Below are 55,036 nucleotides of genomic sequence, written 5' to 3'. Positions count from 1 at the left end.
GGTGTGGTGATGGTGATGGGACCGGGGCGCGACAGCTTCACATGGGAGGCGCTGCTGCCCCTCATCGCTGCCGCGCTCTATGCTTTCGCCGGCGTATCCTCTCGGATGATGGACGAAGACGTGCCAAGCCCGCTGATCAACCTATGGTCCTCGTCAGTCTCTGCGATCGGGGCCTTTTCGCTTGCCATGGCGCTTGGCGGATTCACCGCGCCCGCGTCTGTGGCCGATATGGGCTGGATCCTGCTGATGGGGCTCTGCGGCGGATCAGCGGTGCTGAGCATGGTGGTGGCCTACCGCATGACCGAACCCGGAAACCTTGCCCCCTTCGCCTATCTGGGCATTCCAACGGCCTTCGTGCTTGGTTGGCTGTTCTTCGGGGAAAGCCCGTTTTCAGACCTGTTTCCGGGGGCCATCCTGATCATCGTGGGTGGGTTGATGATCCTCTGGCGGGAACGGCGCATGGCGCGACAGACCTGATCCGGGCGGGACCAAATTCCTTGCAAGGAATTTCCAAGGATCTTGCAAGATCCTTTCCCCCGCTCAGATGGCCACCGGTGCGCTGTCATCCTCATCGGCGATATCCAGAACCACCGCCCCGCGCCGGTGGCGCCCTTCCACATGGAGATAGCCGTCGCGGATCCGGTCAAACGGATATACCCGGTCGATCAGCGGCTTCAGATGCCCCTCGACCACCAGGCTTGAAAGCTTCTGCACTCCGTCCCGGCTGTCGCCGTTGACATGCAGTTTCATCCGGGGCCCGCGCCCCAGGCCGGACCATATCGCCCGAGGCACATCGCCCAGTCCGAAGTTCAGCGGCAGAAACAGCCCGTTTGGCGCAAGGATGCGCTTGGCCGACCGAAAGTCCATTGCACCGACAGTGTCGAAAACCACGTCGAACATCGTATCGCGCTGGCTGACATCCTCTGTCTGGTAATCCACGGTCTCTTCGGCGCCAAGCGCCCGGACATAGGACAGGTTCTCGCCGCTGGCGACGCCCGTGACCTCGGCCCCCAGCCACCGGGCGATCTGCACTGCGTAGCCGCCAACCCCGCCCGAAGCCCCAACGACCAGCACCCGCTGACCCGGCTGCACATCGGCCACGTCTCGCAAGAACTCCAGCGCGCACAGCGCCCCGAAGGGCAGGGCAGCCGCCTCTTGGTCCGACAGGCCACCGGGAATGGCGGCAATCGCGCCTTCTGCCGACATCGTCATGTATTCCGCATGCGCCCCGAAGCCGCTGAACCCGAACACCCGGTCACCGGGTCTGAAGCGGGTCACGCCCGCGCCGACGGCGTCGACCACACCGGCGAAATCCCCGCCCAGAACCGGTTTGCGCGGGCGAAATAGCCCGGTCATCAGCCGCCCCGGCAGCCACAGACCACCGGGAAAGGCCGAGGCGCGCAACCGCCAGTCCGCCGTGGTGATTCCGGCCGCCGTAACACGGACCAGAACCTCGCCCTCCGCCGCTTCCGGCCGAGGCATTTCGAACGGTCCCACAACCTCGGGGCCGCCATATCGCTGATAAACCATCGCTTTCATTTTCGGTCTCCTTCATCTCTGTTGAGGCGGGAATAGACCAATGGCTATCATGCGTGAATTGAGAGAATATGCAATCGAACCATGCATTATTGCATGATGGTGAAGATCCTCATGAAAAAGCCCCCGCCGGATCGCTCCGCCGGGGGCCACGCCTGATTAAATGAGCTTACATCGGCGGGATGGCGAAGAACATGGTCTCGCCCGAGTGGTCGTCGACGCCGTCATTGTCGGTGGATACCCACATCGTGCCATCGGGCATGATCGCGAGGCCCTCGATCTTGTCCAGCACATAGCCGCCGGTCGAGGTCAGGTAGGGGATCAGATCCACGACCAGCTCATGCTCCACCACCGGCAGATCGCCGCCAAGCGGTGCGGGCACCATGTCCGCCAGGGCCACGCGGGTGATCAGCTTGGTCACGGCATTGGCGCCGATCTGGTTGTCGCGCTCGATCAGGTAGACATAGTCGCCATGGGCCACGATCTCTGACAGGCCGACCCAGCCGGTTTCGGGATCGGTCAGTTCGTAGCGCACCGCGCCCCAGTCGCCGGTCGTGGTGTTGTAGGCCACCAGCTTGACGTGGTTTTCCGGGTCGTCGCCCCATTCGCGCTGGACGGCCATCCACAGGGTGTCGCCCACCATGGTGATGCCCTCGAAGCCGAAACGGCGTTCCACGGCCAGCAGTTCCGCGGGCAGCGGGATCGACTGCTCGATCTCGCCATCGGCGCTGATGTGGTAGATCCCGTGCGGGATCATCCGGTCGGTGCGCCCTTCCGAGGCCACCCAGAAGCCGCCTTCACCGTCCAGCGTGATGCCTTCCATGTCCAGCATCTGGGCCGGGCGGCCACCGCGGGTCACCGGGATCGTGTCGATGATCTGAGAGGGGCCGTCCATCGACGGATCAATGACGAAAATCGTCGGCTGGAAGCCGTAGAAGCTGTCATTGACCGCGTAGATCAGGCCGGTTTCCGGATCGGCCACCATGCCGGAAATCGCGCCCCATCCCGTCAGCTCGTCCATGCCGGCGCTGGTCAGATGCGGGTAGACCGCCGGTGCGTCCTGGTATTCGTAGATCATGACATGGCTGCGCGCCGCGCCGTCTTCCAGTCCGTCGACCTCATTGGCCGAGATCAGCAGCCCGCGCTCGGGGATCACCACATAGCCTTCCGGACCGATGCCCGAGGGCAGGAGCTGATCCAGCACCGGATTGGCCGGGTCGGTCACGTCATAGACGCCCACCACGCTGGCCCGTTCGGCCCCAACGAAGACATAGGGCGTGCCGCCGAAAACCCCGAAGGTTACCGATTCCGGCTCTACGCCCTTGGCGTCGGACCGGCGGTCGGGATAGTGGCCGATCTGGACGATCGCATGTTCGAAGGAGGCCCCGGATTCGTGAACGATCGTGCCGTCCTGATGGAAGATCGTCCAGCCGCGCGACCCGCCATCCATGTCGCCTTCATTGGCGGTGGCGAAGTGGCTGTCGTCGATCCAGGTCACCGCATCGGGTTCGCGCGGGCGACCGGGCTGGCTGCCGTCAAAGACCAGCGCGGCGCGTTCGTCCACGGTGTCGATGCCTTCGAGGTCCACCGCTCCGGCCGAGAAGTGGCTCAGCACCTCGCCAGCCGCGTTGAGAACCACGATGTGATTGTTTTCCTGTAGGGTCACGACGATCTCGTTTTCGCCGTTGATCGAGACGAATTCGGGCTCCGGATCTTCCGGCGAGACCTCGGCCAGACCGGTGATGTCAGCCGTGATCATCGCGTCGCAATCCATGACGCCATCGGACAGCGGCACAATGGCGACGTAGCCCGCGGGCATCTGGCCGGTGCGGCCGTCGCCCAGATCCTCGTCGCGCTCGTTCTCGATGGCAACGGCGATAAAGCTTGCATCCGGCGCGGCGGCGACGCTGTCGGGCTGGCCGCCGAGGTCACAATCGCCCAGGGCGGTGCGGCTGTCGACATCCAGCGCCAGCAGGTGGCCCGAGGTGTTGACGTAATCGGCTGAGGTGTTGACCCCGACATAGGCGGTCTGACCGATGACGCTGACCGAGGTCGGCTCTCCGTCAAGGGCCACGACACCGGCGGCAATCGGTGTGGCGGGGTCGGTGATGTCGATGAAGCCAAGGACTTCGGCGGGGCTGTCGGTATAGACCAGCGTCATGCCATCGGCAGTGGCGGCAATGATCTCGGACGAGGATTCCTCTGCATCCGGCGTGTTTTGCGCCACGGCAAACGAAGCGATGCGGTTGAAGTTCATATCTGCCAGTGCGGGGCCAGCCATCAGGACGGCGGCGGTGCCAAGCAGAACGGTGCGATAGGTCATGTGTTGTCTCCAGCGGTTGGACATCTCCCCGTGCCGCAGACATGTGACACCAGGATCACGTCAGCATGAAAGGCTTGTGAAACCCTGCCTCGCGGCGGGGTCGCAGGGGTGGCGCGTCGCCTTTCGGAAGAGCACCGTGATGAGCATATTCTGGCAGGATGTGAGAGGCGTTGCGACAAGCGGCTAGGCACAGAATGCAACAGATATTGTCAAATTCATTAGATGCGAATAATTTATTGCAATACGGGGATTCGAAGGGTATTGCGCTGACATGGCTTCGGGTGGCACGGGATCGACCCGTGTTTGTTTATCGGGCCTCTCAAACGGGTCGGGCAAAGAGGAAAACGCTATGTATAAAGGATTTGGCCTGTTCGTGGGCGGGGCATGGCGCGGATCGGATCAGCGGGCCGAAGTGGAATCCCCGGTCACCGGGAAATTCCTTGGCGCGGTTCCGACTGCCCGCCCCGAAGACACGGTTGCCGCAATAGATGCCGCTGCAAAGGCGCTGCCTGCTCTTGTCGAGATGGGCGGGTTTGCCCGAGCCGACGCATTGCACCGGATTGCCGACGAAATGGCCGCGCGGGCGGATGAAGCGGCGCGGATGATCTCTGCCGAGACCGGCAAGCCGATCGCGCAATCGGGCCGTGAATGGGTGCTCTCGGTCGATCAGTTCCGCTGGTACGCCGAAGAGGCCCGGCGCATCTACGGGCGCGTCGTGGAAAGCCGCGTGCCCGGTGGTCGGTTCGAGGTAACGCGCGAACCGGTCGGCATCGTCGGGGCCTTCACCGCATGGAATTTCCCCGCTTCGCTACCCGCCCGCAAGCTTGCGCCAGCGCTAGCGGCGGGCTGTCCGGTGGTGCTGCGGCCCTCGTCCCAGACGCCGGGTGTGGCGATGGTGATGGTCGACTGTATTCGCGCGGGCGGGCTGCCGGACGGGGCGGTTAACCTCGTGGTGGGCACAACGGCAAACACCTATGGCCCGGTGATGGCGGACCCAAGGGTGCGCAAGGTGTCTTTGACCGGTTCAACCCGCGTGGGTCAGCAGATGATCAGAGATGCCGCCGCAACTGTGAAGAAGGTCTCGATGGAACTGGGCGGCAATGCGCCTTTGATCATTTATGACGATGCAGATCTTGATATGGCGCTTGATATGACCGTGCCCGCCAAGTTCGCCAATGCCGGGCAGGTCTGTGTCACGCCGGACCGTTTCTTTGTCCATGACAGCCTGCATGACACTTTCGTCGCCGAATTCGCCCGTCGCGCCGCTGCGATCCGGCTCGGCGACGGGCTGGACCCGGACACCGAGATGGGGCCGCTGATCAATGCGGGGCGACTGGAGGAGATTGACGCTATCGTACAGGACGCGGTGGCCGCTGGCGCGACGCTGGAAACGGGTGGCCAGCGGGCATCCGGCTTCAACGCGGGGCATTTCTACGAACCCACTGTGCTTAGCAATGTCGCCGATGACATGCGTGTCTTTGCCGAGGAAAACTTCGGCCCCATTGCCGCGATCACGCGGTTCACCGACGAGGACATGGTGCTGGCCCGCGCCAATGCCTCGCCCATGGGGTTGTCGGCCTATGCCTTCACCCGCTGCCCCTCTCGCGCAAGGCGCACGACGCGGACGTTGAAATCGGGCATGGTGGGGATAAACAGCTTTGCGCTGGCAGCGTCCGAAGCGCCGTTTGGCGGCACCAACTTCTCGGGCCTCGGGCGGGAAGGCGGCAGCGAGGGGATCGAGGACTATCTCGACACCAAGCTGGCACAGATCGTGTTCTGAAGGGGGACATCATGCAGAAAAACAAGCTCAAGGCCCTGTGGTCCAACGGACAGCCCGCGCTGAATGGCTGGTGTTCCATTGGCAATCCCTTCACCGCAGAGATCATGGCCGCGCAGGGCTATGACAGCGTGACCATCGACATGCAGCACGGGGCGCTGGACTACGCCGCCGCCCTGCCGATGTTTCAGGCGATGAAGGCGTCGGGGGCGACCTTGATGGCGCGGGTGCCGTGGCTCGACCCTGCCGCGATCATGAAGGCGCTGGATGCGGGGGCCATGGGCATCATCTGCCCGATGATCAACACCGCGGAAGAGGCCGCACGGTTCGTCAGCTACATGCGCTATCCGCCCCTTGGGCAACGCAGTTTCGGCCCCACCCGCGCCGCCGTGGCGATGCCGGGCTATGGGGTTGCCGCCAATGACGAGGTGCTGGCGCTGGCGATGATCGAAACCGCCGAGGGCATGGAAAACCTGGAGGCAATCGCCGCGACGCCGGGTCTGGATGGCATCTATGTCGGCCCTGCCGATCTGACCCTTGGCACGCAACAGGGGCGGCTGCCACCGGGCTTCGACCGCGAGGAACCCGAGATGCTGGAGCTGATCCAGCGCATTTCCGACACCTGCCGTGCCAATGGCATCCGCGCCTGCATCCATTGCGGAACACCGGACTATGCCGCGCGGATGATAGGCATGGGCTATGCGCTGACCACGGTATCGGGCGATTCCCGCCTGCTGGCCGGGGCTGCGGCCGCGTCGGTTACCGCATGGCGGGACCGGGTGGGGCAGGATGCGAAAGTCGCCGACACCGGAGGGACGTACTGATGCCCCGTCTTCTGGTCGCGGGAAAGCTGCACCCGGCGGGTGAGGCCCGGATCGCCGAATTGCGTGCCGAGGGGGTCGAGGTGGATTATGTCGAGGAAATCTCCGAAGCCTCCTACCTACCCCATATTGCCACCGCCGACGCACTTGTCCTTCGGACGCAACCCCTGACGGCAGAAACCATCGTCAAGGCCCCGAACCTCAAGGTCGTATCGCGCCACGGGGTGGGCTATGACGCGGTCGATCTCAAGGCGCTGACCGCGCGGGGGATCGCCCTGACCATCGTGGGCGATGTCAACTCCACCTCGGTCGCCGAACAGGCGATGATGTTCCTGCTCGCGGCCTCCAAACGGGTTTTACGGGCGGATCGCGCTGTGCGCGACCCTGCCCAATGGGGCTGGCGCAACCGGCTGGAACAGCAAGAGATTTCGGGCAAGACCCTGCTGATCGTGGGCTATGGCCGGTCGGGCCGCAAGCTGGCAAAGATGGCGGCGGCGTTCGATATGCAGGTCCGCGCCCATGACCCCTATCTGGAACGCATGGGCTGGCCCGACGGGCCGGTGCGCCCCGTTGCGCTGCACGAGGGGCTGGCATGGGCCGACTGCATCTCGGTCCATATCCCGAAAAGCGACCGACCGATCCTGGGCGCGGCGGAACTGCAGCGCTGCAAGCCCGGCGTGATCATCGCCAACACCGCACGGGGCGGCGTGATCGACGAGGCCGCATTGGCGGATGCCTTGACCAACGGCCAAGTCGGCGGTGCGGGCGTTGATGTGTTCGAAACGGAACCGCCCGACGCGGAAATGCCCTTGGCGGGTTGCGATACCGCCCTTCTGACCCCCCATGTGGCGGGGCTGACGGCTGAAGCCAGCGAGCGTATGGCGCTGGCATCCCTTGAAAACGCGCTTGGGTTCCTTGATGGAACCATCGAGCGAAGCCTGATTGTAAACGCAGAGGTGATTGATGTCTGACCGCAAGACACTCCGAGTGGGGCTGATCGGCACCGGCTTCATGGGGCAGGCCCATGCGCTTGGCTATGCAACGGCAGAGAAGGTCTTTGACCTGCCCTTTGGCCTGTCGTTGCACAAGGTTGCGGATGTGACAGAGGAGGCCGCCGCGAAGGCCGCCAAACGCTTCGGGTTCGATGGCTGGACCACCGACTGGCGCGACCTGCTGACCGACCCCGAGATCGACGTGATCGACATCACCGCCCCCAATGCGCTGCACAAGGAAATGGCGCTGGCGGCGATTGCGGCGGGCAAGCATGTCTATTGCGAGAAGCCGCTTGCACCACTGTCAGCCGACGCGCAGGAAATGGCCACCGCCGCCAAGGCCGCCGGGGTCGTGACGCAGGTCGGGTTCAACTACCTGTGCAATCCGATGATGGGGCTGGCCAGGCAGATGATCGAGGCGGGTGAACTGGGCGAGATCCGCAGCTATCGCGGCATCCATGCAGAGGACTACATGACCGATGCCAGTGCCCCCCATTCCTTCCGCACCGATCCGGCGGGCGGCGGTGTGCTGGCCGATCTGGGAAGCCACGCGTTGGCCACTGCGGAATTTCTGCTAGGGCCGATCACCCGCGTGATGGGCGATTGCGTGACGGCCATCGACAGCCGCCCTGATCGCAACGGGACCGCTGCGCCAGTGCTGGTTGATGACGTCTCGCGCGCCTTCCTGCGCTTTGAAAACGGCGCGTCCGGGTCCATCGAGGCCAACTGGATCGCCACGGGCCGCAAGATGCAGCATGACTTCGAGGTTTACGGCTCCAAAGGGGCTCTCATCCTCAGCCAGGAGCGGTTGAACGAACTGCATTTCTATTCCACCGACGACGCCCCCGGTCGGCGCGGGTTTCGCAAGATCGAAGCCGGGCCGGAGCATGACCCGTATGGGCTTTTCTGCGTCGCGCCGGGCCATCAGATCGGGTTCAACGATCTCAAGGCCATCGAGATCGCAGGCTATGTCGGGGCAATTGCCGGTCAACAGTCGGAACCCTTCGGGTTCGACGCCGGGACTCGTATCCAGCATCTGGTGGAAACGATCCTCGCATCCTCTGCCGATGGGGGCTGGAAAGCGGTCTGATCCGGCCTGTCGAGGAAGCCGAGGCTGCGCCATTCCCCACGCGCCCCGTGCGCGGAGATGAAGCCCGTCCAGAGGCTACCCGGTGTCCGGTCCGGCCAGCCGCGCGAAATCCTGCATGTCGGCGGCGGCCTCCCGGATGGCCAGCGACAGCAGGTCGGCGCCGTGTTCGGGCCGGGCCAGTTCCGACCATGACCCGACTCGACCGCAGGGAAATTCGGCGCGGTGTTCTTCCGGTGGTCCGTGACGGTCGCCCGCATGGGCGGCGCGGAAAGCGGCGTCGAGCGCCCTTGGTGCGGGCAGGGGAGGGCGCTCGATCCGGCGGTGCCGGGCCTGGGTGATCGCGATCTCGGACGGGGTGGCGTGCATGCCTTCCCAGTCGCCGTAGAGGCGTTGCCTCAGGGCATTCGTTTCGGGGTAGTCCCACCACGAGCGGATGCGCATCGACAGGGGCGCGGTGTCAGCTAGCGCGCGCATCGGGGCGAGGTTGGCCCCGTGCCCGTTCAGAACGTAGAGCCGCCGGAACCCATGGGTGGCGAGCGCGGCGATGATGTCGGACAGAAGGGCTGAAAAGGTCGTCTCCGAGACCGAGATCGTGCCGGGGAAGGCCATGTTGAACGGGGCGGGCGTGTAGGCCACCGGCGGCAGCATGATCGCGCCCGAAAGCGCCGCCGCGCCCTCGGCCACGGCGGTGGCGCAGAGCGCGTCCGTGCCGATCAGCCCGATCGGCCCGTGCTGTTCGGTGGAGCCAACGGGCAGCACCGCGTCGTCACGGGTTTCAAGATAGGCGCCGACCTCTTCCCAGCTCATTTCCTGCAGGATCATGCGGCCCCCGTCTTCTGAGCGGCCCAATCGGCAAGCACGGCCCGGTAGGTGGCAAGATGGGGCGCCGTGGCGGGCACCCCGTCGCCCGCCCGGATCAGCGCGGGCTGGGGCAGGTGGAGCCCAAGAACCTCGTCCAGTGTTCCCAGAACCGCGCCCACGGCCCAGAGCCCGCAATCGGGCAGGCCGGGGTGGGAAAAGCCGGAAAGGAACGGCCCATCCCCGGCAAGCTTCTCCAGCATTTCCAGCGGGCGCAGGATCGCGTTGCGCGCGGCTTCTGGCACGGGCTGTCCGGCCCCGACCAGCGGGAACAGCGCGCGCACCGCCGGTTCCAGCCGCGTATCGACCAGCCGCGAGAGGGCACGGGCGCGTGCCCTTGCCCGAGGCTCGCGCGGGAGCAGAGGGCGCCCGATGCCGGTCTCATCCAGGTATTCGACGATGGCGTCGGACTCGGTCAGCACGAAATCGCCCTCCACCAGCGCCGGGATCGTCCCTTGCGGCACGAGCGCCCGGTAGGTGGCGCTGGCATAGCCGCCCGGCGGCGGCGTTTCCGGCAGATCGATCTCCTTCAGGGCCAGCGCCAGCCGCAGCTTGCAGCTGTAGACGCTGATCGGAAGGCCGTAGAGGATGCGCTCAACCCCGGCCATGAACGCCCGTCCCCATCCGCCGTTCCATCACCCTGACGCCCCAGGACACCAGCAGGATCAGGATCAGGTATTCCAGCACGAGGAAACTGTAGATTTCCAGCGGGCGGAATTCCGTCAGCGTCAGCTCGTTCGCGCGGCGCGTCAGTTCCTGGAAGCCGATGACGGAGACCAGCGACGACATCTTGAGGATGTAGACATACTGGTTGCCGAGCGCGGGCAGAACCGCGCGGATCACCTGCGGCAGGATCACCAGCCGCATCGTCTGCCATGGTGACAGGCCGAGACTGCGCGCGGCTTCGCCCTGACCGACCTTGATGGATTGCAGGCCCGAGCGGAAGATTTCCGAGGTGAAGGCGCTGTCCGAGATCGCAAGACAGATCAGGCCCGTGAGGAAGACCCCGAACTGGATGCCGGTCAGCGACGGCAGGCCGTAATAGACCCACAGGATCATGACCAGCAGCGGGATCGAGCGGAAGAATTCCACATAAACCCGGCTCAGGCGATGCACCCACCGGCGCTTCGATATGCCCATCAGTGCCACCAGGAGCCCGATGGCCAGCGAGATCATCATTGCCAGGGTCGAGATCGAGATCGTCGCCCAGAACCCCATAAGCAGGAACGAGAGGTTGGCTTGCCCCCGCCCGTCGGCAGGCGACAGGATATACCAGGCGAACGTATAGCCCCCGCCCGAACCGGAGCCCGAGCAGCCAGCAAGGACCAGCACCGCAACCGCAAGGAGCGCTGGCAGCCGCCAGCGCCCCCGGGCTTCGAAAGAAGCTTTGGTCATGTCTTGCTCAGCTCTGGCCAAGCCACCGGCGGTTGAGCCCGTCAAAGAAGCCCTCGGTCCGTTTCAGCGTGACCCAGGTGTTGACGAAGTTCAGCCAGACCTGATCGTCCTGCGCCACGACGTAGGCGAAGGGCCTGCGGTTGCGCATCTCGGAGCCGGGCACGAGGATGCGCAGCTCCGGGAAGCGCGACACGAGCGTCCCGCCCTCGACATTCGAGGTGATGGTAACGTCGGCACGGCCCGACAGAACCTCCTGGAAACCGGTTGCGGGCGACTGCACCCCCTGGATGTCTGCATCGGGGAAATGGGCGCGGGCCTGTTCCTCGAACACGGTGCCCATGGACACCGCAACCCGCACGCCGGCCTGGTTGATCGATTCCCAGGTTTCGAAGCGGCCTGCATTTCCGGCCAGCGACAGCGGCACTGTCCCCGCCTCGGTATAGGGCACCGAGAACGCCGCAACGCGCGCGCGAGAGACATTGACCGACGCGCCCGAGAAGATGTCATAGCGGTCGGCGGCGATACCTGCGGTGATCGTGGCCCATTCGGCGACCACCCATTCGATCTCGACCCCGAGATCGGCGGCAAGCTGCGTCATCGCCTCGATGTCATAGCCCGCGCGGCTGTTGGTGGCCGGGTCGCGGAAGGACATCGGGTTGAAGTCCCCGGTGGTGCCGACCCGCAAGGTGCCGCTGCTGAGAATGCGCGCAAGGCGCGATTCCGCGATATGGGCCTCGGCCGGTGTGGTGCTGGCCAGCATCACCCCCCCGGTTCCGAGCGCGGCAGCAACGAAAACATCCCTTCTGTTCATGATTGTCATCCCCTGTTGTTGTGTGTTGGTAACGAAGCCCCGTGGCAACACGCCCAAGAGCGGCCTTGATCCCGCACCGGAAGACGTGGCCGGGGCAGGCTTTCCGTGTGTCTGACCGGTGATCTCGCATCATTCCGGTCGTGTCGGGGTCGGACAGCCCCCCGGTGTCTCAGGAACTCAGAAGTCAGGTTCGCCCGTTGGTCCCGAGAATACATCATAGGGCGATATTCCCGGTGGGAAAGGTTGCGGTGTGGCAGCCTTTGAAAAGCCTGCGCAAGGCGGCGGGGCCAGGCACAAATCCAGCGCTACGGTGACGCGTCGCCATGTTCCGACCCCTAGGTGCGTTGCGTGGTGTTTAACATGCTTGCAGGTGATGCAATATCGCGTCAAGAAAAATGTCAGCGAGTTCGAAATTGTGATCAGGGAGGACAGCCAGTGCTGAACAGCCAATCCCGCCCGCCTTGCCTTCGGCGGGTTCGGAACGCTTTGCTGGATCTGTGGCACGATCTTGGTCGAACAAATGCCGACACGGAATGCCTGACCTGTCGGCCCGAACCGAACCCCTGGCAGAGTTGACTATCGGTATGAAAGGGCCTGGGTTCGGGTGGCGGTGATTTCTGCCGCCAGTTCAGGTGATTTTCCGCGCGATGTCATGGAGTTCACAACGCGTTTCCGGCGATGCCGCGCCGGTGCGGGACCAACCCGGAGCGGCAAAATCCTGAAGATGCACGCACCACGCGAAATAGCGCGGCGCGTGCATCTCATCCGTGAGTGTTTGGGTGCGGATCAGTTCTTGGTTTTCGCAGCCGGATGCAGGAAATCTATCCAGTACGGAGCAGGCTCCGACGCGGACCGGCGGCGGGTGCCGGGAAACAGATCGCGCAGATCGAATGCAGCCATGAGAAAGCTGAAGGCGTGCAGGTTATGGGGCGTGTTGGGCATTGGGGGCTGTCTTTCGGAAAGAAGGGAGGTTCAGCCCGCGCCTCTACGCGTCTGCCTGATTTTTCACCACAGTTGAATCCGCAACCCCGGATTGCCCTGCCTGCAATGGTTTGATGCTCAAATGATCCCGCGGGTCAGCTCTTCCGGGGTGGCCTCCGCGGTCCAGAAGGCCCGTGCTTCGGGCGGCAACTTGTCCAGAACCCGCGCCAGATCGGCGCTGTTCATCACCCGCCACAGCGCGAAGGCCGTGGCCTCGATGGCGTTGTCAGGCGTCAGGTTGTGATGGCGACGCAGCGCCTGCGCCTCGCGCGTCATCTCGGCCCGCGTGCCAAAGGGCAGGGACGGCGCGGTCACGTCCCAGTTGCGGATGAAGATAGCCGCCAGCACGGAGGGCAGGGCGCTGGCAAACAGAATGCCCTGGTCCGGCGTCAGACGGCGTCGGAAAGTATGAAACACGCCATCGACCGCCGTATAGGCCATGTTGTCCGATTCCAGCCCCATCCTCTCTTTCGCGTCATCCAGAAACGCCCGGAATTCCCGGCTGGCATGACGATAGGTCCATGGCATCGGCATGGGGCGCCCCCTCAGGTCAGCAGTTCCCGCAAGGTCAGGGCCATCACCTTGGCGCTGTCCATCATGTCCTGCACCCCGACCCATTCGTCGGGCTGGTGGGCAAGGTCCAGAATGCCCGGTCCATAGGCGATGCAGTTCTTCAGCTTGCCGATCCGGTCGATATGTTTCTGATCATAGGTGCCCGGTGACACCACGAATTCCGCCTGCTTGTGCAGAACTTTCTCGATCGCCGCCTGAACGGTTTTCACGACCGGGGCGTCCTCGTCCGTCATCGAGGGGATCACTTCGAACAGATCGCGGATGTCATACTCGAAATTCGGGCGGCTGGCCTTGATCCCTTCCAGCATCCGGGCGACCTCGGCCTTTACCTCGGTCAGATCTTCCTCGATCAGGAAGCGCCGGTCGATCACGATGCGGCAGCGGTCTGCGACGCAGGGCGCGGGCAGGCCGGTGTAGTCCGCGTCCTGTTCCGGCTCGCCCCCATGGATCGAGTTCACATTGAGCGTGGATTGCTTGGCCCCTTCGGGCACCACCGGCATCTCCGTGCGCTTGCCAGCAAGCAATGGGTAAAGCGTGCGCTCCATCTCCTCCAGCACCGCGCCCATATGGCGGATGGCGCTGTCACCGAGGAAGGGCATGGAGCCATGGGCGATGCGCCCCTTGGTCTCGATTTCTGCCCACCAGACGCCGCGATGACCAAGGCAGATGCGGTCCTTGTTCAGGGGCTCGGGGATGATCACATGCTGGACCTTCTCGGGCGAGAACCAGCCATGTTCCGCCAGATAGGCCACCCCGCCATAGCCGCCCGATTCCTCGTCGGCCGTGGCGCTGATCTCGATGGCGCCGGAATAGTCGGGGAAAGCCGCGATGAATGCCTCCGCAGCAATCACCGACGCCGCCAGCCCGCCTTTCATGTCGCAAGTGCCGCGCCCGTAGATGCGCCCGTTCTTCAGCTCGCCGCCGAACGGGTCGGTGGTCCAGCCATGGCCCACTTCGACCACGTCATGATGGCTGTTGAAATGCACACACTCGCCGGTGCCGCCTGCCCCCTGATGGCGCGCCACCATGTTCCAGCGCTGATATTTCTCGCTGTCGGCGGGTGCCCCACGGGCGCGGATCATGTCCACGTGAAACCCCTTGCGGCGCAGCCGGTCGCCAAGGAAATCACAGATATCGTGGTAGTGCAGCCCCGGCGGGTTCAGCGTGGGGATGCGCACAAGGTCTTGCGTCAGGGCAATCAGGTCCGCCTCGCGGGCGGCAATCTCTGCAAACAGGCGGTCAAGGCTGGGATCATCTCTCATGGGCTGCACTTTGCGCCCAAGGCCATCATGCCGCAAGCCCTCGCATTTGGCTTGGCGCTTCCCATCTGACAGGGTAGGGAAAGGCCATTCGACGGGAAGGATTTGACCGATATGAGATGGGTTCGCTGGATTGTCCTGCTGCTGATCGCGCTCTTCATTGGCGGGTTCCTGCACTACACGCTGCCTGGCCGCGACATCGTGCGGATCACGGGGACCGAGATCATCCGGGCGGACCTCTCTGGCTGGAACCGGATGTTCTATGCCCGCTCGGACACCGGAAACACCGACGGCACCAACCGCGATCTGCGGCTGATCAACACGACCCAGCCCGATGGCGATGTCAGCGTCTATCGCAACGAGGACACCGGCTTTGGCTGGCCACCCTATTTCAAGCTCGACAGTTCCAACCTGCACGCGGAGGCCGCGGATCTGACCAGCACCTCGGCCAATCCGCAATGGGTGATGATCACGCACTACGGCTGGCGCATGCCGGCGCTGTCGATCTATCCCAATGCGGTCGCGATCCGCGCGGTGGACGGTCCCGACGCCAGCGTCTTCCCGTGGCTCAATATCGTGATCCTCGTTCTGCTGGCCGCGTTCCTGTTCTTCCTCTGGCGGCTCTGGGAACGGTTCGAGGACCGCGTGATCGACCCAACGGTCGATTGGGTTCTGGTCCGGTGGGCCAAGCTGAAGGACCGCGTCTCGGGGCGCTGAAGGTTTCGATCATCCCGGCTCGGGCAGGCGTTTGACTGGGCCGCGCGTGCAGCTTCAGGAAGGCAGCGTCCTGTAGCTGGCCGGTTCCATGATGCGCAGGAACTGCACGGCCAGCACCCTGGCGGCATTGTCCCTTGCAATGCGGGTCAGGCAAAGAAGCCCTGTATGACGGTCGCAGGCCAGCGCGACGGAGTCGCCCATGCTGGTGACCTCGGCATGCAGCCGGTCCTCCAGTGTTGCCGTAGGGAGATTGAGCGCGTGGAGGAGGGGCAGGAACTCCACCGGCTGATCCTCGTCCATCGCGGGTACCAGCCCGGCATCAATCAGGATCACTTCCAATGCGATCCGCTCTCCACCGGATTTGAGCGTTCGACCAAGCGCCTGCACCCGGCCCGAGAAGAATTCCCGCTCCGCGTCAACCGGGTCACGCAGGTCCAGCCGGGCGCGAAACGGCTCAAGCGGCAGGGGGGTCGCATCAGGCAGGAACAGGCGGCGCAGGTCCGGCGGGGCAGAAGGCTTTGCCGGTTCGGGGTCTGCCACCACGGTGCCGCGCCCCGGTTTGCGACTGAGATGGCCCATGGCCTCGACCGACATCAGCGCACGGCGCATGGTGCCCTGACTGACGCCGAATTCCTCGGCCAGTTCAAACTCATTCCCAAGGCGCATGCCGGCGGGCCACTCGCCGGATGCGATCCGGCGCAACAGTTCGGTCTCGGCTTGCTGGTACAGGGGCACACGGGCCATTGTCGTCTCCGGTCTTTCTTGTAGAGGATCTGGCCCGCGGGCTTTGGTCAATTGAGATGGCCAATGAGCCGCGCATGGCGGTCGAAAGCGTCGATGGTTGCCCCCAATGTGGGCAGCTCTGCCGCTTCCATCATCGGAATCATTTTCGCGAAGGCCGCCGCCGTGCCGATGGCGTCGCCAATGGCGGTGTGGCGGTCGTCCTCGGGGATGGTGATGGCGAGCCGTGTGCAGAGCGCATCCAGCGTGTGTTCGGCGGACTGGCCGAAGAGAATGGCGGAAAAGAGCACCGTGTCGAGAATGGGCTGGTCGAAGCGCAACCCGATCTCGGCCTCTCGGCGTTGCAGGAAGGCCATGTCGAAGGGCGCGTTATGGGCGACCAGCACGTTGTTGTCGGCAAAGCGGTGGAAGCGGGTCAGCGCCTCTGCCACACCGGGCGCGCCCTGAACCATGTCGTTGGTGATGTGGTGCACGGCGGTGGAGGCGGCGGGGATCTTGCGGCCGGGATCGACCAGCATGTCGAAGCGTTCATCGGGGCGGACGCGGCCATTCACGACACGCACGGCGGCGATCTGACAGATTTCGTCCACCTGCGGGTTGAGGCCGGTGGTTTCGGTATCGAAGATCACGAAGTTGAGCTTGTTCAGCGGGGCCTGCGACAGTTCTTTCGGCAGGTCCGCGTGCAGCAGGTCGAAATCATACTGGATGGCGCGGGCGGGAAGTGTCGGTTTGGGGGCGGCGAGCGGGAGAGAGACCTGCAGGGCGGCGCGGTTCGCTTCGCCTTCGCCCAGGGTCACGCGGGTGCCGTGGGTGGTCTGCACGTCACCGCCCGAGAATTCCGCGAAGCCGGGGGAGAGCGGGGCGGAGAGCCAGTCGGTCAGGTCCGTGCGGTCTGGCGCGGGGGCGCTGGATTCGAGGCTGAGGGTCACGGCGCTGTCGCCCAATTGCGCGAGACGCAGGGTGAAGGCGGTGGCACCTTGCCCGGACCATCCAAGTGCCAGACGTTCCAGCATCCGGGTGACCGCGTAGCCGTCGCAGCGGATGCGGCGGGCGGGCAGGTCGAGGGTCAGCGCCACGTCCTTGCGGGCGAGACGGGCGCGCAGGGCGGTGCCCAGATCGGTGAGCGGCAGCGCCTCCATCGGCCACCACTGGGTGTCGGTCGCGGCCTTGCGGGCGGCGATATCGGAGAGGGTTTCACTGAGGGTGGATTTCTGCGGCTCCGGCAGGGCAGGGAGCACGTCATCGGTCGCGTCGATCAGCCGGTCGAGCAGGGTGGCGCGTTCGGCATGGACCTTGAGGTCTTTCGACACGTCGCGGAGCGACAGCACATAGCCCGGACCGCTGGTTTCCTGCCCTTCCAGATAGAGCAGCCGAATGCGGGCCTCCAGCAGTCGGGCGCCGCGGCGGGTGGCGCAAAGGATGTCGGCGCCCTCGGTCTCGCCAGCCTCCAGCAGCCGGGTATAGGCTTGCAGGATCGGCCCCGGCATCAGCAGGTGGCGGACGGGGCGGTTGAGGCCGAGTGCTTCGGTATGGCCGAGGATCTCTACCGCGCGGGCGTTATAGAGCACCACGGAATGATCGGGCGTGCAGAAGAGGACGCCATCGGGGACCTCGGCCAGCAGGGTTTCCAGCCGCGACTTTTCCAGCGACAGCCGCGCGGTTTCGCGGCCCACGGCCATGGCCATGGCGTTGCGGGTTTCGGTGAGGTTGGCCGTCACGGCGGCGGCGGCGGTGCCCAGATCGCCCAGGTAACGGGCGGGGGCGTGGTCGATCTCCTGCTCTACATCCGCATGGGCGCGGGCGCGCATATCGGCGGCCAGCCGTTCCACCGGGCGGGCGACGTTTTCGTCGAAGAGGACCCAGACCCAGGTGGTCAGGCCGAAGATGGCGACGACACCGATAAGGCCCGCGATGACGAAGGCAGAGAGGGCGTGATCCTCGCCCAAACGGATATAGCCAAGCGTCAGCCCCGCGATGGCGAGGGCCGAGGTCGCGACGGCCAGAAACGCGAAGAACAGGAAGATGCGCAGACGCAGGGAAAGCTGGGTGAACATGTGGTTGGGGCCTCCTCCTTGCCCCTTTGGTGCGTGGCGGATCGGGGCGGTCGCGCGTCGCCCCTCGCCGGATCGGGTTAGTCCGCGGCCCCCCCGCCGCAGACGGATTGCAGGATTGGGTCGGAGGCCTCGACCTCCCGCCAGGTGGCGTTTGTGGGTTGGCCATCGTCGGCGAACTGGGTTTCGGCATTCACGTCAGCCCGGCGGCTATTGGCGCAGTCGACAAGGATCGGGCGGATGACCTCGGGCTGCCAGCGTTCGTGGATGCGGATCTGCACTGCCAGAACACCGGAGCCCGCTGCCGTTTCCACCGTTTCCGAGGGCGAATGAGCGATGAAGCCCCGCACCCATGGGTTGAGATAGGTCCAGGGCTGATACCAGGCCTGCTGCGTGCGTTCGGAGATGACCTGGGTATCCTCTGGCAGCGTGTCCAGCACATTGCGGGCCCAGCCATATTCCAGCCCCACGGTGGCGGCGATCATGGCGAGACCGGCGGCCACCGGGACGATGCCCTTGGGCAGGCGCTTGCCGCTCAGGTGGCGCAGGGCGAAACCGGTGCCGGCACCGGCGAAACCGGCGACGAAGGCGGTCAGAAGGGTCCAGAACATGGGCGGGGATATCTCCTCAGCTCAGAATGCCACGGCCCTGGCCGGCGGCGGATTGCATGGTTTTGACCACGACGAAAGCATCGCGCAGGTGGCTGCGTTCGAAATCGGACAGATCGTTCGGCGGCATGAAATTGTCGGGCTTTTCGCCCCGGCGGATCTGCGCGGCCTGATGTTCCAGCCGGATTTCGGCAATCATGTCATAGGCATCCAGCAGGTCGCGCCCGCCAGTGGTGGATACCTTGCCCGCCTCAATCGCCGCTTCCAGCCGGGCGCGGGTATTGGTGACGGGCAACTGGCCTTGCAGCGCGTAGATGCGGCCCAGATCCACGATGGGAACCACGCCGTTATGCTTGAGGTCGATGGTGTTCTTGTGCTCGCCCGAGCGCACAGTCGCAAAGCCCCGGAAGAGACCGAGCGGCGGCGTGTGCTTGAGCGAGTTGGACACCATATGCGCGACGAAGATGGAGTTCTCGGCGGCGCGTTTCAGCGTATCGGCTTGAAGGTCGGAAAAGAGGCTCTCGTCACCGCCAATGGGGCGCAGGTCGAACATGACGCTGGCCAGCATCTGCGCCTCGGGGTCGGGCTTGGCGATCCATTTGCTGAAATAGCCACGCCAGACGCTGAGCGGTTGCCGCCAGCGGTCGGCGGTCGCCATCATGTCGCCGGGGCAGTAGAAATACCCGCAGGCATCGAGCCCGTCCGAGACGAACTTTGCCAGCGCCTTGAAATAGCTGTCATGCTCGGGCTGCATTGCGTCGTCTATTATCAGGCAGTTGTCCTGATCCGAAACGCCGGTCTGTTCCTGCCGCCCCTGCGACCCGCAGGCGAGCCAGAGATAGGGAACGGGAGGCGGTCCCAGCTTGTCCTCGGCCATGGCCAGCAGGCGGCGGGTGGTGGCGTCGCCCACATCGGTGATCAGCCTTGTGACAACGTGGTGGGCGTTGTGGGCACCGACGAGTTGCACCAGCAGTTGCGGGATGCGTCCGACGATCCGGGCCAGTTCGGCGCAGCTTTGGGCATCGGCAATCTCTCGGATCAGTGCGGCGGAAGAGGTCGCCTGAAAACGGGTCAGGTCGGTCTGGGTCAGGATGCCCACGAGCTTGCCGCCCTCGACCACGGGCATATGGGTGATGCGCCGTTCGACCATCGCGTGCAGCACGTCAGAGACAAGCGCGGAGGGTGGCAGGGCAATGGGATCGGCGGTCATGACCTGGCTGACGGGCGTGTCATGCGGCAGGCCTTCAGCCAGAGCCTTGTTGGTCAGGTCGCGGGTGGTGACGATGCCTTTCAGCGCCTCGCCCTCGGTGATCATCAGCGATGACACGCCATGATCGCGCATGTCCTGCGCGGCGGCGAGAATGGGGGTGTCGGGTGCAACCTGCCTTGGATCGCGGGTCATCATGTCGGCCAGCGACATGGTCGCGAGGTCCTGCCGCTTGGCGCGGGCCGGGCGGGTGCGGTCGAAGAACTTGGCGACACCGGGATGATCCGTCACCAGCGCCTTGAAAACGGCGGCGGGGATAGCGATGAGGTCGGTATCCTCCTCGGCGCGGGCCGAGGTGACGGCCAGCCCGTCGCGCATCAGGCCGCGTTCGCCGAAGGTGTTGCGGGGGCCGAGGATGGACAGGACGGCACCGGTTTCGTCGGTGATGTCCACGCGGCCGCGAATGATCAGGTAAAGGGCCTCAAGCGGCTCGCCATGGCTGTAGATCTGGGCGTCGGCCTTGATCGAACGCGCCTCCACCGTGCCAGCCAGACTGTCCAGCGCGTCGGCGGGCAGGCTGTCATAGGGGTGGGTATGGGCAAGGAATTCTCGGATCGTCTGAGGCATGGAACGGGTTCCCCCGGAAAGAAATGGCGCACCCCGGACTGTCGGGATGCGCCGGTGTCTTGAACAGGGCCTGCGGTGTCGCAGGCCCTGGGATTGGGCGATCCCTTAGTGGTCGACGGCTGCGCCGGCGCCACGCGGAATACGAACCGATTCCACCAGTTCCTGGATTTCCTGCGGCACCTCTTCGGTGGCGTTGGACACCAGGTAGGCAACGATGAAGTTGAACAGTGCGCCGATCGGGCCGAAGTGGGTCGGCGGGATGCCGAACAGGTACTGGCTGCTATCCAGCATCGCAGTGCCGGGGATGAAGAACCAGCCCAGGTACAGGAAGAGATAAAGACAGGTCGAGACCAGACCGGCCAGCATACCTGCAACCGCGCCCTTGGAGTTGATGCGCTTCGAGAAGATGCCCATCATCAGGGTCGGGAACAGCGAGGCTGCTGCCAGACCGAAGGCCAGCGCCACAACCTGAGCTGCGAAGCCCGGCGGGTTCAGACCCAGGTAGGTTGCCACAACGATCGCAACCAGCATCGAGATACGGGCGGCCATAAGCTCGCCTTTTTCCGAGATGTTGGGGTTGATCGTCGATTTGATCAGGTCGTGCGAGATCGCCGAGGAGATCGCCAGCAACAGACCTGCCGCGGTGGACAGGGCGGCCGCGAGACCACCGGCAGCGATCAGGCCGATCACCCAGCCCGGAAGCTGTGCAATCTCAGGGTTGGCGAGAACCAGGATGTCACGGTTGAAGGTGACCAGTTCGTTGCCTTCCAGGCCATTGGCTTCCGCCAGGGCAGCACCAGCTTCGGACCCAGCATTGTAGTACTGGATCATGCCGTCGCCATTGAGGTCTTCAACACCGAGCAGACCGGTGACTTCCCAGGTGCGGAACCAGTCCGGCAGGTCGTCAACAGCCACGGCTTCGCCTTCAACACCGTTCGGCCACATGGTGGTGATGATGTTCAGACGGGCCATTGCGCCAACGGCCGGAGCTGTCAGGTACAGCAGCGCGATGAAGACCAGCGCCCAACCGGCGGACCAGCGAGCGTCAGCAACGCGGGGCACGGTGAAGAAGCGGATGATCACGTGGGGCAGACCCGCGGTACCGATCATCAGCGACAGAGTGTACAGAGCCATCAGCCAGGGGTTGGTGGTGGCGGTGTACTCGTTGAAGCCCAGGTCGGTCAGCAGGCCGTCCAGGGTGGTCAGCAGCGGAACGCCGGCTTCGACGCCACCGGGCAGACCTTCGTTCATGGTGCTGAACAGACCCAGACCCGGGATCGGGTTGCCGGTCAGCTGCAGCGAGATGAAGATTGCCGGGATGGTGTAGGCGATGATCAGCACGCAGTACTGAGCCACCTGCGTGTAGGTGATGCCCTTCATGCCGCCGAGAACGGCGTAGACGGCAACCACACAGGCCGCGATGATCAGGCCGGAGTCGCTTTCCACTTCCAGGAAGCGCGAGAAGGCAACGCCTGCACCCGCCATCTGGCCGATCACGTAGGTGGTCGAGATGACGATGAGACAGACCACCGCCACAACGCGCGCGCTCTGGCTGTAATAGCGGTCACCCACGAATTCCGGCACGGTGTACTTGCCGAATTTGCGCAGGTAAGGCGCCAGAAGCATGGCCATAAGCACGTAGCCGCCGGTCCAGCCCATCAGGAAGAGCGAGTTGTTGTAGCCGGTGAAGGCGATGAGACCAGCCATCGAGATGAACGAAGCCGCCGACATCCAGTCAGCAGCCGTTGCCATACCGTTGACAACCGGGTTCACGCCACGGCCAGCAGCGTAGAATTCCGAGGTCGATCCGGCACGGGCCCAGATGGCGATGCCGAAATAGAGCGCGAAGGACGCGCCCACGAAGATGAAGTTAAGTGTCGTCTGATCCATTGGTCGGTCCGTCCTTACTCTTCGTCGACGCCGAACTGCTTATCGAGCGAGTTCATGCGCCATGCGTAGAAGAAAATCAGCACCAGGAAGACCAGGATGGATCCCTGCTGAGCAAACCAGAAGCCCAGGTCCGTGCCGCCCACTGCGATGCCGCTGATCAGCGGGCGCAGAAGGATGCCGAAGCCGAACGAGCAAAGCGCCCAGATCACCAAGCAGATGGTGACCAGACGGATGTTCGCCGACCAGTATTCGTTGTTAGATGGCGAGTCAGCCATGTGAGTTCTCCCTTCGATTGGGTTTCCCGAACCTGCCCTCCCGACCGGCCCGGGTCTTTTTATCGCCGCCGCCCCTCCAGCAAGGCGGCGACGAATCTCGTGCTACCCGGTCGTGACACCGCCGACGATCTTGCCGAGGTCGGCTGCGATCTCGTCGATATCCCCCATTGCGGGCACCCGCGTCAGCGCATCACGCGCGGCGTAATAGCTGATGAGCGGGGCGGTTTGGGCGTGGTATGCCGTCAGGCGCGTGCGCACCGTTTCGGCATTGTCGTCAGCGCGCCGTTTGAACTCGGTGCCCTGGCATTTGTCGCAAGTGCCCGCCTTGGCGGGCTGCTTGAATTGGTCGTGGTAGCCTTCGCCGCAGGCCGCGCAGGTGTAGCGGCCCGAGACGCGGGCGATCATTGCTTCGTCATCCACTTCGAGGCTGATCGCGGCGTCGATCTTCTGGCCACGGTCCGCCAGCAGCGTGTCGAGCGCCGCGGCCTGCGCCTCGGTGCGGGGGAAGCCGTCGAGGATGGTCCCCTTGGCCACGTCCGGTTGGTCCAGCCGGTCGGACAGGATGGCGATGACGATCTCGTCGGAGACAAGCTCGCCCTTCTCCATCACCGCCTTGGCGGCCTTGCCTGCCTCGGTGCCAGCGGCAACCGCCTCGCGCAGCAGGTCCCCGGTGGACAGCTGCACAAGGCCGAAGCTTTCTTCCAGCATACGGGCCTGGGTGCCCTTCCCGGCGCCCGGAGGGCCGAGAAGGATCAGGTTGACGGGGCGGGTCATGGTGTCGGTGCTCATTAACCCTGCCTTACTTGTTGGCCCGGTTTTCGATCAGCTCGTCGACCACCGAGGGATCGGCCAGCGTCGAGGTGTCGCCAAGGCTGCCGAAATCGTTCTCGGCGATCTTGCGCAGGATGCGGCGCATGATCTTGCCGGACCGGGTCTTGGGCAGGCCGGGGGCCCACTGGATGACATCGGGCTTCGCAATCGGGCCGATTTCCTGGCGAACCCAGTCGGACAGCGTCTTCTTCAGTTCATCCGACGGGGTTTCGTCGTTCATCAGCGTGACATAGCAGTAGATGCCCTGACCCTTGACCGGGTGGGGGTAGCCAACAACGGCGGCTTCGGACACGGTCTCATGCGCCACGAGCGCGCTTTCGACCTCGGCGGTGCCCATGCGGTGGCCGGACACGTTGATCACGTCATCGACGCGGCCGGTGATCCAGTAGTCCCCATCGGCATCGCGGCGGCAGCCGTCGCCCGAGAAATAGTAGCCCTTGTAGTCCGAGAAATAGGTTTTCACGAAGCGCTCGTGATCGCCGTAGACGGTGCGCATCTGGCCGGGCCAGCTGTCGGCGATGACCAGAACGCCCTCGACACCGTTGCCTTCGATGATCTCGCCCGAGGTGGGTTCCAGCACCAGCGGCTTGACGCCGAAGAACGGATGCTGCGCCGCGCCGGGTTTCAGCGTGTGGGCGCCGGGCAGCGGGGTCATCATGTGACCGCCGGTTTCGGTCTGCCACCAGGTGTCGACGATCGGGCAGCGGCCCTTGCCGACGTTTTCGTTGTACCAGTTCCAGGCCTCGGGGTTGATCGGTTCGCCCACGGTGCCAAGCAGCTTCAGGCTGGACAGGTCATGCTTCTCGACGAAGCTGGTGCCCTTGCCCATCAGCGCCCGGATCGCGGTCGGAGCGGTGTAGAACTGGTTGACCTTGTGCTTGGCGCAGACCTCCCAGAAGCGGCCCGCGTCGGGGTAGGTCGGCACGCCTTCGAACATCAGCGTGGTCGCACCGTTGGCGAGTGGACCGTAGACGATGTAGCTGTGGCCGGTGACCCAGCCCACATCCGCCGTACACCAGAAGACGTCGCCGTCCTGATAGTCGAACGTGTACTGGTGGGTCATCGAGGCATAGACCAGATAGCCACCGGTTGTGTGCACAACACCCTTGGGCTGCCCGGTGGAGCCGGAGGTGTAGAGGATGAAGAGCGGATCTTCGGCGTTCATCTCGGTCGGCATGCAGTAGGTGCTGACCTGCTCTGCCAGTTCGTTATACCAATGATCGCGGCTTTCACGCCACGCGACCTGCCCGCCGGTGCGCTTGACGACCAGGCACTGAACGTCGTCGCCACAATGCAGCATGGCCTTGTTGACGTTGTCCTTAAGCTCGGTGACACGCCCGCCGCGCGGGGCGCCATCGGAGGTGATGACCAGCTTGGCGTCACAGCCGTTGATCCGCGCGGCAAGAGCGTCGGGAGAGAACCCGGCAAACACGATGGAATGAATGGCACCGATGCGCGCACAGGCCAGCATGGCGTAGGCGGCTTCGGGGATCATCGGCAGGTAGAGAACGACGCGGTCGCCCTTGCCGACGCCCAGTTCCTTCAGGACGTTGGCGAACTTGCCGACTTCCTGCGACAGCTGGTTGTAGGTGATGTGCTGTGCTTCGTCGGTCGGCTCGTCGGGCTCGAAAATGATCGCGGTCTGGTCGCCGCGGGTGGCCAGGTGACGGTCGATGCAGTTGGCGGAGACGTTGGTGGTGCCGTCCTCGAACCAGCTGATATGCACGTTGTCATGGGCGAAGGAGGTGTTCTTGACCTTGGTGTAGGGCTTGATCCAGTCGATGCGCTTGCCGTGTTCGCCCCAGAAGGCCTCGGGGTCATTGATCGAGGCCGCATACATGTCGGCGTATTTGGTGCTGTCGATATGAGCGCCGGGCAGAAGGTCGGGCATCATGTTCGTATCGTTGGGCAATGGTCTCTCCCTTAAAGAGTTTCGGTTCTTGTCCCAAACAGATGACACGTCGAACCGGGGCGGAAAACTGCTGCTTTCCACGTGTCCTGCATATTCGGACAGGGGCCAATTTGCGGTTTGGCTGGTCCTGCGCGGGGCCCGAAAGGGCTGAATGTTCTGGTTAGCCTCCCCCAACCGTTGCTTCGGGCTGCCGCTTGAACCGGAGTTTCCTCCTGCCGGTCGGTGGCATTTACCGAAGAGGGTGCATAAGTTGCGTTTTCCCTGATCCGAACATTACAAAATTTCGTGAAGTGGAGAATTGTTTGCTGAGCGTCTTGAAGGTTTCTGTAACTGATTTTCTGATGGCGCGGTGTGGGCTGTAAACAAATTTACAACTTGGTCTTAAAAGTACATTTTTTCAAATGGATAGCCTGTCACCATGATCGCCAACAGTCCGGCGGAACCAGTGGTTTTCTTTTCTACACGGTCGGCTCCGGCGGGGATGGAAGGTGAAACAGGCGCTGCGGCAGCCGTGTTGCGACCTGGCTCGCCGGAATCATTGGCAATCAGTCGTCGGACAGAATCCTGAACTCTCCCTGCAACCACGGCATCAGGTCTAGCCCCGGCGCCGTGAAATGCTGTTCGATCAGGTCGCGGGCGATGGCCGCGATCTGGCGCGGGATATCGCCCGACCAGTCGCCGGTGGCACACAGAGAGATCCGGCGCGATGTTCCCGCGAAAGGCAGAGGGCGGGCATCGATCCCGTCAAGGAAGCGTCCGCCGCGCAGCAGGCTGAGCGGGGTGGTGATGGTCCAGGCGTGGCCCCCGGCCACAAGCGCGCTGATCGACTGGTTGGAATCCAGTTCGAACCTGTTGGGAAGTGTCTGACCCTGCCGCTGGAGCATCTCCTCGATCTGGCGGCCCATCACCTGTGCCTGATCGCGGCGCAGAAAGCGCAGATGCGACAGCCCCTCCAGCCCGTTCGCAAGGCTGGTGCCCTTCGGTATGGCAAGGATATAGGGATCGTCCAGCAGCGGATGGATGACGGCACCCGGCGGATTCTCTCGCCCTTCGGCACAAATCGCGAGGTCAAGCTCGTTCCGGGTCACGCGGTTCAGCAGCGTGTGGCTGGCACCGGTATTCAGCAGGAACACGCAGTTCTGCATGGTTTCCGCAAGCCGCGCGGTCAACGTCGGGGTGACCTCGTTCTCGAAATCCTCGATGATCCCCATGCGCAGCGAAGAGACATCCGACAGATCGAGCGTCGTCAGGTCGCGCTGACCGGTGCGCAGCGCGCCAAGCGCGGCCTCCACATGGCGCAGGAACTGCCGGCCTCCGGGGGTCAGCGTCATCGGTCGACGGCCCTGATCGACCAGCGGAATGCCGACTGCGGTATTGAGGTTCTTCAACTGTTGGGACACGGCGGGTGCGCTCATGCCCAAACGGCGCGCGGCTTCGCCGACCGACCCGGTCTGCGCGAGGGCCTCGAACACTTCCAGCCCCCGGATCGAAACACCTTTCAGAACGCCGCCCATCTGATCTTGTCACCTTATGCCCGAGGCGATCATGCCTCAGGCGTTGATGATCTTTTCTAACAGGACGGGGGAAACCGCGATACCGGAATTCTGCACTGCGACGGGCGGGTCGGGGGCGTGATGCCAAAGCGAGGGACGAACCGCGACAAAGCTGTGATGCAACCGGAAGGCGGGGCCGAGCGGGCCCTCGAAGGGGATGGGGCGGCCTGTCCCCCGGTCAGGGACAACGCGGCTTTGCATCATCGGCGACGCCTGCGACAGGCCAAGCTGGCGCTGCTCGATCTCCAGCACCATGCTGCCATTGGGCGCGGCGTGCGCCACGAGCCCGGCGATATTGGCGAACCCGACCAGTCCCCGCGCCGCGCAATGATCGAGAAACAGACGCCCGGCGCCGACCGGATAAGCGTTGCGCACGGACAGAACCGCGATGCCATGGGTCTGGGCGCGGTCGCATAGCGTTTCAAGGCCGATCGCGACCGCGGGGCAGGGGAAGCCGCCATCGGCATCGACCGTCAGGGCAGCGGGACCGCTTTCCACAATGTGGGGTGTTGCCCCCCCGTTGACCCGCCCGCAGCGCAGATGCTCCACCATATGCGGCACCAGCCCCAGACCGAGGCGGCGCAACCCGGCGGTTTCGGCGTGGCGGATGGATCTCGCGACGGGGGCTGCGCTGTCAGCCGTAAGGCCCGCGCGCAAAAACACATCCAAGACCAGCGCTTCGATGTCGCCGGGGGCCAGGATGTCACGTTCGCCAATGTCTTTCACCGGCGGCACTCACTACTCAGGAACCTTGCCCGCAGGAGTTTAGAGACAGCGGGGCGCCTCTGTCCACGGCGCATGGCCCGTAAAGGTTAAGAAATTCCGTGCGCGATCAGGCGTAGAGGAATTCATACCGGCCATCGGGCAGCATCGCGGCGGTGCAGAGCAGCCCGGTTTCCCATGCTCCGCAATCGACACAGATCCGGCCTTCGGTGCTGACCGGGGCCTCGGCGGAGGTGTGGCCATGCACGATCCAGGTGCCGTCCGACCTGGGCCGTGTGTCGAACTCGGGATGGCCCCAAAGCAGGACGCGGGGTGACTGGTCTTCCATCGCGTGCTGCGGATCGGCGGCGGCATGGACGACCCAGAGATTGCCGGAGTTCCAGGACAGGGGCAGGTTGTCCAGCCAGTCCAGCAGCGCGGGCGACATGTGGCTGCGCAGCGCAAGCGCCTCTTGCCGGAACAGTTCTGGCGCGCAGCCGGGTTCCAGCTGGCTGGTGTGAAGGCCGAAGCTGTCAAGCGTCGGACGCGCGCCCGATCGCAGCCAACGGGGGCCGCGTGTCTTGGGGTCGGACAGGAAATCCAGCAGCATCCGTTCGTGATTGCCCATCAGGCAGGTCACGTTCTTCGGCAGTTCCTTGGACAGTTCCCATACCCGGGTCAGCGTCGCGGCGCTGTCGGGACCGTGGTCGATATAGTTGCCGACGAAAACCACCTGCGGGTTGCGGGCACCGGTCCGGCCCACATGTTCGTCGATCCGGTCCAGCGCCCGTTCCAGCAGGTCGGCCCGCCCGTGCAGATCGCCGATGACATAGGTGGCGAATTCCGGGCGCGGCAGGGCATCCCGCGCGGGGGCGGGGGATGCGTCGCTAACTGGACGGGACAATATGCTGCGCAGGCGGCGGATCATGATTAGCACTTGCTCTGGCGAGGCAGGAAAAACAAGAGGGTATGGCGGCGCTGTGGCAAAGCTTCGCCGGTTTCAGCCCTCGCTGCGCAGGATTGCGGCGGGGCGAATGGCCAGGGGGCGCAGGGCGAAGGCCAGGCCGGCCAGCAAGGTTGCCAGTGCGCCTCCAAGGGTGATGGCGAGGGCCGAGGGCAGGTTGAACGCGAAGTCGGTCTCCATCACGAAGCGTGTGACGGCCCATCCGGCCAGCCCCCCTGCCGCCACGGCCACCGCACCCGCCGCCATGCCGAGAAGGGCGGCGCGCAGGGCGAAGCTGCCAAGGATGCGCGCGCGGCTGGCGCCAAGCGTCTTCAGCACCGCCGCCTCGTAGGCCCGCGCGCGTTCGCCCGCCGCCGCTGCGCCGATCAACACCATGAAGCCGGTCAGCAACGTCGCCGCCGCCCCCCAGGACGTGGCCGCCGCGATGCCCGACAAGGCCCGTGCCACCTGGTCGATTGCGTCGCGCACGCTGATCGCGGTGATGTTGGGGCCGATCGCGGCGACCGCGCGCAGAATATCGGCTTCGGCCTGCTGGTCTGCATAGACCGTCGCAATGTGGGTGTGCGGTGCCCCGGCCAGCGCATTGGGCGACAGGGTCATGACAAAGCCGATCCCGGCGTTGGAAAAATCGACTTCGCGTAGCGCCACGATGGTCGCGGTAATGTCGCGGCCAAGGACATTGACGGTCATCGTGTCGCCAAGGCCGATGCCCATTTCCAGCGCTTCCTCGGCGGCGAAGGCCATCTGCGGCGGGCCATCGTAATCCTCGGGCCACCACTCCCCGGCCATGATCTCGCGCGCGGGCGGGGCCTCGGCCCGGTAGGTCAGGCCCCGGTCGCCCCGGATCACCCAGTGATTGCCCGCGACCTCCGCCGCCGGGCGGTCATTGATCCGGGTGATCACGCCGCGCAGCATCGGGGCGCTGTCCACGCGGGTGACGTCGGGGTCGGCCTCCATGGCGGACAGGAACGGCTCAATCTGGTCGGGCTGGATATCGACGAAGAAGAAGGCGGGCGCGACCTCTGGCAAATCCTGCTGGATCGCGGCGCGCAGGTTGGTGTCGATCTGGCCCACGGCAGCCAGAACGGACAGTCCAAGCCCGAGCGACAGGATGGTGCTGGTGGCCTCCGACCCCGGTGCGCCGATAGACCCAAGCGCCAGCCGCAACGCCGGGCGGCCGCGTGCATGGCGGGCTGCGTGGCGTGCGATCAGGCGCACAAGGCTGGCGGCGAGGACGAGGATGATCATCGCGGACAGGATTGCGGCGGCGGACCAGAAGGCCAGGCGCGGGATGCCGGACAGCCATGCGGAGAGCGCAATCAGGGCCGCCGCCAGCCCGGCGATGATCAGCAGAAACGGCCAGCGCGGCCAGAGACGGGCGAGCCCTGCCGTTTCGCGGTAAAGCGCGGCGGCGCGGACCTGCTCCACACGGGCCAGCGGCCAGAGGGTGAAGATCAGTGCAGTGAGCGCCCCGTAAAGCGCGGCCTCGGCCAATGGCGCCGGGTGGAACCCGAAGTCAGCCGGAACCGGCAGCGCCCCCGCGATCAGCGGCGCAAGCCCGAGAGGCAGGACCGCGCCCAATGCGAGGCCCAGGACGAGGCCAAGTGCGGTCATCGCGCCGATTTGCAGGAGGTAGACCGTGAAGATCAGGCGCCGCTCTGCCCCGAGGGTTTTCAGCGTGGCGATGGTTTCGGTCTTGCCCGTCAGGTAGCTGCGCACGGCCGCCGAAATGCCCACGCCCCCCACGGCCAGCCCCGCCAGCCCCACCAGCACCAGAAATGCGCCGATCCGGTCCACGAACCGGCCAAGGGCGGGGGCGGCGTTGCGCGCATCTTTCCAGCGCATGCCACTGTCGGCGAAGAGGCCGCGTGCCTCGGTCTCCAGCGTTTCGAGGTCGGTGCCCTCTGGCAGCGCAAGGCGATACTGGCTGTTATACAGCGTTCCGGGGCCAAGCAGGCCGGAACCCTCCAGCGCATCCAGCCGCACCAGAGTGCGCGGGCCGGGGCCGAAATTGCCGCCTGCCATGTCGGGTTCATGGGTCAGCGCCGCCCGCAATTCGAACTCCTGCACGCCGAAAGTCACCCGATCCCCGATCTGCAACCCCATCTGGGCGATCAGGGTGGGGTGCATCACCGCGCCGGGCAGGTCGGTGGTGGCGAGCGCCTCCGCAATGGTCATCGCAGGCTGCAACCCGACCTGTCCATAAAGCGGATAGAGCCCGTCAACGCCGCGCAGCTGCGTCAGGCCGCGCACCGTCTCGCCCGCCACCTCGGCCACCGCCATGGACCGGAAATCGACGGTCTCGGACAGGGCCAGCGCCCGTGATGCCATCCACGCGGCCTCTTCTTCCGACGCCATGCGATAGACGAAGGTCATCTCGGCATCGCCGCCCAGGATCACCGCGCCCTCTTCCTCCAGCCCGGTTTGTACCGCCTGCCGGACCGAGCCCACGGCGGCAATCGCTGCCACCCCGAGCGTCAGACAGGCCAGGAAGATGCGGAACCCGCGCAAGCCCCCGCGCAGGTCGCGCAATGCAATTCGAAACGCGGTCCTCATCGGCGCACACCCTGATTCCATGGTGGGGCAAGCCGGGATTGAATTTCATGCACGGTAAACCCGGCCTCCATCGGATCGGCGATGTCCCGGAAGCGCGCGTCGATCACGGCACCCTCATCCAGTGCCGCGTAACATTCCGGCAGGGCACGGGCGAGCATCGCCATCAGCCGCCCCGATTCCGCAAAGCGCAGCATTCCGCCGGGCACGGCCAGACGCCGATCTGTCGGGGCCATGCGTTCGACAAGGTACAGGATTCCCTCGCGGTCCAGCTTCTGCTCTGGCGTTAGGGTAAGCCGCCCCGCCGGATTGCGGGTGATCTGCCCGATCACAGGGTATTTCTCCACCCGGATCATCCGTCCAGCCGCCCGTCGCGCAGGCCGATCACCCGGTCGCAGCGTGCGGCCAGTTCCGGCGCATGGGTGACCATGATCAGCGTCGCGCCGTGGCGGTCGCGCAGGTCAAAGAGCAGGTCCATGATCGCGCGCCCGTTGGCCTCGTCCAGATTGCCCGTGGGCTCATCGGCCAGCAGGATGCGCGGGCGCGGCGCGGCGGCGCGGGCCAGCGCCACGCGCTGCTGTTCGCCGCCCGAAAGCTGGCCGGGATAATGCTGCATCCGGTCGGCAAGACCCACGGCGGCCAGTTCCTCCTCTGCCCGCGTGAAGGCATCCTTGCGGCCCGCCAATTCCAGCGGTGTTGCCACGTTTTCCAGCGCCGTCATGGTGGGAATAAGGTGGAAGCTTTGAAAGACCACGCCCATATTGTCCCTGCGAAAGCGGGCCAGCTGGTCCTCGGTCATCGGTGTCAGGTCCTTGCCAAGCGCTGTGACCGTCCCGCCCGTGGCCCGATCCAGCCCGCCCATGAGCATGAGGAGAGACGATTTGCCCGACCCCGACGGCCCCACCAGACCAACCGTTTCCCCGGCTTCAACCGCAAGCGTGATCCCGTGCAGGATGTCAACGGGGCCGGCATTGCCATCAAGCGTCAGGGTCACGTCGGTGAGGGACAGAATGGGGGACGTCATGAAAAGGCTCCGGGCGTATATCTCTCTTGGATATGGGGGGATGGCGGGTCTGGGCAAGGCGGCTGTGCTGGTCTTTGGCCTCTGTGCCGCGCCGTCATGGGCCGAAGAGGTGGTGATCGCGGCGCTTGGTGACAGCCTGACCCAAGGCTATGGGCTGCCCGCCGAGCAGGGGTTTGTCCCGCAATTGGAGGCATGGTTGCAGGCACGTGGCCATGATGTGCGGCTGATCAATGCGGGCGTCTCGGGCGATACCACGGCGGGCGGTCTGGCGCGGATCGGCTGGACGCTGACGCCAGATGTTCAGGCGCTGATCGTGACGCTTGGCGGCAACGACCTGCTGCGCGGACTGCCGCCAGAGGCCGCGCGGGCCAATCTGGCCGGCATACTGGACGCGGCGGGCGCGGCAGGGGTCGAGGTGCTGCTGGTCGGCATGGAGGCACCGCTGAATTACGGCCCCGACTATCAGGCAGCCTTCGATGCGATCTATCCGGATCTGGCCGCGGACTACGGCACGCTCTACGTTGAAAGCTTCCTCGCCCCCGTCGTCGCGGCCCCTGATCTTCGCGCGGTCATGCAGGCCGATGGCATCCACCCGAATGCCGACGGCGTGGCGCTGATTGTCGAGGCGCTCGGGCCTGCGGTGGAGGCGCTTGTCACGCGGGTTCAGCAACCCTGATCTCGGTGCCCGAGTCACGGCAGAGCGCGCGCAGCGTTGCAGGCGGGTCGGTATCGGTCACCCAGATATCCAGATCCGACAGCGAACCGATACGAACCGGGGCCGCACGGGTCAGCTTGCCCTGATCGGCCACAAGGATCGCCTGCCGTGCCTGTTGCAGAATGGCATGGGCCACTCGCACCTCCTGAATGTCGAAATCGAGCAGGTCGCCATCGGCATCGAGCGCCGAGGCCCCGATCACCGCCACATCCACCTTGAAGGCCCGGATCGTCTGCACCGCCAGATCGCCCACAAGGCCCCCATCCGCCCGCCGCAGCGCGCCGCCCGTCAGAACCACCTCGCAAGAGGGGTTCGCGGCGAGGATCTGCGCGGCGTTCATGTTGTTCGTGACCACCATCAGCCCGCTATGGCCCCGCAGCGCGCGGGCCACGGCCTCGGTCGTGGTGCCGATATTGAGGAAGAGCGACGCGCCATTGGGGATTTCCGCGGCACAGGCGCGGGCGATGGCCTCTTTCGCATCCGCATTCAGGCGGCGGCGGTCCTCATAGCCGATATTGGTGACGCCCGAGGGCAGCACAGCCCCGCCATGGATGCGGTCCAGCAGCCGCGCATCGCACAGCTCTGACAGGTCCCGGCGGATGGTTTGGACGGTCACGCCAAAGGCCTCGGACAGCCCTTCCACCATCACCCGCCCCTCGCTGCGGGCGCGGTGCAGAATGTCGGATTGGCGGGGGGTGATGGGCATGGTCTCTCCTTCCACGTCCCTTATAGCGAAGAAAGCCGCGTGCGGAAGCGAAGAAAAACGAACATGAAAATTGACAAAGCGAACATGAAGTGAGAGGAGTCGCGCATCATCAGGAAAGCGTGACTCTCATGTCAGAGGAATATGACCTCTTCATCATCGGCGGCGGCATCAATGGCTGCGGCATCGCGCGGGACGCGGCGGGCCGGGGGCTGACGGTCGGTCTGGCCGAGATGAACGACCTCGCCTCCGCCACCTCCTCGGCGGCGACCAAGCTCTTTCATGGCGGGCTGCGCTATCTTGAGTATTTCGAGATCCGGCTGGTGCGCGAGGCGCTGAAGGAACGCGAGGTTCTGCTGTCCGCGATGCCCCATATCAGCTGGCCCATGCGCTTCGTGCTGCCCTATCACAAGGATATGAGGTTCGAGAGCACAACGCCCACCTCGCGGCTGCTCGGGCTGGTCATGCCCTGGATGCGCGGGCGGCGTCCGGCCTGGCTGATCCGGCTCGGCCTGTTCCTCTATGACCATCTGGGCGGGCGGAAGATTCTGCCCGCCACGCGGACGGTGAAGCTGCGGACCGCCCCCGAAGGACAGCCGCTGCAAGACCGCTTCGCCAAGGCCTATGAATATTCCGATTGCTGGGTGCAGGATTCGCGGCTGGTGGTGCTGAATGCCCGCGATGCCGAAGCACGCGGCGCGCGGATCATGGTGCGCACCAAGGTGATTTCGGCGGCGCGCGATGGCGATGCCTGGGCCATCACGCTGGAGGATGAGACCGGCCAGCGGACCGTGCGTGCAAAGATGCTGGTCAACGCGGCGGGCCCTTGGGTGGGCGATGTGATCCAGACGAAGATCCGCGTGAATTCGCGGGAAACCGTGCGGCTGGTGCGCGGCAGTCATATCGTGACACGAAAGCTCTACGATCACGACAAGTGCTATTTCTTTCAGGGCGAGGATGGGCGGATCATCTTCGCGATCCCCTATGAAGAGGATTTCACCCTGATCGGCACCACCGATCTCGACCATCCCGACCCGTCGGTGAAACCGATCTGTACGGGCGAGGAGCAGGACTATCTCTGCGCCTTCGCGTCCCAGTATTTCCAGCAGCCCCTGACACGCGCGGACGTGGTCTGGACCTATTCCGGCGTCCGCCCCCTGTATGATGACGGGGCCAGCGCCGCGCAGTCGGCAACGCGCGACTATGTACTGAAGGTCGATGCGAACGGGCCGCCGGTGCTGAACGTCTTCGGCGGCAAGATCACCACCTATCGAAAGCTCGCTGAAAGCGCGATGGAGAAAATCGGCCAGTATCTGCCCCTGTCGCGCGGGGACTGGACGGCAGGTGTTCCCATGCCGGGCGGGGAGTTTCCCGAGGCTGGCGTGCAGGCCCTGATCGACGGGCTGTGCACCGATTATCCCTTCCTCACCCCGGCCTGGGCCAAGCGCCTGGTACGCCACTACGGCACCGAGGCGCGCGATATCCTGGGGAATGCAACCGACGCCGCCGACCTTGGCCGTGATTTTGGTGCAACGCTTACCGAGGCAGAACTCAATTGGCTCATGCGCAGGGAATATGCCCGCCGCGCCGAGGATGCCGTCTGGCGTCGCACCCGACTCGGCCTCAGGCTGACCGAGGATCAGATCGCCGCCATCGACCGCTTCATGATCGCGTCCGCCAATGCTCCGGCAGCAGTGGAATGAGCGCCTGTCTTTCATCTTGGCCAAAATACCTCCGCCGGAGGCATCCCAACCCCGCAACCACATCCACCATCCGATCCGGTACACGATGCTCTCCGATATCCCGTGGCAACGCGGCTCGACGAGGGCCCCAAAGGGGCTTGAGGAGGGCCGCCCCCCGGTCGACGCCGGCAGGCGGCGAACCCCGCCGGGATCAACCGAATGACTTGCGGGTCAGGGAACGCCCGCTAGGATCGTGACAACAAGGGAGGAACCGATGACCCATATTCTGGCCATCGACCAGGGCACCACATCAAGCCGTGCCATCGTCTTTGACGGCGACATGAAGATCAAGGCCACCGCGCAGCAGGAGTTCACGCAGCATTTCCCGGCCTCGGGCTGGGTCGAGCATGCCCCCGAGGACATCTGGACCACGGTTGTCGACACCTGCCGCGCGGCGCTGGACAAGGCCGGGCTTTCGGCGGCGGAGATTGCCGGGATCGGCATCACCAACCAGCGGGAAACCACGCTGCTGTGGGACCGGACGACCGCCGCTCCCCTGCACAACGCCATCGTCTGGCAGGACCGGCGCACGGCGGATCGCTGTGCCGCGCTGCGCGAGGCGGGGCATGAGGCGATGGTGCAGGACAAGACCGGGCTGCTGCTGGACCCCTATTTTTCCGGCACGAAACTGGCCTGGCTGCTGGACAACGTGGAGGGCGCGCGCGAGCGGGCGGACCGCGGCGAACTGGCCTTCGGCACGGTCGATACCTTCCTGATCTGGCGCCTGACCGGCGGCGCGGCCCATGTGACCGACGCCACCAACGCGGCGCGGACGCTGCTTTATAATATCCGCGAGGGCCAGTGGGATGCGGAAATCTGCGGTCTGCTGAACATCCCGATGAACCTGCTGCCCGAGGTCAAGGATTGCGCGGCGGAGTTCGGGGCGACCGAGCCGGGCCTCTTCGGTGCGGCGCTGCCCATTCTGGGCGTCGCGGGCGATCAGCAGGCGGCGACGATCGGGCAGGCCTGTTTTGCGCCGGGGATGCTGAAATCGACCTATGGAACGGGCTGTTTCGCTCTGCTCAATACCGGCGACACGCTGGTCAGGTCACAAAACCGGATGCTGGGAACGATCGCCTACCAGTTTGACGGCACGCCAACCTATGCGCTGGAAGGCTCCATCTTCATCGCGGGGGCGGTGGTGCAATGGCTGCGGGATGGGCTGAAGATCATCGACGCGGCGCCCGAGACACAGGGATTGGCCGAAACCGCTGATCCCGAACAACAGCTCTATCTCGTTCCGGCCTTCACCGGCCTTGGTGCCCCCTATTGGGACGCGGACTGCCGGGGGGCAGTCTTCGGTCTGACCCGCAGCTCCGGCCCCGCGGAATTCGCGCGCGCGGCGCTGGAAAGCGTGGGATATCAGACACGTGACCTGTGGGAAGCGATGCGCGCCGACTGGCAGGGGGCGGGCGGAGACAGCATCCTGCGCGTCGATGGCGGGATGAGCGCGTCGGACTGGACCATGCAGTTTCTCGCGGACATTCTCGGCGCGCCGGTGCACCGGCCCGAGATACTGGAAACCACCGCACTCGGGGCGGCGTGGCTGGCCGGGATGAAGGCCGGGATCTACCCGGACCGCAACGGGTTTGCCGATACCTGGGCGCTGGAGCGGGAATTCGTGCCGGGAATGGATGAGACCGGGCGCGCGCGGCTATATGCCGGGTGGAAGGACGCCGTGGCGCGGACCTTGAGCCGCTAGCGGCGGGCCTGTTCCGGCCCGTCCGGCGGCGAAAAAAAAGGGGTGTGCCGGGCGTACACCCCCCGTGCACCCCCTGTGCACCCTGCGTGCAGACGAAACGCGGATTGCGCTACTGGCAGAAGCCAAGCCAGCACTGGCCTGACTGACATTCGGAGTTGAAGCCGCAGGCCGCGCCAAAGGGCAGGTTGGACCGGCTTGGCCCGACCGAGCCGGTCCCGGACCCGCTTCCCGTGCCGCCGCCCGAGGTGCTCGGACCGGCATGGAGTGCGACGCAATAGCCGATGGTGGTGCAATAATAGGCCTCGCAGCTGGCAAAGCCCCAACAGGCGTTTTCGCAGTCAGAGCGGGAGCCGTAGCCGGAAATGTAGTCCCAGCCCGGTGCGTAGACGGATCCGAAGAATGCATCGGCATCGCTACAGGTATAACTGCGCATCTGGGCGCCTGCCTGGGGGGAGTGCAGAAGGGCCACGGAAAAGAGGGCCACGAAAAGGGATCGGGAAAAACAGGTCAAGAAAAGCCTCCGGCGGGTACGCTATGCGCCCGATCCGTTCTTGCCACGGCCTCTTGCCCCGGTCCGCGGTGGTGACCTCCGGCCCCGTGGCCGCATCCGGGTTGCCGTTCAGCGTAGCATCCCGGCGGGTTCTCGGTCAAACACCGGCGATGACCCGGCAGAGCGTCCCCTCGTTTCGCCGCGCATCGCGCGTCGATCCGCGAGCGCCCCTCGTCAGGCGCCTCTGGCGCCCTCCTCGGGCCGCGTTGCCACGGATTCCTGGCTGCTGGAGGTTCGCTGCCCCGGATGATCCGCGAGTTGAGAGGGCGGGACGCCTCCGGCGGAGGTATTTGAGCCAAGATGAAAAGGGCGGGGCGATCAGTCGCCGTTCGGTCGGGACAGGATGAAGGCCGCTGCGCCGCCCATGGCCATGACTTGAATCAGGATGATCATGCCGCTGAGGTTGGAGAGAATGCTGATGCCGAGAACCAGCGCCATCGCGGTGCAGGCCATGACCTTGTAGCGCGGGCGGATCGCGCCCTTGTCTTCCCAATCGCGGATCGGGCCGCCGAAGATGTTGTGATCCACCAGCCATTGCCTGAGGCGGGGGGAGCTTTTCGAGAAGGCGAAGGCGGCGAGGATCAGGAAGGGTGTCGTCGGCAGGATCGGCAGGACGACGCCCGCGAAGCCGAGCGCGACGGCGATCCAGCCGAGCGCGAGCCACGGCAGGTGGCGCAGGCGAGGGCGGTTTGCGGGGTCTGGCATCAGGCTCATGCCCTTCGGGTTTAGCGCGGTTTGCGGCGGGGGGAAGGGGCGGCCAGCTCTGCCGTTGCATCGCGCCACTCGCCGGGGGCGAGGCCGTCGAGCGCCCATTTGCCGACGCGGGCGCGGATCAGGCGCAGCGTGGGCAGGCCCACGGCGGCGGTCATGCGCCGGACCTGGCGGTTGCGGCCTTCGGTGATGGTGAGTTCCAGCCAGGCATCGGGCACGGTCTTGCGAAAGCGCACGGGCGGGGTGCGGGGCCAGAGGCCCTCGGGTTCCTCCATCAGCCTGACCTTCGCGGGGCGGGTGGGGCCATCCTTCAGCGTGACGCCGGTGCGCAGGGCCTGCAACTGGCCTTCCGTCGGCGTGCCCTCGACCTGTGCCCAATAGGTCTTGGGGGTCTGGGTGCGGGGGCTGGTGATGCGGGCCTGCAACCGGCCGTCATCGGTCAGGACCATCAGCCCCTCGCTGTCCCGATCGAGCCTGCCCGCCGCGTACACCCCCGGCACGTCAATAAATTCCGACAGGGTGCGGCGGGTGCTGCCTTCCACCCCCTTGTCGGTGAATTGCGAGAGCACGTCATAGGGCTTGTTGAATAGGATCAGTCTGGTCATTGCCTCGCCTTCCGCTGACCCGGTCCTGACCGATCCTGACGCGTTCGGCAAGCGCGGTGTCGGAAAAGCTGTTGCGGTGTCTACGATTTCCCCTAGCGTGACCGGGACAGCCAGACAGGGAGACAGGACATGCCAGCGGGATGCGCACCGTTCAGCCAAGCGGAATATGACCGGCGGATTGCCAAGACACGGGCCGCGATGGCCGAAGCCGGGCTCGATGCGATTTTCGTGGCCGACCCGTCGAACCAGGCCTGGCTGACGGGCTATGACGGCTGGTCCTTCTACGTGCATCAGGGCGTGATCCTGCGCATGGACGGCGAGCCCGAATGGTGGGGCCGGTCCATGGATGCGCTTGGCGGGCAGCGGACCTGCTGGATCTCGGCAGAAAACATTCACAGCTATTCGGACCATTACATCCAGTCGAGTGTCTACCACCCGATGCAGGATCTGGCGGAGCATTTCACCCGGATGGGGCTGGCCTCGGCCCGGATCGGGGTGGAGATGGAGAACTACTATTACTCCGCCAAGGCCCATGCGGTTCTGGGCGCCGAACTGCCCAATGCGACGCTGGTCGATGCGACCGCGCTGGTGAACTGGCAGCGGCTGGTGAAGTCGGAGGAGGAAATCAGCTTCATCCGCAAGGCTGCGAAAATCTCCGAGAAGGTCGTGGGGGTCGCGCTGGAACGTGCCGCGCCGGGGGTGCGCAAGAATGACCTTGTGGCGGACATCATGCATGCGGGGATCACCGGGGTGGACGACATCTGGGGCGATTACCCGGCGATTGTGCCGCTGACGCCCTCGGGGCTGGATGCGACCGCCGCGCACCTGACCTGGAACGGGGACGAGATGCGCGAGGGCGAGGCGACGTTCTTCGAACTCTCGGGCTGTTACCGCCGCTACCACGCGCCGCTGTGCCGGACGATCTTCCTTGGCACGCCGTCGGACGAAATGCGCCGGGTCGAGGCCGCGCAGATGGAGGGGATCGAGGCGGGGCTGAACGCTGCACGCGCGGGCAATCAGACCCGCGACGTGTTCAACGCCTTCATGGAGGTGCTGCACAAGCACGGGTTCGACCGCAAGGGGCGCATGGGCTACCCGATTGGCCTGTCCTACCCGCCCGACTGGGGCGAGCGTACCGCGTCGATCCGGGGCGAGGATGAGACCGTTTTGCAACCGGGCATGACCTTCCATTTCATGCCGGCGCTGTGGATGGACAGTTGGGGCCTTGAGACCACGGAAACCATCCTGATCAAGGAAGATGGCCCGGCGGAAACGCTGTGCAACGTGGAGCGCAAGCTCTTCGTCAAGCCATGACCGGACTGCCCGAGACCACCGAGCTGCTGGCCGAACTGATCGCCTATCCGACAGTGTCGCCCGACAGCAACCTCGACATGATCGCCTGCCTTGCCAATCACCTGGAGGCGGCGGGCGCGCATGTGGAGGTGTTGCAGGACGGGACCGGGCGCAAGGCCAATCTCTTTGCCCGGATCGGGCCGGAGGTGCCGGGGGGCATCCTGCTGTCGGGTCATACCGACGTGGTGCCGGTGGCGGACCAGGAATGGACGAGCGACCCGTTCCGGATGCGCGCCGACGACGCCAAGCTTTTCGGGCGCGGCACCTGTGACATGAAAGGGTTCATCGCGGCCTCTGTCGCGATGGCGCCGCTCTTTGCGGAGCGGGCGCTGAAGAAGCCTGTCTATTTCGCCTTCACCCATGACGAGGAGGTCGGCTGCCTTGGGGCGCAGGCATTGGTAGAGGCGCTGCGCGGGCGCGACTTGCTGCCCGACATGGCCATCGTGGGCGAGCCCACCTCGATGCGGATCATCGAAGGGCACAAGGGGTGCTGCGAATATTCCACCCATTTCACCGGGCTGGAGGGACATGGGTCCGCGCCCGATCACGGGGTGAACGCGGTGGAATACGCGGTGCGCTACGTGAACCGGCTGATGGAGCTGAAAGAGGCGCTGAAGACCCGCGCGCCCGCAGACAGTGCCTTTGAGCCGCCCTGGACGACGATCAACACCGGCGCGCTTGTGGGCGGCGTGGCGCATAACGTCATCCCCGGCCGCGCGCAGGTGGATTGGGAAATGCGGCCCGTGCAGAAATCGGATGCCGATTTCGTGCGGGGCGATCTGTCTCGCTATTGCGAGGAGGTGCTGCTGCCCGCGATGCGATCCATCAGCCCCGATGCCCGTATCGAAACGGAGGTCGTGGGCGAGGTCGACGGGCTGATCCCGGCCAGCGAGAACGAGGCGCGCGACATCGTCATGGAACTGACCGGCGCGAACGGGGCGGGACTGGTGCCCTTCGGGACCGAGGCGGGGCTGTTCCAGGATCTTGGCATGTCGGTCGTCGTCTGCGGTCCGGGCTCCATCGAACAAGCGCACAAGCCCGATGAATTCATCGAACTGACCCAGATGGGCCAGTGCCTCGGCCTGCTGGAGCGGCTGAGCCTGAAACTGGGCTAGGATCAAAGCAACCCGATCACGGCACTTCCCGCCACGGCGAGAGCCGCGCCCAGAAGTGCGGGAAGGCGGGGGGCGACGCGTTCCTTGATCCAGATGATCGGCAGCACCAGCACCGGGGACATCGACCCGAGCACCGCCGCGATTCCCGCGTCCATCACCGACATGGCATAGAGTAGCAGCGACGAGGAGACCCCGTAGCCGATGAAGCCGGGCAGGATCGTTCGGACCAGCAGCGCGGGGGTCAGCGGCTGGTGGCTGCGCAACGCCGGTGCGGGCCAGAGGGCGACAAGCGAGATCAGGAAGGCCGCGCCAAGCAGCCGGATCGCGGTGATCGCCAGCGGCGGGGTGCCGTCCAGCATCGCGGGTTTGACGATCAGGAAGCCCGCCCCCTGACACCCGGTTGCCAGCAGCCCCAGGAGGACGATGAGGGCCAGTCGGCCATGGGTCCGGTCGCTGGCTGATTGCGCGTTCGATCCGTAGAGGATCGCCAGCGCGACCCCGCAAAGGGCCAGTGCCGCGCCGATCAGGTCGGGAATGTTTGGCACCTCTCCCAGCCAGGCGAAGGCCATGACCCCAACGACTGGGGCCTTCAGCGACAGCAGCAGTTCCATCCGCCTCGGCCCGCCAAGCCGCAGGCATTCGATCATGGCGAGGTTGCCCAGAAGGATGCCGATGACGATGCTGGCCGCGAAGGCGGGCCAGTGGCCCCAACTGACGCTGCCCCAAAGGCCAAGCCCCGCACAGCCCGCCGCGACGATTGCCGAACAGGCCAGAAGCTGGATGCGCGTGAATTCGAACGTTCCAAGTGCCCGTGCCGGGGCCTGTGCCAGGACGGCGCCGGTGGCCCATCCGAGCGATGCGGTAAGGGCCGCGAAGGCGGGAAAAAGGATCATGGCGAATCTTTCGTCAAGCGCTACAATATGGATAGCATCCATGCGCTACCAAATCGGTAGCGTCAATCTGCTACGGAAAGAATAGCAAGTGGAGCGCCCATGGCCTCGATCCTTCCCCGTCCCGGCCAACCCGTCCGCGGGTCCAAATCCGGCAAGCCGATCATGGCGCTGTTTGACCTGCTTGGCCGCACCTGGGCGCTTGGGGCGATCTGGCAGTTGTCGCGCGGGGCGATGACCTTTCGCGAATTGCAGGCTGCTTGCGAAGGGGTGTCGCCCACCGTGCTGAACCGGCGGTTGAAGGAGCTTACGGCCAGCGGCCTCGTGGAACGGGCCGAGCGCGGCTATCGGCTGAGCGATGCGGGGCGAGACCTGTTCGGGCTGTTGCATCCGCTTGGGGGGTGGTCAGAGACATGGGCCGCGCGCATGGCGGAGCAGGACGCAGGCCAACCAAGACCAGGTGGGCAGGGAGAGACAGCATGAAAGTAGGCATCATCGGTGCGGGTATGGTCGGATCGGCGGCGGCCTTTGCGCTGATCATGCGTGGCGAAGCGTCGGAAATCGTTCTGGTCGATGTGAACCATGCCCGCGCCCGCGCCGAAGCCGAGGATATCGCCCATGCCATTCCCTTCGCCTCGCCCGCCATCGTGCGCGCGGGCGAATATGCCGATCTGGACGGGGCGGGAGTGGTGATCCTGTCCTGCGGTGTGTCGCAGAAACCGGGGGAAACGCGGCTGGCGCTGCTGGAACGCAATGCGGATGTGTTCCGGCAGGTGGTGGGGCAGGTCATGGCGGTCTGCCCCGGCGCGATCCTTTTGGTCGCCTCCAACCCAGTCGATCTGATGACCCAGATCACCACGCGCCTGTCGGGCCTGCCGCCGGGGCGCGTCATCGGGTCGGGCACAATCCTCGACACCGCGCGGTTTCGCTGGCTGGTGGGGCGGCATCTTGGGATTTCTCCGGGGTCGGTCCATGGCTATGTCCTGGGTGAACACGGCGATTCCGAGGTGCTGGCCTGGTCCAGCGCGCGGGCCGGGTCGGTGCCACTGGAAAGCTTCGCCGCGCAGGTTTCAGCCCCGCTGACCGAGGATGTGCGCCAAAGGATCGACGCAGGCGTGCGCGGCGCGGCCTACACGATCATCGAGGGCAAGGGCGCGACATGGTACGGCATCGGCGGCGGGCTGGCGCGGATCGTGGCGGCGATTGCTGGGGACGAACAGGCGGTTCTGTCCGTGTCGGTCTTGGAACGGGAGGTTCTGGGCGTGCCGGACGTGGCCCTGTCGCTGCCCCGCACATTGGGGCGTGAGGGCGTGACCGCGACGCTGTGGCCAGAGCTGAGCGCGGGCGAGGAAAGCGCCCTTCGCCGGTCGGCAGAGATTCTGCAAGAGCGGCTTGCGCCCTTGCAGTTTTGACCTAAAGCATCGCGGCGCAGCGGGCCGTGGGGGTCGGCAGGCCGATCCGTTCGGGGTTCAGGATCAGGTGCCATGTCGCGGGATAACCAGGCGCCTGCGCGCGGGTGTAGGAACAGCCGTCGGGTGTCGTGTAGGTCTGGGCCAGCGCGGCACCCGATGACAGGGCGGTCAAGGTCAGGGCGGTTGCAACGAGACGGGTGGGTTTCATGGGATCGGACCTCCGGTTGGCTATCGGGATTGCGGAATGAACCCTTTGGGTGTCGTCCGTCAGCCGTGCACAGGCGCGGCCCAATGCGGGAATTTTCGTGGCGTGTTCAGAGGATTTTGCGAAATCTCGATTGGTCAGCCGCAATCAGCCCGTTCCGTTCGTCGCAGGGCGCGCGGTTCGGCAACTGGGCCGGTGACCCACGGTTCAGAACGGGTCTGGATAGCGGTCCATAAGATCGCAAAAGACGCGGCTGCCACGGGCCGTGTGCTTGTTGCCTGCATTGGGGTAGGATGTGAATTCACCGAACACCACACCGCGCTGCGTGATGTAGAAATCCAGCCGCATGAAGCACTGGATGTCGCGTGCGATCCGATCGGACAGATCGAGCAGTTCTTCGTAGCGCTCGGGTCTGGGGATCGGCGGGGCCAGGCCGTTTGAATATTGAAGATCCCGATACGGTTTCCAATTCCGGTGATAATACCGTTCCATGGTCGTTCCCGCCTTGCCGTTCCTGTCGACGACCTTGATCACATGCGTCCGACCGCCTGCGACGAAGGTCTTGAAATCGCGGGGAATGACCTTGCCGGGGTCGACATCCTCCAGAAACTCTTCGGCAATCAGTCGGGTTGCGGGCCTGGCGGAAATCAATGGGTCCATCCTGCGTTTCACATAGGCCCTTCGTTCAGACTGGGGCACGGTGTCGCCGGAAAAGACCTCTGTCACTCCGTCGAACAACAGCACGCCCTTGTTGCTGGACAGGTTGTCTGGCTTGATCACCACCCTTTGCGGAAGCGCAGGGATGTCGAGGCCGTCCACATCTTTCGCTTCGGCGTAGCGCTCGGGCAGCGGCAGGTTCATCTGCTGTGCATAGGCGCGCATTGCCGTTTTGTTGGTGAGACCGGCCACCGACAGCCGCCTGCGCTGCAGGGCCGGATCGGGATGCGGATCCTTGCCGCGATACCATCGCTGGAGGCGGTCCTCCATCCGGCGTTTGAACTCCGTCGGGGGGTCTACACCCGTCAGCCTGTAGCGCATGCGGGCGGGTATGAGAGCCATGGGTGTGATCGCCGTTGGTCCTGTTGCGGGTCGAACAGACGGTGCCACGGTGCCGTGCCTGCGGCAATGGCCCAGTGAACGCAGCGATCGCGTCAGTCGCGGTCCAGGTCCCGTGCGATCAGTTCCTTCATGATCTCATTCGTGCCGCCATAGATCTTCTGCACGCGGGCATCGGCGTAGAGTTCCGCAATGAGGTACTCGTTCATGTAGCCGTAACCGCCATGCAGTTGCAGGCATTCGTCCACGATTTCGCATTGGGTCTGGCTGCCCCACCATTTGGCCATGGCCGCTTTCTCGGCGGTCAGCGTGCCCTGTTCCAGCTCCTCCAGGCACTGGTCGAGAAAGGCGGCCAGGATTTCCACCTTGGTCGCGCATTCCGCCAGCTTGAAGCGGGTATTCTGGAAGTCCATCACCCGCTGTCCGAAGGCTTTTCGCTCCTTCACATAGGCAAGCGTCACGTCGAGCGCGCATTGCGAGGACCCAAGCGCGCCATAGCCGAGGATTAGCCGTTCCCACGGCAATTGCCGCATCAGTTGATAGAAGCCCTGGCCTTCCTCTGTCCCGAGCAGATGATCGCGTGGGATGCGGACGTCTTCGAAGAAAAGCTCCGCCGTGTCGTTCCTCCGCATCCCCATCTTGTCGAGCTTGCGGCCCACGCGGAAACCCTCCAGCCCTTCGGTTTCCACCACCATCAGCGACACGCCCTTGGCGCGCGATGTGGGGTCGGTCTTTGCCACGAGGATCAGCAGATCGGCGCTGCCGCCATTGGTGATGAAGGTCTTGGAGCCGTTGATCAGGTACTCATTCCCGTCCGGCACGGCGGTCGTGCGCACCGCCTGCAAATCGCTGCCCGTTCCCGGTTCGGTCATGGCAATGGCGCCAACCATCTCGCCGGTGGCCAGCTTGGGCAGCCAGCGCGCTTTCTGTTCGTCGGTGCCATAGGCGATGATGTAATGCGCGGCGATGTTGTGGACGGCAAAGCCCCAGCCACTGTCGCCCGCCTTGGCCTGCTCTATGAAGGTCACCGCATCGAAGTGACGGGACAGGCCGAGACCACCGTTTTCCTCCGGCGTGGTCGCGCCGAGGATGCCCAGATCACCGGCCTTGCGCCAGAACGCCTTGGGAATCTTGCCCGCCTCCTTCCACGTGTCCCGGTGTGGCTGAAATTCGTCCTCCAGAAAGCGGCGTACCGTGTCGGCATAGGCGTGATGGTCGTCCTGCATCCACAGATGGTTGGGCATGTTCGGTCCTCCTCGCCGGGATGGTGACGCGGGGCGCGCGGTCAGGCAAGCTTGCCGTTGCGGCGGATTGACCGGGAGTTGTGATTGCCGTTGACAACTAAATGCGGCGCCCATACCGCTGATCGAACGTACCAGTGCCTCGAAAGGATGCGCCATGTCCGTCTACCGTTATCACCCCGTGACCGTCGCCCTGCATTGGATTGTCGCCGTGCTGATGCTGCTGATGCTTGGGGTGGGCACTTTCGTGCTGGAACCGATGGACAATGCCGACCCCGACAAGCTGTCGATGCTGGCCATACATCGGCTGATCGGGCTTGTGATCTTGGGCCTGACCGTGCTGCGCATCGTGCTTCGCCGGTTCCTGCCCGCGCCCGATCACGCCAAAACGGGCAGCGCGTTTCTGGACAAGCTGGGGCAGGCGATGCCGAAGCTTCTGAATATCTTCGTGATCCTGATGGCCGTGTCGGGCATGGTTCTGGGCCGCATGTCGGGCCTGTCCGATGCCTTGGCGGGCACCGCGCCGCTGCCCGACAGCTTCTTTGAGTTCAGCCCGCGCGTGATCCACGGCATTTTGGCCAAGCTGATCATGGCAATGCTGGCGCTGCATATCCTTGGGGCGCTTTACCACCAGATCATGCTGCGCGACGGGCTGTTTCAGCGGATGTGGTTCGGGCGATAGGGGGCTTACGCGGCCAGCCCTTTCGACCCCATATCGAGGAACTTCTTGCGGCGGCCTGCGATCAACTCATCGCGGGATTTTCCGTCCATGGTGGCCAGCAGCGCCTCGATCCCTTCGCCTACGCGGGTGATGGTGGTCGCCCGGTCGCGTTGTGCACCGCCAAGCGGTTCCTTGATGATCCGGTCGCAGACGCCAAGTTTTTCAAGGTCCTGCGCGGTCAGGCGCAGCGCCTCGGCCGCTTCGCGCATCTTGGCCCCGTCCTTCCACAGAATGGACGCGCAGCCCTCGGGGCTGATGACCGAATAGATCGAGTGTTCGAGCATCGCCACCTTGTCGGCGGTCGCGAAAGCCACGGCGCCACCGGACCCGCCCTCGCCGATGACGACCGACACAAGCGGCACACCGATTTGCAGGCATTTCTCGGTCGAGCGCGCAATCGCCTCTGACTGGCCGCGTTCTTCCGCGCCCTTGCCGGGATAGGCACCGGGGGTGTCCACCAGCGTGATGACGGGCATGTTGAACCGGTCTGCAAGATCCATCAGGCGCACGGCCTTGCGGTAGCCCTCGGGCCGGGCCATGCCGAAATTACGCTCGATCCGGGTCTTGGTGTCATGGCCCTTTTCATGGCCGATCACCACGACGGGGCGATCGTTGAAGCGGGCCAGCCCGCCCATGATTGCGTGGTCGTCGGCGAAGTTCCGGTCGCCCGCGAGCGGCGTGTATTCAGTAAACAGCGCCTGAATATAGTCGCGGCAATGGGGCCGGTCGGGGTGGCGCGCCACCTGGCATTTGCGCCATGGCGTCAGCGATTTGTAGAGATCGGCCAGCATGTCGGCGGCCTTCTTGTCGAGCGCCTTGGCCTCTTCCTCGATATCCATCTCCTTGTTGCCACGCGCCATCGCCCGCAGCTCTTCGGCCTTTCCCTCGATTTCTGCGAGGGGTTTTTCGAAGTCGAGATAGTTCATGCAAAGCCTCCGTCTGACCCTTGGCTATATGCAGGGGGTGGACGGGATTTGCAACGTTCCCCGTCGCAGGAAAAAGCCCCGAGCGTGTCGCGCGGGGCTTTTGGGGTGGGTCATCCGGCGGCGATCATCTCGGACTGTTTCACGATCACCTCGGCCTGTTTGATCGAGGCGATGTCGACGAGACGGCCCTTGTAGACGGTCGCGCCCGCGCCGGAGGCCTTGGCTTCTTCCATGGCCGCGAGGATCTCGCGCGCCTCGGCAACGGCGGCCTCGGACGGCGTAAACACTTGATTTGCAAGCGCGATCTGTTTGGGGTGAATGGCCCATTTGCCGACCATCCCCAGAGTGGCGGACCGCATCGCCTGCGCGATATAGCCCTCATCATCCGAGAAATCGCCGAAGGGTCCGTCGACCGGAAGGATGCCGTGGGTGCGGCAGGCGGCGACGATGGCGGTCTGGGCCCAGTGCCAGGGGTCGGACCAGTATTTCTGGCCCTCGCGCAGCATGTAATAGTTCTCCTGCGTGCCGCCGATGCCGGTGGTCTGCATGCCCATGGAGGCGGCGAAATCGGCGGCGCCGAGGCTCATGGCCTCAAGACGGGGCGAAGACGCGGCGATCTCTTCGACATGGGCGATGCCGGCGGCCGATTCGATGATGACTTCGAAGGCGATCTTTTTCGTCCGGCCCTTGGCGGCCTCGATGGCTGTGACCAGCGCATCAACGGCATAAACGTCTTCGGCACAGCCCACTTTCGGGATCATGATCTGGTCGAGCCGGTCCGAGGATTGTTCAAGCAGATCAACAACATCGCGGTACCAATAGGGGGTGTCCAGCCCGTTGATCCGCACCGACAGCGTCTTGGTGCCCCAATCCACATTGCCGATGGCCTCGATCACATTGGCACGGGCCTGATCCTTGTCGGAGGGCGCAACGGAATCCTCCAGATCGAGGTTGATCACATCGGCGGCGGAGGTGGCCATTTTCTCGAACAGCTTGGTATTGGAGCCGGGGCCGAAGAGCTGGCAGCGGTTCGGGCGGGCGGGGGCAGCGGGCTGCAGGCGGAAGGACATGGGCGGTTCCCTTTGAGCAAGGATATGTCGTCAGAGTTCCCGCCTTGGGTAGATTATTGCGTTGCGGCGCGCAAGTGCTGCATTGCGGCAATGCGCGATTTGGCCGCGAAAGAGGGGGGTGCCCCCCGTACACCCCCTGTACACCCCCCGTGCACCGGGCGTGCAGACAAGGACCGAGATTTGCGCATGCGGCCGTGCAGAAGGATTTTCCAGAAAATCCTTCCTGGCATGAAAAATCTTCCAGAAGATTTTTCGGGGCTGCAAAATTCTTCCGGAAGAATTTTGCAGCCCTGAGGTGGATCACTGAAGGTCGGCGAACGCCCTTTGCAGGCGCTGCACGACGGCCTCCACATTGGCGCGTGGCGTGGCGAGGAGGAAGCGGTTCCACAACTCTGACCCGGTGCCGAACCAGTTGCCGGGGGCGGGGGTGATCTGCGCCTCGCCATTCACACGACGCGCGATCTCTTCCATCGTCATGCCGGTGCCAGAGAAATCGACCCAGGGCAGATAGGTGGCTTGCAGCGGCATCGACCAGACGCCGGGAATGGCGTTCACGCCCTCGTCGAAGATGCGGCGGTTTTCTTCGAGGTAGTCCATCTGCGCGGCAACCCATGCGTTGCCATCCGGCGAATAGGCCGCCTGTGAAGCAACCGCGCCAAGCGTCGTCGCGTCATAGTTCAGAGCGGTGAGCCGATCTTCCATCTGGGCGCGCAGTTTCTCGTCTGGAATGATGATCTGACCCACCCGCAGACCGGCGAGGTTGAAGGTCTTGGAGGCGGCGAACAGCGTGACGGTCCGGTCGCGATGCTCGGGTGCGGCGATATCCATGGGAACGTGGGTGTTGCCCGCATAGACGAGATCGGCATGCACCTCGTCGCAGACCAGAATCAGGTCATGGCGCGCGGCGAAGTCGGCCACCTGACGCAATTCCTCGACCGTCCAGACCCGGCCAGAGGGGTTCTGGGGAGAACAGAAGAGCAGGATTTTTGTCTTCGGGGTCAGGGCGGCTTCGGCGGCGTCCCAGTCCAGTTCATACCGGCCATCGACAAGCGCGAGCGGCAGTTCGACATGGTTGCGATGTGCCCGCTGCGTTTTCAGCCGGAACTCGTGATAGACCGGGGTGAAGAAGGCGATGTCGTCGCCCGGTTCGCTCCAGACATCGAGGCAGAGGGCAATCGCCATGCCGAGCCCCTGGGCCGTTAGCACCCAGTCGGGGTCGACCGACCAGCCGTGGCGGGTCTGCATCCACCAGCAGACGGAATCGACATAGCCCTTTCGGTCGAAGCCGTAGTTGAAGATTCCTCTCTGGGCTTCTCGTGTCACCGCCTCGATCACGCAGGGCGCGCTCGGATAGTCGGAATCGGCCACATGCATGGCGATGCCATCCGGGCCGACGCCGAACCTGTCCATACTGTCCCATTTGCCGCTGAAAGTGCCGATCATTGGGTGAAGCGTGTCGAAGTCCATGGAATCCTCTGGTGGTCGTTTCGGGCGAGAGGCTAGCCATTCCGGGGCCGGGTGCAAGGGGGCGTTGCGGCACAGCGCCGGATCGCTTATCTGGGGCGCATGCTGAGACCGATCCTGATCCATCCCGACCCGCGTTTGAAGAAACTGGCCGACCCCGTGGCGGACCTGTCGGACGAGCTGCGCGCGTTGGCGGGCGACATGCTGGAAACCATGTATGACGCGCCGGGTATCGGGCTTGCCGCGCCGCAGATCGGCGTGTCGAAACGGCTGATCGTGCTGGATTGCGTCAAGGAAGAGGGTGAGGCCCCCCGGCCGCTGGCCATGTTCAACCCCGAGGTGGTCACGTCCTCGGACGAGACCAGCGTTTACGAGGAAGGCTGCCTGTCGATCCCCGAGATCTATGCCGAGGTGACCCGCCCCGCCGAGGTGGAAGTGCGCTGGATGGATCTGGAGGGCAAGGAACAGCAGGAGGTGTTCACCGGCCTCTGGGCGACCTGCGTGCAGCACGAGATTGACCATTTGGACGGCAAGCTTTTCATCGACTACCTCAAGCCGCTGAAGCGGCAGATGATCACCCGCAAGATGGTCAAGCTCAAGCGGGAACGGGCGCGGGAAAAGGCGTGAGCGTTCTGCCCATCCTGTGCTGGCCCGATGCGCGGCTGAAACAGGTCTGTGCGCCGGTGACGGGGGATGTGTCGGCGCTGGCCACCGATATGCTCGACACGATGTATGCCGCCAAGGGGCGCGGTCTGGCTGCGCCTCAAGTGGGGCATATGGTTCGGCTCTTCGTCATGGACACAGGTTGGAAAGAGGGCGCGCGTCGCCCACAGGTGTTCGTGAACCCCGAGCTTGAGGTCAGTTATGACCGGTTCGAAAGTGGTGAAGAGGCGTGCCTGTCGATCCCCGGTGTCGCGGCCCGTGTGATGCGCCCGCCGGAGGTTCTGATCCGCTGGACGGATCTCGATGGTGTGGGCCATGAAGCGCAGATGACCGGTTTCGACGCGCGCTGTGTGCAGCATGAGATGGATCATCTGAATGGGCTGGTGATATTCGACCGGCTGCCCCCCGACCACCGCGCGCAGATGGAGAAAGACTATGCCCGTTAGACCCTTCGTGATGTGGCCCGACAAGCGGCTCAGGACCCCCGCCGCGCCGGTGGGTGAGGTGACGGATGAGATTGGTGCGATCTGGGAAGATATGATCGAGACCATGGACGCGATGCCGGGTGTTGGGCTGGCAGCGCCGCAAATCGGGGTGATGCTGCGGCTGGCGGTGGTCGATGCCTCGACCGAGCGGGGCAAGGCGGTGCGCATGGCCAATCCGCAAATCCTGCATTCCTCGATCGAGCTGCGCCCGCATGAGGAGGCGAGCCCGAACCTGCCCGGTTCCTATGCCAGGATCGAGCGGCCCCGCGCGGTGACCGTGACTTATGTGGATCACCACGGGATGACGGTGCGCAAGGATTTCGTGGGGTTGTGGGCCACCAGTGTGCAGCACCAGATCGACCACCTGAACGGCAGGATGTATTTCGACAATCTCAGCAAGGTGAAGCGCGACATGTTTCTGCGTAAGGCGAGGAAGCGGTGATGCGGGTCATTTTTATGGGTACGCCCGAGTTTTCGGTTCCGGTGCTGGAGGCTCTGGTCGCGGCGGGGCATGAAATTGCCGCCGTCTATTGCCAGCCGCCGCGCCCCGCCGGGCGGGGCAAGAAGGAGCGGCCAACTCCGGTGCATGCGCGGGCAGTGGAACTGGGATTGGAGGTGCGCCATCCGGTGTCGCTGAAAGGGGCAGAGGAGCAGGCGGAGTTTGCGGACCTGAAGGCCGATGTGGCAGTTGTCGTGGCCTATGGGCTGCTGTTGCCGCAGGCGGTGTTGGATGCGCCTGTCCGAGGCTGCCTCAATATCCACGCGAGTCTGTTGCCGCGCTGGCGGGGCGCTGCGCCCATCCATCGGGTGATCATGGCGGGCGATCAAGAAACCGGTGTCTGCATCATGCAGATGGAGGCGGGTCTGGATACCGGGCCGGTTCTGCTGCGCAAGGCTTTGACGATCGGGGCGGAAGAGACGACGCAAGATCTGCACGACCGGCTGAGCGCGCTTGGGGCGGCGGCCATCGTGGAGGCTTTGGACCGGTTGCCGGAACTGGTGCCCGAGCCGCAGCCGGAAGAGGGTGTGACCTATGCCCACAAGATCGACAAGGCGGAGGCGCGGGTGGACTGGAGCTTGCCCGCGGACCGGATCGACCGGCAAATCCGGGGCCTGTCGCCTTTTCCCGGGGCCTGGACGACCTTACATGGTAAAAGGCTGAAACTGCTGCGCTGTCGTGTGGCGGAGGGTTCGGGCCTTCCCGGCGAGGTGCTGCATGGGCTGACAATCGCCTGCGGCGACGGGGCCATCGAGGTTACCGAGGCGCAGATCGAGGGTCGGGGGCGGCAGGATGCGGAGACCTTCCTGCGCGGGTCAATGGTCGCGCCCGGCACGGTATTGGGAGAGTAAGGCAATGGTTCTGTTCACGTTCTTCGGGTCGATCTTCATCGCCGTGGTGGTCGCCATCCTGTTCGAAAGATGGGGCATCACCCGCAATGGCTACCCGATGTCGATCCTCATCGCGCTTGGGGCGGTCGTGGTGCTGTTCTTCCTGCGCTCGCTCTTCCATCTGCGCATCGGCTCGCCCGGTCTGGATGCGATCATCGGGGCTTCGGCGGCGCTGATCCTGATCCCTGTTGGGGCGGCACGAGGGCGCGGTCGCCGCAACCGCAGACGCTGAATTTCGGGGGCGCTGTCTTCCAATAGGGGCCGGGAGTGGCCATATTCATCGCATGGGTATTGTTCTTTACATGATCATCATCGGCGCGGCGGCGGGCTTTCTGGCGACGCGCATCATGGATGTGCGCACCGATGTGGTGACCACGATCGGCATTGGCATTCTGGGCGCGATCATCGGCGGTCTGGTGCTGCGGTTCCTGCTGACCGTCATGGGGATGCTGTCGGGCTTTGTCGGCGCGATCCTCGGCGCGCTGTTGCTGATCTGGATCTGGCAGACTTACCTGAAGCGCTGATCACATGCGCGGCGGGCGGGCCTTGTAGACGGGCAGACGCCAGCCAAAGAGCAGCGAGCCTGCACGCAGGGCGAAACAGGTGATCATGCAGGCCAGAATGGGCGCCAGCGGATGTGGCGTGATGGCGGCCGCGATTAGTGCAGCCCCGGCTCCTGCGAAGGCGGCTGTCACGTAGAGCTCCCCCTGTTTCAGGACCAAGGGTACCTCGTTGCAGACCACGTCGCGCATCAGCCCGCCCATGGTGCCGGTGGCGACCCCCATCACGATGACGATTCCCGCCGACTGGTCCAGCGCCTGCGCCACGCCCGCGCCTGCGGCAACCGCGATGGCCAGCGCCAGCGCGTCGAGCCACAGAAGCACCTTGTAGCGGCTTTCCAGCAGGTGGGCAGTGAAGAAGACGGTAAGAGCGGCGGCGCAGGCGATGGCCAGCGGCATGGGGTCACCCACCCAGAAGACTGGATCTCGGCCCAGAAGCAGGTCGCGCAACGTGCCGCCGCCCACGGCGGTGAGGCAGGCGATGAAGAAGAACCCCACGATGTCGAGCTGCGCCCGGCTGGCGACAAGCGCGCCGGAGAGGGCGAAGACCAGAACGGAGGCGTAGTCGAGAAGCATCAGGGTCATCATGCGCGCCCTTTGACAGGTTTGCTGCGCGTGGGGAAGGGGGGAAGGCCGTTCGAACGGCCTTGTGACGCGGTTTCGAAACCGCGATCCGGCGCCTGTGAATCGGATCGGGGCAGAGGGTGGCCATTTGGGGCCCTTTGGCTGCGATCAGGGCGGTGCGGAAGGCCGTTCGAACGGCCTTGATATGCGGCTTCGAAGCCGCATCCCCGCGCCCGGATCAGGCCTTCTTGAACGGGGCCATTCCGGCGCGGGCCAGCTCATCCGCGCGTTCGTTTTCCGGGTGGCCGGCATGGCCCTTGACCCATTCCCAGGTCACCCGGTGGCGGGCCTGCGCCTCGTCGAGTCTCTGCCACAGATCCACGTTTTTCACGGGCTTTTTGTTCGAGGTCTTCCAGCCGTTGCGCTTCCAGCCATGGATCCAGCCGGTGACGCCGTTTTTCACATAAGCCGAATCCGTCACTATGGTGATTTCGGAGGCCCGCGTCAGGCTTTCCAGCGCGGTGATCGCGGCCAACAGTTCCATCCGGTTGTTGGTGGTCTCGGCCTCGCCGCCGCTCAGCTCGCGTTCCTTGACGACGGTGTCGCCCTCCTTCGCCTGCAGCAGCGCGCCCCAGCCCCCGGGGCCGGGATTGCCGGAGCAGGCTCCGTCGGTATAGGCGTAGAGATCGGGCATCAGAAGATCAGGTCCACGGCCAGCGCGTTTACGACCACCAGTGTCAGCAACACGCGCAGCCGCATCCACCACTGGGGCGCGAGGCCCCGTTTCCAGAAATGCCGGTCCAGTGCCAGAAGGCCGAGGAAGCCTACGATCAGCGCCGCCGCCGCCCGGTCCGAGCCGCCGCCGGTCATGAAGAAGGCCCAAAGTGCGGGAAGCACCGACAGCGCGTAGCCCTGCCAGCCGCTGCCCTGCGCAGCGAAGCCCCAGAGCACGCCGGACATGAAGGCGAGGATGATCGCGCCGTAGAACAGCTGCACATAGGGGCCGACAAAGCGCGGCCCCAACACCTCGGTTCCCCATTCGGCCAGACCCGGCAGCACAACGGTCAACGCCCCCCACAGAAAGGGGATCAGGCCAGCAAGGCCAAGCAGCAGGGCGGGACGG

57 protein-coding genes (1 of these 57 cut by a window edge) are annotated in these 55,036 nt (G+C 64.8%); 20 read left to right on the top strand and 37 right to left on the bottom strand.

The annotated features are described in order from the left end of the window. Window positions 1-477, top strand: partial view of a DMT family transporter gene (locus RBB16_RS10960; RefSeq protein ID WP_306046212.1) — the 3' portion only. It extends 432 nt beyond the left edge of the window; the window shows 477 of its 909 coding nt (coding positions 433-909); the start codon falls outside the window, past its left edge; it ends in the stop codon at window positions 475-477. 63 nt (window positions 478-540) lie between these two features. On the opposite strand, the gene RBB16_RS10955 is transcribed toward RBB16_RS10960, so the two are convergent. Together RBB16_RS10955 and RBB16_RS10950 are read right to left on the bottom strand one after the other, a co-directional pair. Next, window positions 541-1,539 carry an NAD(P)-dependent alcohol dehydrogenase gene (locus RBB16_RS10955; RefSeq protein ID WP_306046211.1) on the bottom strand — a complete coding sequence of 333 codons (999 nt, stop codon included), beginning with the start codon at window positions 1,537-1,539 and terminating at the stop codon, window positions 541-543. A gap of 166 nt (window positions 1,540-1,705) precedes the next feature. Further along, complete coding sequence (locus tag RBB16_RS10950; protein ID WP_306046210.1) at window positions 1,706-3,859, bottom strand: esterase-like activity of phytase family protein; 2,154 nt, start codon at window positions 3,857-3,859, stop codon at window positions 1,706-1,708. A gap of 349 nt (window positions 3,860-4,208) precedes the next feature. Here RBB16_RS10950 and RBB16_RS10945 point away from each other — a divergent pair, with 349 nt between their 5' ends. The 4 genes from RBB16_RS10945 to RBB16_RS10930 are packed head-to-tail and all read left to right on the top strand — an operon-like array spanning window position 4,209 to window position 8,539. Continuing rightward, on the top strand, window positions 4,209-5,639 hold the full coding sequence (locus RBB16_RS10945) for an NAD-dependent succinate-semialdehyde dehydrogenase (protein ID WP_306046209.1): 1,431 nt from the start codon (window positions 4,209-4,211) through the stop codon (window positions 5,637-5,639). An 11-nt stretch (window positions 5,640-5,650) separates the two neighbouring features. After that, window positions 5,651-6,460: an HpcH/HpaI aldolase/citrate lyase family protein gene (locus RBB16_RS10940; protein ID WP_306046208.1), complete on the top strand. Its 810-nt coding sequence runs from the start codon at window positions 5,651-5,653 to the stop codon at window positions 6,458-6,460. Then, on the top strand, window positions 6,460-7,428 hold the full coding sequence (locus RBB16_RS10935) for a hydroxyacid dehydrogenase (protein WP_306046207.1): 969 nt from the start codon (window positions 6,460-6,462) through the stop codon (window positions 7,426-7,428). The genes RBB16_RS10940 and RBB16_RS10935 overlap by 1 nt, the downstream gene beginning before the upstream one ends. After that, window positions 7,421-8,539, top strand: coding sequence for a Gfo/Idh/MocA family oxidoreductase (locus tag RBB16_RS10930; RefSeq protein ID WP_306046206.1), 1,119 nt, complete (start codon window positions 7,421-7,423; stop codon window positions 8,537-8,539). Before RBB16_RS10935 ends, RBB16_RS10930 begins: the two co-directional genes overlap by 8 nt. A 75-nt stretch (window positions 8,540-8,614) precedes the next feature. Here the strand turns inward: RBB16_RS10930 and RBB16_RS10925 are convergent, their stop codons facing one another. From RBB16_RS10925 to RBB16_RS10895, 7 genes are all read right to left on the bottom strand, one after another. Further along, window positions 8,615-9,361 carry a creatininase family protein gene (locus RBB16_RS10925; RefSeq protein WP_306046205.1) on the bottom strand — a complete coding sequence of 249 codons (747 nt, stop codon included), beginning with the start codon at window positions 9,359-9,361 and terminating at the stop codon, window positions 8,615-8,617. Further along, a complete protein-coding gene (locus tag RBB16_RS10920; RefSeq protein ID WP_306046204.1) occupies window positions 9,358-10,005 on the bottom strand; it encodes a glutathione S-transferase family protein in 648 nt (215 codons plus the stop codon). The genes RBB16_RS10925 and RBB16_RS10920 overlap by 4 nt, the downstream gene beginning before the upstream one ends. Next, complete coding sequence (locus tag RBB16_RS10915; protein ID WP_306046203.1) at window positions 9,992-10,792, bottom strand: amino acid ABC transporter permease; 801 nt, start codon at window positions 10,790-10,792, stop codon at window positions 9,992-9,994. Before RBB16_RS10915 ends, RBB16_RS10920 begins: the two co-directional genes overlap by 14 nt. Window positions 10,793-10,799: 7 nt before the next feature. Then, window positions 10,800-11,603, bottom strand: a complete 804-nt coding sequence (locus RBB16_RS10910; RefSeq protein ID WP_306046202.1) for a transporter substrate-binding domain-containing protein — start codon at window positions 11,601-11,603, stop codon at window positions 10,800-10,802. Window positions 11,604-12,389: 786 nt separating this feature from the next. Further along, window positions 12,390-12,545, bottom strand: coding sequence for a hypothetical protein (locus tag RBB16_RS10905; RefSeq protein ID WP_306046201.1), 156 nt, complete (start codon window positions 12,543-12,545; stop codon window positions 12,390-12,392). A gap of 117 nt (window positions 12,546-12,662) precedes the next feature. Then, a complete protein-coding gene (locus RBB16_RS10900) occupies window positions 12,663-13,118 on the bottom strand; it encodes a DUF2267 domain-containing protein (RefSeq protein ID WP_306046200.1) in 456 nt (151 codons plus the stop codon). 11 nt (window positions 13,119-13,129) lie between these two features. Beyond that, window positions 13,130-14,419: an acetylornithine deacetylase/succinyl-diaminopimelate desuccinylase family protein gene (locus tag RBB16_RS10895; protein WP_306046199.1), complete on the bottom strand. Its 1,290-nt coding sequence runs from the start codon at window positions 14,417-14,419 to the stop codon at window positions 13,130-13,132. Window positions 14,420-14,530: 111 nt separating this feature from the next. Here RBB16_RS10895 and RBB16_RS10890 point away from each other — a divergent pair, with 111 nt between their 5' ends. Next, window positions 14,531-15,133 carry a DUF1523 family protein gene (locus RBB16_RS10890; protein WP_071689083.1) on the top strand — a complete coding sequence of 201 codons (603 nt, stop codon included), beginning with the start codon at window positions 14,531-14,533 and terminating at the stop codon, window positions 15,131-15,133. A gap of 54 nt (window positions 15,134-15,187) precedes the next feature. Here RBB16_RS10890 and RBB16_RS10885 read toward each other — a convergent pair whose 3' ends face one another. The 14 genes from RBB16_RS10885 to RBB16_RS10820 form a co-directional block, all read right to left on the bottom strand. Next, entirely contained in the window at window positions 15,188-15,877 is a 690-nt protein-coding gene (locus tag RBB16_RS10885; protein ID WP_306046198.1) for a GntR family transcriptional regulator, read from the bottom strand. A 47-nt stretch (window positions 15,878-15,924) separates the two neighbouring features. Then, a complete protein-coding gene (locus RBB16_RS10880) occupies window positions 15,925-17,928 on the bottom strand; it encodes an exonuclease domain-containing protein (protein ID WP_306046197.1) in 2,004 nt (667 codons plus the stop codon). Window positions 17,929-18,005: 77 nt separating this feature from the next. Beyond that, a complete protein-coding gene (locus RBB16_RS10875; RefSeq protein ID WP_306046196.1) occupies window positions 18,006-18,536 on the bottom strand; it encodes a hypothetical protein in 531 nt (176 codons plus the stop codon). A 16-nt stretch (window positions 18,537-18,552) separates the two neighbouring features. After that, entirely contained in the window at window positions 18,553-20,367 is a 1,815-nt protein-coding gene (locus RBB16_RS10870; RefSeq protein ID WP_306046195.1) for a DUF294 nucleotidyltransferase-like domain-containing protein, read from the bottom strand. Between the two features lie 105 nt (window positions 20,368-20,472). Continuing rightward, the gene (locus tag RBB16_RS10865; protein WP_306046194.1) at window positions 20,473-22,257 is read right to left on the bottom strand and encodes a sodium:solute symporter family protein; all 1,785 of its coding nucleotides are present in this window, start codon (window positions 22,255-22,257) and stop codon (window positions 20,473-20,475) included. A gap of 14 nt (window positions 22,258-22,271) precedes the next feature. Then, a complete protein-coding gene (locus tag RBB16_RS10860) occupies window positions 22,272-22,532 on the bottom strand; it encodes a DUF4212 domain-containing protein (protein WP_306046193.1) in 261 nt (86 codons plus the stop codon). Window positions 22,533-22,634: 102 nt separating this feature from the next. Further along, window positions 22,635-23,321: an adenylate kinase gene (locus RBB16_RS10855; RefSeq protein WP_306046192.1), complete on the bottom strand. Its 687-nt coding sequence runs from the start codon at window positions 23,319-23,321 to the stop codon at window positions 22,635-22,637. A gap of 10 nt (window positions 23,322-23,331) precedes the next feature. Next, window positions 23,332-25,257, bottom strand: coding sequence for an acetate--CoA ligase (gene acs / locus RBB16_RS10850; RefSeq protein WP_306046221.1), 1,926 nt, complete (start codon window positions 25,255-25,257; stop codon window positions 23,332-23,334). 563 nt (window positions 25,258-25,820) lie between these two features. Next, window positions 25,821-26,789, bottom strand: coding sequence for a LysR family transcriptional regulator (locus RBB16_RS10845; protein ID WP_306046191.1), 969 nt, complete (start codon window positions 26,787-26,789; stop codon window positions 25,821-25,823). A 36-nt stretch (window positions 26,790-26,825) separates the two neighbouring features. Further along, on the bottom strand, window positions 26,826-27,554 hold the full coding sequence (locus RBB16_RS10840) for an Ldh family oxidoreductase (protein WP_306046190.1): 729 nt from the start codon (window positions 27,552-27,554) through the stop codon (window positions 26,826-26,828). 106 nt (window positions 27,555-27,660) lie between these two features. Continuing rightward, window positions 27,661-28,458 carry a metallophosphoesterase family protein gene (locus RBB16_RS10835; RefSeq protein WP_306046189.1) on the bottom strand — a complete coding sequence of 266 codons (798 nt, stop codon included), beginning with the start codon at window positions 28,456-28,458 and terminating at the stop codon, window positions 27,661-27,663. Between the two features lie 72 nt (window positions 28,459-28,530). Beyond that, window positions 28,531-31,050: an ABC transporter permease gene (locus RBB16_RS10830; RefSeq protein WP_306046188.1), complete on the bottom strand. Its 2,520-nt coding sequence runs from the start codon at window positions 31,048-31,050 to the stop codon at window positions 28,531-28,533. Further along, window positions 31,047-31,394 (bottom strand): hypothetical protein, encoded by a 348-nt coding sequence (locus RBB16_RS10825; RefSeq protein WP_306046187.1) that lies wholly within the window; start codon window positions 31,392-31,394, stop codon window positions 31,047-31,049. Before RBB16_RS10825 ends, RBB16_RS10830 begins: the two co-directional genes overlap by 4 nt. Before the next feature lie 5 nt (window positions 31,395-31,399). Then, window positions 31,400-32,071, bottom strand: coding sequence for an ABC transporter ATP-binding protein (locus tag RBB16_RS10820; protein ID WP_306046186.1), 672 nt, complete (start codon window positions 32,069-32,071; stop codon window positions 31,400-31,402). Here RBB16_RS10820 and RBB16_RS10815 point away from each other — a divergent pair. Continuing rightward, the gene (locus RBB16_RS10815) at window positions 32,070-32,747 is read left to right on the top strand and encodes an arylesterase (RefSeq protein WP_306046185.1); all 678 of its coding nucleotides are present in this window, start codon (window positions 32,070-32,072) and stop codon (window positions 32,745-32,747) included. The two genes, RBB16_RS10820 and RBB16_RS10815, sit on opposite strands and share 2 nt — an antisense overlap. Here the strand turns inward: RBB16_RS10815 and RBB16_RS10810 are convergent. Then, window positions 32,725-33,492, bottom strand: coding sequence for a DeoR/GlpR family DNA-binding transcription regulator (locus RBB16_RS10810; protein ID WP_306046184.1), 768 nt, complete (start codon window positions 33,490-33,492; stop codon window positions 32,725-32,727). The two genes, RBB16_RS10815 and RBB16_RS10810, sit on opposite strands and share 23 nt — an antisense overlap. Window positions 33,493-33,620: 128 nt before the next feature. Between RBB16_RS10810 and glpD the strand changes: the two genes are divergently transcribed. Beyond that, the gene (glpD, locus tag RBB16_RS10805; RefSeq protein ID WP_306046183.1) at window positions 33,621-35,192 is read left to right on the top strand and encodes a glycerol-3-phosphate dehydrogenase; all 1,572 of its coding nucleotides are present in this window, start codon (window positions 33,621-33,623) and stop codon (window positions 35,190-35,192) included. Window positions 35,193-35,445: 253 nt separating this feature from the next. Beyond that, a complete protein-coding gene (gene glpK / locus RBB16_RS10800; RefSeq protein ID WP_306046182.1) occupies window positions 35,446-36,933 on the top strand; it encodes a glycerol kinase GlpK in 1,488 nt (495 codons plus the stop codon). A gap of 109 nt (window positions 36,934-37,042) precedes the next feature. On the opposite strand, the gene RBB16_RS10795 is transcribed toward glpK, so the two are convergent. The 3 genes from RBB16_RS10795 to RBB16_RS10785 form a co-directional block, all read right to left on the bottom strand. Continuing rightward, window positions 37,043-37,366, bottom strand: coding sequence for a hypothetical protein (locus tag RBB16_RS10795; protein WP_306046181.1), 324 nt, complete (start codon window positions 37,364-37,366; stop codon window positions 37,043-37,045). Window positions 37,367-37,801: 435 nt separating this feature from the next. Next, window positions 37,802-38,188, bottom strand: a complete 387-nt coding sequence (locus RBB16_RS10790; RefSeq protein ID WP_306046180.1) for a YbaN family protein — start codon at window positions 38,186-38,188, stop codon at window positions 37,802-37,804. A gap of 20 nt (window positions 38,189-38,208) precedes the next feature. Beyond that, the gene (locus tag RBB16_RS10785) at window positions 38,209-38,799 is read right to left on the bottom strand and encodes a pseudouridine synthase (protein WP_306046179.1); all 591 of its coding nucleotides are present in this window, start codon (window positions 38,797-38,799) and stop codon (window positions 38,209-38,211) included. Window positions 38,800-38,928: 129 nt separating this feature from the next. Here RBB16_RS10785 and RBB16_RS10780 point away from each other — a divergent pair, with 129 nt between their 5' ends. Then, window positions 38,929-40,113: a M24 family metallopeptidase gene (locus tag RBB16_RS10780; protein WP_306046178.1), complete on the top strand. Its 1,185-nt coding sequence runs from the start codon at window positions 38,929-38,931 to the stop codon at window positions 40,111-40,113. Next, a complete protein-coding gene (argE, locus tag RBB16_RS10775; RefSeq protein ID WP_306046177.1) occupies window positions 40,110-41,267 on the top strand; it encodes an acetylornithine deacetylase in 1,158 nt (385 codons plus the stop codon). Before RBB16_RS10780 ends, argE begins: the two co-directional genes overlap by 4 nt. A 2-nt stretch (window positions 41,268-41,269) precedes the next feature. Here argE and RBB16_RS10770 read toward each other — a convergent pair whose 3' ends face one another. Beyond that, window positions 41,270-42,160 carry a DMT family transporter gene (locus RBB16_RS10770; protein ID WP_306046176.1) on the bottom strand — a complete coding sequence of 297 codons (891 nt, stop codon included), beginning with the start codon at window positions 42,158-42,160 and terminating at the stop codon, window positions 41,270-41,272. Between the two features lie 99 nt (window positions 42,161-42,259). Between RBB16_RS10770 and RBB16_RS10765 the strand changes: the two genes are divergently transcribed. Together RBB16_RS10765 and RBB16_RS10760 are read left to right on the top strand one after the other, a co-directional pair. Then, window positions 42,260-42,640: a helix-turn-helix domain-containing protein gene (locus RBB16_RS10765; protein WP_306046175.1), complete on the top strand. Its 381-nt coding sequence runs from the start codon at window positions 42,260-42,262 to the stop codon at window positions 42,638-42,640. Then, entirely contained in the window at window positions 42,637-43,569 is a 933-nt protein-coding gene (locus tag RBB16_RS10760; RefSeq protein WP_306046174.1) for an L-lactate dehydrogenase, read from the top strand. The genes RBB16_RS10765 and RBB16_RS10760 overlap by 4 nt, the downstream gene beginning before the upstream one ends. A gap of 1 nt (window position 43,570) precedes the next feature. Here RBB16_RS10760 and RBB16_RS10755 read toward each other — a convergent pair whose 3' ends face one another. The 3 genes from RBB16_RS10755 to RBB16_RS10745 form a co-directional block, all read right to left on the bottom strand. Continuing rightward, a complete protein-coding gene (locus RBB16_RS10755) occupies window positions 43,571-43,777 on the bottom strand; it encodes a hypothetical protein (RefSeq protein WP_127558158.1) in 207 nt (68 codons plus the stop codon). A gap of 204 nt (window positions 43,778-43,981) precedes the next feature. Continuing rightward, window positions 43,982-44,833 (bottom strand): ATP-grasp fold amidoligase family protein, encoded by an 852-nt coding sequence (locus RBB16_RS10750; RefSeq protein WP_306046173.1) that lies wholly within the window; start codon window positions 44,831-44,833, stop codon window positions 43,982-43,984. 92 nt (window positions 44,834-44,925) lie between these two features. Continuing rightward, on the bottom strand, window positions 44,926-46,074 hold the full coding sequence (locus tag RBB16_RS10745) for an acyl-CoA dehydrogenase family protein (protein WP_306046172.1): 1,149 nt from the start codon (window positions 46,072-46,074) through the stop codon (window positions 44,926-44,928). 154 nt (window positions 46,075-46,228) lie between these two features. On the opposite strand from RBB16_RS10745, the gene RBB16_RS10740 reads away from it, so the two are divergent. Continuing rightward, the gene (locus RBB16_RS10740) at window positions 46,229-46,753 is read left to right on the top strand and encodes a cytochrome b (RefSeq protein WP_306046171.1); all 525 of its coding nucleotides are present in this window, start codon (window positions 46,229-46,231) and stop codon (window positions 46,751-46,753) included. A gap of 5 nt (window positions 46,754-46,758) precedes the next feature. Here RBB16_RS10740 and RBB16_RS10735 read toward each other — a convergent pair whose 3' ends face one another. The 3 genes from RBB16_RS10735 to RBB16_RS10725 form a co-directional block, all read right to left on the bottom strand. Next, on the bottom strand, window positions 46,759-47,718 hold the full coding sequence (locus RBB16_RS10735; RefSeq protein WP_306046170.1) for an acetyl-CoA carboxylase carboxyltransferase subunit alpha: 960 nt from the start codon (window positions 47,716-47,718) through the stop codon (window positions 46,759-46,761). Window positions 47,719-47,828: 110 nt separating this feature from the next. Beyond that, a complete protein-coding gene (locus RBB16_RS10730) occupies window positions 47,829-48,788 on the bottom strand; it encodes an L-malyl-CoA/beta-methylmalyl-CoA lyase (RefSeq protein WP_306046169.1) in 960 nt (319 codons plus the stop codon). Between the two features lie 300 nt (window positions 48,789-49,088). Next, window positions 49,089-50,255, bottom strand: coding sequence for a MalY/PatB family protein (locus tag RBB16_RS10725; RefSeq protein ID WP_306046168.1), 1,167 nt, complete (start codon window positions 50,253-50,255; stop codon window positions 49,089-49,091). 99 nt (window positions 50,256-50,354) lie between these two features. Between RBB16_RS10725 and def (RBB16_RS10720) the strand changes: the two genes are divergently transcribed. The 6 genes from def (RBB16_RS10720) to RBB16_RS10695 are packed head-to-tail and all read left to right on the top strand — an operon-like array spanning window position 50,355 to window position 53,313. Next, entirely contained in the window at window positions 50,355-50,879 is a 525-nt protein-coding gene (def, locus tag RBB16_RS10720) for a peptide deformylase (protein ID WP_306046167.1), read from the top strand. Further along, window positions 50,876-51,361, top strand: coding sequence for a peptide deformylase (gene def, locus RBB16_RS10715; protein ID WP_306046166.1), 486 nt, complete (start codon window positions 50,876-50,878; stop codon window positions 51,359-51,361). Before def (RBB16_RS10720) ends, def (RBB16_RS10715) begins: the two co-directional genes overlap by 4 nt. Beyond that, window positions 51,351-51,842 carry a peptide deformylase gene (gene def / locus RBB16_RS10710; RefSeq protein WP_306046165.1) on the top strand — a complete coding sequence of 164 codons (492 nt, stop codon included), beginning with the start codon at window positions 51,351-51,353 and terminating at the stop codon, window positions 51,840-51,842. The genes def (RBB16_RS10715) and def (RBB16_RS10710) overlap by 11 nt, the downstream gene beginning before the upstream one ends. Further along, window positions 51,842-52,750, top strand: a complete 909-nt coding sequence (gene fmt, locus RBB16_RS10705) for a methionyl-tRNA formyltransferase (protein WP_306046164.1) — start codon at window positions 51,842-51,844, stop codon at window positions 52,748-52,750. The genes def (RBB16_RS10710) and fmt overlap by 1 nt, the downstream gene beginning before the upstream one ends. 4 nt (window positions 52,751-52,754) lie before the next feature. Then, window positions 52,755-53,021 carry a hypothetical protein gene (locus RBB16_RS10700; RefSeq protein WP_306046163.1) on the top strand — a complete coding sequence of 89 codons (267 nt, stop codon included), beginning with the start codon at window positions 52,755-52,757 and terminating at the stop codon, window positions 53,019-53,021. 52 nt (window positions 53,022-53,073) lie between these two features. Further along, window positions 53,074-53,313 carry a GlsB/YeaQ/YmgE family stress response membrane protein gene (locus RBB16_RS10695; RefSeq protein ID WP_127558182.1) on the top strand — a complete coding sequence of 80 codons (240 nt, stop codon included), beginning with the start codon at window positions 53,074-53,076 and terminating at the stop codon, window positions 53,311-53,313. On the opposite strand, the gene RBB16_RS10690 is transcribed toward RBB16_RS10695, so the two are convergent. From RBB16_RS10690 to RBB16_RS10680, 3 genes are all read right to left on the bottom strand, one after another. Continuing rightward, entirely contained in the window at window positions 53,314-53,937 is a 624-nt protein-coding gene (locus RBB16_RS10690) for a trimeric intracellular cation channel family protein (protein WP_306046162.1), read from the bottom strand. 214 nt (window positions 53,938-54,151) lie between these two features. Continuing rightward, on the bottom strand, window positions 54,152-54,607 hold the full coding sequence (rnhA, locus tag RBB16_RS10685; protein ID WP_306046161.1) for a ribonuclease HI: 456 nt from the start codon (window positions 54,605-54,607) through the stop codon (window positions 54,152-54,154). Continuing rightward, on the bottom strand, window positions 54,607-55,036 hold a 430-nt coding region (locus RBB16_RS10680; protein WP_306046160.1), incomplete at its 5' end, for a DUF3429 domain-containing protein. The genes rnhA and RBB16_RS10680, both read right to left, overlap by 1 nt.

The organism is Nioella sp. MMSF_3534 (assembly GCF_030732985.1).
Classification (GTDB): Bacteria; Pseudomonadota; Alphaproteobacteria; order Rhodobacterales; family Rhodobacteraceae; genus Nioella.
The sequence above is the reverse complement of the archived record's forward strand: the minus strand, read 5'-3'. Positions and strand labels throughout refer to the sequence as shown.

Bases quoted from the DNA above. Each gene is read 5' to 3' on its own strand.
- RBB16_RS10955 (WP_306046211.1), bottom strand. From the start codon at position 1,539: ATGAAAGCGATGGTTTATCAGCGATATGGCGGCCCCGAGGTTGTGGGA.
- RBB16_RS10950 (WP_306046210.1), bottom strand. From the start codon at position 3,859: ATGACCTATCGCACCGTTCTGCTTGGCACCGCCGCCGTCCTGATGGCT.
- RBB16_RS10945 (WP_306046209.1), top strand. From the start codon at position 4,209: ATGTATAAAGGATTTGGCCTGTTCGTGGGCGGGGCATGGCGCGGATCG.
- RBB16_RS10940 (WP_306046208.1), top strand. From the start codon at position 5,651: ATGCAGAAAAACAAGCTCAAGGCCCTGTGGTCCAACGGACAGCCCGCG.
- RBB16_RS10935 (WP_306046207.1), top strand. From the start codon at position 6,460: ATGCCCCGTCTTCTGGTCGCGGGAAAGCTGCACCCGGCGGGTGAGGCC.
- RBB16_RS10930 (WP_306046206.1), top strand. From the start codon at position 7,421: ATGTCTGACCGCAAGACACTCCGAGTGGGGCTGATCGGCACCGGCTTC.
- RBB16_RS10925 (WP_306046205.1), bottom strand. From the start codon at position 9,361: ATGATCCTGCAGGAAATGAGCTGGGAAGAGGTCGGCGCCTATCTTGAA.
- RBB16_RS10920 (WP_306046204.1), bottom strand. From the start codon at position 10,005: ATGGCCGGGGTTGAGCGCATCCTCTACGGCCTTCCGATCAGCGTCTAC.
- RBB16_RS10915 (WP_306046203.1), bottom strand. From the start codon at position 10,792: ATGACCAAAGCTTCTTTCGAAGCCCGGGGGCGCTGGCGGCTGCCAGCG.
- RBB16_RS10910 (WP_306046202.1), bottom strand. From the start codon at position 11,603: ATGAACAGAAGGGATGTTTTCGTTGCTGCCGCGCTCGGAACCGGGGGG.
- RBB16_RS10905 (WP_306046201.1), bottom strand. From the start codon at position 12,545: ATGCCCAACACGCCCCATAACCTGCACGCCTTCAGCTTTCTCATGGCT.
- RBB16_RS10900 (WP_306046200.1), bottom strand. From the start codon at position 13,118: ATGCCGATGCCATGGACCTATCGTCATGCCAGCCGGGAATTCCGGGCG.
- RBB16_RS10895 (WP_306046199.1), bottom strand. From the start codon at position 14,419: ATGAGAGATGATCCCAGCCTTGACCGCCTGTTTGCAGAGATTGCCGCC.
- RBB16_RS10890 (WP_071689083.1), top strand. From the start codon at position 14,531: ATGAGATGGGTTCGCTGGATTGTCCTGCTGCTGATCGCGCTCTTCATT.
- RBB16_RS10885 (WP_306046198.1), bottom strand. From the start codon at position 15,877: ATGGCCCGTGTGCCCCTGTACCAGCAAGCCGAGACCGAACTGTTGCGC.
- RBB16_RS10880 (WP_306046197.1), bottom strand. From the start codon at position 17,928: ATGTTCACCCAGCTTTCCCTGCGTCTGCGCATCTTCCTGTTCTTCGCG.
- RBB16_RS10875 (WP_306046196.1), bottom strand. From the start codon at position 18,536: ATGTTCTGGACCCTTCTGACCGCCTTCGTCGCCGGTTTCGCCGGTGCC.
- RBB16_RS10870 (WP_306046195.1), bottom strand. From the start codon at position 20,367: ATGCCTCAGACGATCCGAGAATTCCTTGCCCATACCCACCCCTATGAC.
- RBB16_RS10865 (WP_306046194.1), bottom strand. From the start codon at position 22,257: ATGGATCAGACGACACTTAACTTCATCTTCGTGGGCGCGTCCTTCGCG.
- RBB16_RS10860 (WP_306046193.1), bottom strand. From the start codon at position 22,532: ATGGCTGACTCGCCATCTAACAACGAATACTGGTCGGCGAACATCCGT.
- RBB16_RS10855 (WP_306046192.1), bottom strand. From the start codon at position 23,321: ATGAGCACCGACACCATGACCCGCCCCGTCAACCTGATCCTTCTCGGC.
- acs (WP_306046221.1), bottom strand. From the start codon at position 25,257: ATGATGCCCGACCTTCTGCCCGGCGCTCATATCGACAGCACCAAATAC.
- RBB16_RS10845 (WP_306046191.1), bottom strand. From the start codon at position 26,789: ATGGGCGGCGTTCTGAAAGGTGTTTCGATCCGGGGGCTGGAAGTGTTC.
- RBB16_RS10835 (WP_306046189.1), bottom strand. From the start codon at position 28,458: ATGATCCGCCGCCTGCGCAGCATATTGTCCCGTCCAGTTAGCGACGCA.
- RBB16_RS10830 (WP_306046188.1), bottom strand. From the start codon at position 31,050: ATGAGGACCGCGTTTCGAATTGCATTGCGCGACCTGCGCGGGGGCTTG.
- RBB16_RS10815 (WP_306046185.1), top strand. From the start codon at position 32,070: ATGAAAAGGCTCCGGGCGTATATCTCTCTTGGATATGGGGGGATGGCG.
- RBB16_RS10820 (WP_306046186.1), bottom strand. From the start codon at position 32,071: ATGACGTCCCCCATTCTGTCCCTCACCGACGTGACCCTGACGCTTGAT.
- RBB16_RS10810 (WP_306046184.1), bottom strand. From the start codon at position 33,492: ATGCCCATCACCCCCCGCCAATCCGACATTCTGCACCGCGCCCGCAGC.
- glpD (WP_306046183.1), top strand. From the start codon at position 33,621: ATGTCAGAGGAATATGACCTCTTCATCATCGGCGGCGGCATCAATGGC.
- glpK (WP_306046182.1), top strand. From the start codon at position 35,446: ATGACCCATATTCTGGCCATCGACCAGGGCACCACATCAAGCCGTGCC.
- RBB16_RS10795 (WP_306046181.1), bottom strand. From the start codon at position 37,366: ATGCGCAGTTATACCTGTAGCGATGCCGATGCATTCTTCGGATCCGTC.
- RBB16_RS10790 (WP_306046180.1), bottom strand. From the start codon at position 38,188: ATGCCAGACCCCGCAAACCGCCCTCGCCTGCGCCACCTGCCGTGGCTC.
- RBB16_RS10785 (WP_306046179.1), bottom strand. From the start codon at position 38,799: ATGACCAGACTGATCCTATTCAACAAGCCCTATGACGTGCTCTCGCAA.
- RBB16_RS10780 (WP_306046178.1), top strand. From the start codon at position 38,929: ATGCCAGCGGGATGCGCACCGTTCAGCCAAGCGGAATATGACCGGCGG.
- argE (WP_306046177.1), top strand. From the start codon at position 40,110: ATGACCGGACTGCCCGAGACCACCGAGCTGCTGGCCGAACTGATCGCC.
- RBB16_RS10770 (WP_306046176.1), bottom strand. From the start codon at position 42,160: ATGATCCTTTTTCCCGCCTTCGCGGCCCTTACCGCATCGCTCGGATGG.
- RBB16_RS10765 (WP_306046175.1), top strand. From the start codon at position 42,260: ATGGCCTCGATCCTTCCCCGTCCCGGCCAACCCGTCCGCGGGTCCAAA.
- RBB16_RS10760 (WP_306046174.1), top strand. From the start codon at position 42,637: ATGAAAGTAGGCATCATCGGTGCGGGTATGGTCGGATCGGCGGCGGCC.
- RBB16_RS10755 (WP_127558158.1), bottom strand. From the start codon at position 43,777: ATGAAACCCACCCGTCTCGTTGCAACCGCCCTGACCTTGACCGCCCTG.
- RBB16_RS10750 (WP_306046173.1), bottom strand. From the start codon at position 44,833: ATGGCTCTCATACCCGCCCGCATGCGCTACAGGCTGACGGGTGTAGAC.
- RBB16_RS10745 (WP_306046172.1), bottom strand. From the start codon at position 46,074: ATGCCCAACCATCTGTGGATGCAGGACGACCATCACGCCTATGCCGAC.
- RBB16_RS10740 (WP_306046171.1), top strand. From the start codon at position 46,229: ATGTCCGTCTACCGTTATCACCCCGTGACCGTCGCCCTGCATTGGATT.
- RBB16_RS10735 (WP_306046170.1), bottom strand. From the start codon at position 47,718: ATGAACTATCTCGACTTCGAAAAACCCCTCGCAGAAATCGAGGGAAAG.
- RBB16_RS10730 (WP_306046169.1), bottom strand. From the start codon at position 48,788: ATGTCCTTCCGCCTGCAGCCCGCTGCCCCCGCCCGCCCGAACCGCTGC.
- RBB16_RS10725 (WP_306046168.1), bottom strand. From the start codon at position 50,255: ATGGACTTCGACACGCTTCACCCAATGATCGGCACTTTCAGCGGCAAA.
- def (WP_306046167.1), top strand. From the start codon at position 50,355: ATGCTGAGACCGATCCTGATCCATCCCGACCCGCGTTTGAAGAAACTG.
- def (WP_306046165.1), top strand. From the start codon at position 51,351: ATGCCCGTTAGACCCTTCGTGATGTGGCCCGACAAGCGGCTCAGGACC.
- fmt (WP_306046164.1), top strand. From the start codon at position 51,842: ATGCGGGTCATTTTTATGGGTACGCCCGAGTTTTCGGTTCCGGTGCTG.
- RBB16_RS10700 (WP_306046163.1), top strand. From the start codon at position 52,755: ATGGTTCTGTTCACGTTCTTCGGGTCGATCTTCATCGCCGTGGTGGTC.
- RBB16_RS10695 (WP_127558182.1), top strand. From the start codon at position 53,074: ATGGGTATTGTTCTTTACATGATCATCATCGGCGCGGCGGCGGGCTTT.
- RBB16_RS10690 (WP_306046162.1), bottom strand. From the start codon at position 53,937: ATGATGACCCTGATGCTTCTCGACTACGCCTCCGTTCTGGTCTTCGCC.
- rnhA (WP_306046161.1), bottom strand. From the start codon at position 54,607: ATGCCCGATCTCTACGCCTATACCGACGGAGCCTGCTCCGGCAATCCC.